Source organism: Bacillus sp. FSL W7-1360, assembly GCF_038592975.1.
GTDB classification, from domain to species: domain Bacteria; phylum Bacillota; class Bacilli; order Bacillales; family Bacillaceae_D; genus Shouchella; species Shouchella lonarensis.
This window is the reverse complement of the sequence record NZ_CP151950.1, coordinates 2,414,382-2,472,052: the sequence shown is the minus strand read 5'-3', so window position 1 is coordinate 2,472,052 and position 57,671 is coordinate 2,414,382. Positions and strand designations below refer to the sequence as shown.

At 44.4% G+C, this 57,671-nt stretch carries 54 protein-coding genes (2 of these 54 cut by a window edge); 13 read left to right on the top strand and 41 right to left on the bottom strand.

The features are described from left to right. The 11 genes from murA to NSQ26_RS12725 all read right to left on the bottom strand — a co-directional run. A protein-coding gene (gene murA, locus NSQ26_RS12775; RefSeq protein WP_499718422.1) for a UDP-N-acetylglucosamine 1-carboxyvinyltransferase crosses the window boundary here: on the bottom strand, positions 1 to 821 show its 5' portion. The gene continues 469 nt to the left of window position 1, outside the view; only the first 821 of its 1,290 coding nucleotides appear in the window; its start codon is at positions 819 to 821; its stop codon lies beyond the left edge, outside the window. A gap of 74 nt (positions 822 to 895) precedes the next feature. Further along, entirely contained in the window at positions 896 to 1,531 is a 636-nt protein-coding gene (gene fsa / locus NSQ26_RS12770) for a fructose-6-phosphate aldolase (RefSeq protein WP_499718421.1), read from the bottom strand. Between the two features lie 117 nt (positions 1,532 to 1,648). Then, positions 1,649 to 2,512: a class II fructose-1,6-bisphosphate aldolase gene (gene fba / locus NSQ26_RS12765; RefSeq protein ID WP_090774675.1), complete on the bottom strand. Its 864-nt coding sequence runs from the start codon at positions 2,510 to 2,512 to the stop codon at positions 1,649 to 1,651. 270 nt (positions 2,513 to 2,782) lie between these two features. Continuing rightward, positions 2,783 to 3,145, bottom strand: a complete 363-nt coding sequence (locus NSQ26_RS12760; RefSeq protein ID WP_090774859.1) for a response regulator — start codon at positions 3,143 to 3,145, stop codon at positions 2,783 to 2,785. A gap of 116 nt (positions 3,146 to 3,261) precedes the next feature. After that, on the bottom strand, positions 3,262 to 4,875 hold the full coding sequence (gene pyrG / locus NSQ26_RS12755) for a CTP synthase (protein ID WP_499718420.1): 1,614 nt from the start codon (positions 4,873 to 4,875) through the stop codon (positions 3,262 to 3,264). A gap of 185 nt (positions 4,876 to 5,060) precedes the next feature. Then, a complete protein-coding gene (rpoE, locus tag NSQ26_RS12750) occupies positions 5,061 to 5,534 on the bottom strand; it encodes a DNA-directed RNA polymerase subunit delta (protein ID WP_090774673.1) in 474 nt (157 codons plus the stop codon). A 160-nt stretch (positions 5,535 to 5,694) separates the two neighbouring features. Further along, positions 5,695 to 6,321, bottom strand: a complete 627-nt coding sequence (locus NSQ26_RS12745; protein ID WP_090774672.1) for a TetR/AcrR family transcriptional regulator — start codon at positions 6,319 to 6,321, stop codon at positions 5,695 to 5,697. Between the two features lie 70 nt (positions 6,322 to 6,391). After that, positions 6,392 to 7,537, bottom strand: a complete 1,146-nt coding sequence (locus NSQ26_RS12740) for an acyl-CoA dehydrogenase (RefSeq protein WP_090774671.1) — start codon at positions 7,535 to 7,537, stop codon at positions 6,392 to 6,394. After that, on the bottom strand, positions 7,530 to 8,381 hold the full coding sequence (locus NSQ26_RS12735; protein WP_499718419.1) for a 3-hydroxybutyryl-CoA dehydrogenase: 852 nt from the start codon (positions 8,379 to 8,381) through the stop codon (positions 7,530 to 7,532). Before NSQ26_RS12735 ends, NSQ26_RS12740 begins: the two co-directional genes overlap by 8 nt. After that, entirely contained in the window at positions 8,378 to 9,568 is a 1,191-nt protein-coding gene (locus tag NSQ26_RS12730; protein WP_499718418.1) for an acetyl-CoA C-acetyltransferase, read from the bottom strand. The genes NSQ26_RS12735 and NSQ26_RS12730 overlap by 4 nt, the downstream gene beginning before the upstream one ends. A 109-nt stretch (positions 9,569 to 9,677) precedes the next feature. Continuing rightward, complete coding sequence (locus tag NSQ26_RS12725) at positions 9,678 to 11,753, bottom strand: (Fe-S)-binding protein (RefSeq protein ID WP_090774668.1); 2,076 nt, start codon at positions 11,751 to 11,753, stop codon at positions 9,678 to 9,680. 168 nt (positions 11,754 to 11,921) lie between these two features. Between NSQ26_RS12725 and cls the strand changes: the two genes are divergently transcribed. Next, positions 11,922 to 13,121 (top strand): cardiolipin synthase, encoded by a 1,200-nt coding sequence (gene cls / locus NSQ26_RS12720; protein ID WP_499718417.1) that lies wholly within the window; start codon positions 11,922 to 11,924, stop codon positions 13,119 to 13,121. A 25-nt stretch (positions 13,122 to 13,146) separates the two neighbouring features. Here the strand turns inward: cls and NSQ26_RS12715 are convergent, their stop codons facing one another. The 5 genes from NSQ26_RS12715 to speE all read right to left on the bottom strand — a co-directional run bounded on the left by NSQ26_RS12715 (position 13,147) and on the right by speE (position 20,355). Then, entirely contained in the window at positions 13,147 to 16,332 is a 3,186-nt protein-coding gene (locus NSQ26_RS12715; protein WP_499718416.1) for a DEAD/DEAH box helicase, read from the bottom strand. A 15-nt stretch (positions 16,333 to 16,347) separates the two neighbouring features. Next, entirely contained in the window at positions 16,348 to 18,018 is a 1,671-nt protein-coding gene (argS, locus tag NSQ26_RS12710) for an arginine--tRNA ligase (protein ID WP_499718415.1), read from the bottom strand. Continuing rightward, positions 18,015 to 18,485 carry a YwiB family protein gene (locus tag NSQ26_RS12705; protein WP_499718414.1) on the bottom strand — a complete coding sequence of 157 codons (471 nt, stop codon included), beginning with the start codon at positions 18,483 to 18,485 and terminating at the stop codon, positions 18,015 to 18,017. Before NSQ26_RS12705 ends, argS begins: the two co-directional genes overlap by 4 nt. 145 nt (positions 18,486 to 18,630) lie before the next feature. Beyond that, on the bottom strand, positions 18,631 to 19,515 hold the full coding sequence (gene speB / locus NSQ26_RS12700; protein WP_499718413.1) for an agmatinase: 885 nt from the start codon (positions 19,513 to 19,515) through the stop codon (positions 18,631 to 18,633). Between the two features lie 12 nt (positions 19,516 to 19,527). After that, entirely contained in the window at positions 19,528 to 20,355 is an 828-nt protein-coding gene (gene speE / locus NSQ26_RS12695; RefSeq protein ID WP_499718412.1) for a polyamine aminopropyltransferase, read from the bottom strand. A gap of 193 nt (positions 20,356 to 20,548) precedes the next feature. Here speE and NSQ26_RS12690 point away from each other — a divergent pair, with 193 nt between their 5' ends. Then, positions 20,549 to 22,651: a transglycosylase domain-containing protein gene (locus tag NSQ26_RS12690; RefSeq protein WP_499718411.1), complete on the top strand. Its 2,103-nt coding sequence runs from the start codon at positions 20,549 to 20,551 to the stop codon at positions 22,649 to 22,651. A gap of 42 nt (positions 22,652 to 22,693) precedes the next feature. Here NSQ26_RS12690 and NSQ26_RS12685 read toward each other — a convergent pair whose 3' ends face one another. After that, the gene (locus tag NSQ26_RS12685) at positions 22,694 to 23,521 is read right to left on the bottom strand and encodes a GNAT family N-acetyltransferase (RefSeq protein WP_090774661.1); all 828 of its coding nucleotides are present in this window, start codon (positions 23,519 to 23,521) and stop codon (positions 22,694 to 22,696) included. Positions 23,522 to 23,696: 175 nt separating this feature from the next. Between NSQ26_RS12685 and pepF the strand changes: the two genes are divergently transcribed. Then, a complete protein-coding gene (gene pepF / locus NSQ26_RS12680; RefSeq protein WP_499718410.1) occupies positions 23,697 to 25,484 on the top strand; it encodes an oligoendopeptidase F in 1,788 nt (595 codons plus the stop codon). A gap of 243 nt (positions 25,485 to 25,727) precedes the next feature. Here pepF and NSQ26_RS12675 read toward each other — a convergent pair whose 3' ends face one another. The 3 genes from NSQ26_RS12675 to NSQ26_RS12665 all read right to left on the bottom strand — a co-directional run bounded on the left by NSQ26_RS12675 (position 25,728) and on the right by NSQ26_RS12665 (position 29,063). Continuing rightward, a complete protein-coding gene (locus NSQ26_RS12675; RefSeq protein WP_499718409.1) occupies positions 25,728 to 26,264 on the bottom strand; it encodes a YwhD family protein in 537 nt (178 codons plus the stop codon). A 146-nt stretch (positions 26,265 to 26,410) separates the two neighbouring features. Continuing rightward, entirely contained in the window at positions 26,411 to 27,703 is a 1,293-nt protein-coding gene (locus tag NSQ26_RS12670) for an HD domain-containing protein (RefSeq protein ID WP_499718408.1), read from the bottom strand. A 112-nt stretch (positions 27,704 to 27,815) separates the two neighbouring features. Next, positions 27,816 to 29,063 (bottom strand): dicarboxylate/amino acid:cation symporter, encoded by a 1,248-nt coding sequence (locus NSQ26_RS12665; protein WP_499718407.1) that lies wholly within the window; start codon positions 29,061 to 29,063, stop codon positions 27,816 to 27,818. A 139-nt stretch (positions 29,064 to 29,202) separates the two neighbouring features. Between NSQ26_RS12665 and NSQ26_RS12660 the strand changes: the two genes are divergently transcribed. Next, positions 29,203 to 30,006, top strand: a complete 804-nt coding sequence (locus tag NSQ26_RS12660) for a lipoate--protein ligase family protein (RefSeq protein ID WP_499718406.1) — start codon at positions 29,203 to 29,205, stop codon at positions 30,004 to 30,006. A gap of 4 nt (positions 30,007 to 30,010) precedes the next feature. Here NSQ26_RS12660 and pta read toward each other — a convergent pair whose 3' ends face one another. Continuing rightward, positions 30,011 to 31,000 carry a phosphate acetyltransferase gene (pta, locus tag NSQ26_RS12655; RefSeq protein WP_499718405.1) on the bottom strand — a complete coding sequence of 330 codons (990 nt, stop codon included), beginning with the start codon at positions 30,998 to 31,000 and terminating at the stop codon, positions 30,011 to 30,013. A 229-nt stretch (positions 31,001 to 31,229) separates the two neighbouring features. Between pta and NSQ26_RS12650 the strand changes: the two genes are divergently transcribed. Both NSQ26_RS12650 and hemQ read left to right on the top strand, forming a co-directional pair. Then, entirely contained in the window at positions 31,230 to 31,979 is a 750-nt protein-coding gene (locus NSQ26_RS12650) for an enoyl-CoA hydratase/isomerase family protein (protein ID WP_499718404.1), read from the top strand. Between the two features lie 138 nt (positions 31,980 to 32,117). Further along, positions 32,118 to 32,867: a hydrogen peroxide-dependent heme synthase gene (gene hemQ, locus NSQ26_RS12645; protein ID WP_499718403.1), complete on the top strand. Its 750-nt coding sequence runs from the start codon at positions 32,118 to 32,120 to the stop codon at positions 32,865 to 32,867. Positions 32,868 to 32,918: 51 nt separating this feature from the next. On the opposite strand, the gene yidC is transcribed toward hemQ, so the two are convergent. From yidC to NSQ26_RS12600, 9 genes are all read right to left on the bottom strand, one after another. Further along, the gene (gene yidC, locus NSQ26_RS12640; protein WP_499718402.1) at positions 32,919 to 33,701 is read right to left on the bottom strand and encodes a membrane protein insertase YidC; all 783 of its coding nucleotides are present in this window, start codon (positions 33,699 to 33,701) and stop codon (positions 32,919 to 32,921) included. A gap of 114 nt (positions 33,702 to 33,815) precedes the next feature. Beyond that, positions 33,816 to 35,063, bottom strand: coding sequence for an ABC transporter permease (locus NSQ26_RS12635; protein ID WP_499718401.1), 1,248 nt, complete (start codon positions 35,061 to 35,063; stop codon positions 33,816 to 33,818). Next, complete coding sequence (locus tag NSQ26_RS12630; RefSeq protein WP_499718400.1) at positions 35,056 to 35,958, bottom strand: ABC transporter ATP-binding protein; 903 nt, start codon at positions 35,956 to 35,958, stop codon at positions 35,056 to 35,058. The genes NSQ26_RS12635 and NSQ26_RS12630 overlap by 8 nt, the downstream gene beginning before the upstream one ends. Next, complete coding sequence (locus NSQ26_RS12625; RefSeq protein ID WP_499718399.1) at positions 35,942 to 36,829, bottom strand: ATP-binding cassette domain-containing protein; 888 nt, start codon at positions 36,827 to 36,829, stop codon at positions 35,942 to 35,944. Before NSQ26_RS12625 ends, NSQ26_RS12630 begins: the two co-directional genes overlap by 17 nt. A gap of 2 nt (positions 36,830 to 36,831) precedes the next feature. Then, positions 36,832 to 37,218 carry a GntR family transcriptional regulator gene (locus NSQ26_RS12620; protein ID WP_499718398.1) on the bottom strand — a complete coding sequence of 129 codons (387 nt, stop codon included), beginning with the start codon at positions 37,216 to 37,218 and terminating at the stop codon, positions 36,832 to 36,834. Then, positions 37,211 to 37,930, bottom strand: a complete 720-nt coding sequence (locus NSQ26_RS12615) for a hypothetical protein (RefSeq protein WP_499718397.1) — start codon at positions 37,928 to 37,930, stop codon at positions 37,211 to 37,213. The genes NSQ26_RS12620 and NSQ26_RS12615 overlap by 8 nt, the downstream gene beginning before the upstream one ends. A gap of 46 nt (positions 37,931 to 37,976) precedes the next feature. Then, the gene (locus tag NSQ26_RS12610) at positions 37,977 to 38,675 is read right to left on the bottom strand and encodes a hypothetical protein (RefSeq protein WP_499718396.1); all 699 of its coding nucleotides are present in this window, start codon (positions 38,673 to 38,675) and stop codon (positions 37,977 to 37,979) included. A gap of 9 nt (positions 38,676 to 38,684) precedes the next feature. Further along, positions 38,685 to 39,407, bottom strand: a complete 723-nt coding sequence (locus NSQ26_RS12605) for a hypothetical protein (RefSeq protein ID WP_499718395.1) — start codon at positions 39,405 to 39,407, stop codon at positions 38,685 to 38,687. 25 nt (positions 39,408 to 39,432) lie between these two features. Continuing rightward, complete coding sequence (locus NSQ26_RS12600) at positions 39,433 to 39,912, bottom strand: small multi-drug export protein (RefSeq protein WP_176763755.1); 480 nt, start codon at positions 39,910 to 39,912, stop codon at positions 39,433 to 39,435. A 328-nt stretch (positions 39,913 to 40,240) separates the two neighbouring features. On the opposite strand from NSQ26_RS12600, the gene NSQ26_RS12595 reads away from it, so the two are divergent. Both NSQ26_RS12595 and gerQ read left to right on the top strand, forming a co-directional pair. Continuing rightward, positions 40,241 to 40,672, top strand: coding sequence for a cell wall hydrolase (locus NSQ26_RS12595; RefSeq protein ID WP_499718394.1), 432 nt, complete (start codon positions 40,241 to 40,243; stop codon positions 40,670 to 40,672). A gap of 23 nt (positions 40,673 to 40,695) precedes the next feature. Continuing rightward, positions 40,696 to 41,262, top strand: coding sequence for a spore coat protein GerQ (gene gerQ / locus NSQ26_RS12590; protein ID WP_499718393.1), 567 nt, complete (start codon positions 40,696 to 40,698; stop codon positions 41,260 to 41,262). A 47-nt stretch (positions 41,263 to 41,309) separates the two neighbouring features. Here the strand turns inward: gerQ and NSQ26_RS12585 are convergent, their stop codons facing one another. Beyond that, positions 41,310 to 41,867 carry a winged helix-turn-helix domain-containing protein gene (locus NSQ26_RS12585; protein WP_499718392.1) on the bottom strand — a complete coding sequence of 186 codons (558 nt, stop codon included), beginning with the start codon at positions 41,865 to 41,867 and terminating at the stop codon, positions 41,310 to 41,312. 141 nt (positions 41,868 to 42,008) lie between these two features. Between NSQ26_RS12585 and NSQ26_RS12580 the strand changes: the two genes are divergently transcribed. Both NSQ26_RS12580 and NSQ26_RS12575 read left to right on the top strand, forming a co-directional pair. Then, complete coding sequence (locus NSQ26_RS12580; protein ID WP_499718391.1) at positions 42,009 to 43,265, top strand: MFS transporter; 1,257 nt, start codon at positions 42,009 to 42,011, stop codon at positions 43,263 to 43,265. 151 nt (positions 43,266 to 43,416) lie between these two features. Further along, the gene (locus NSQ26_RS12575) at positions 43,417 to 44,673 is read left to right on the top strand and encodes an MFS transporter (RefSeq protein ID WP_499718390.1); all 1,257 of its coding nucleotides are present in this window, start codon (positions 43,417 to 43,419) and stop codon (positions 44,671 to 44,673) included. An 85-nt stretch (positions 44,674 to 44,758) separates the two neighbouring features. Here NSQ26_RS12575 and NSQ26_RS12570 read toward each other — a convergent pair whose 3' ends face one another. The 10 genes from NSQ26_RS12570 to NSQ26_RS12525 form a co-directional block, all read right to left on the bottom strand. Beyond that, positions 44,759 to 45,136, bottom strand: a complete 378-nt coding sequence (locus tag NSQ26_RS12570) for a DUF423 domain-containing protein (protein WP_090774638.1) — start codon at positions 45,134 to 45,136, stop codon at positions 44,759 to 44,761. An 84-nt stretch (positions 45,137 to 45,220) separates the two neighbouring features. Then, the gene (putP, locus tag NSQ26_RS12565; RefSeq protein WP_499720072.1) at positions 45,221 to 46,687 is read right to left on the bottom strand and encodes a sodium/proline symporter PutP; all 1,467 of its coding nucleotides are present in this window, start codon (positions 46,685 to 46,687) and stop codon (positions 45,221 to 45,223) included. Between the two features lie 73 nt (positions 46,688 to 46,760). Beyond that, positions 46,761 to 48,110 (bottom strand): YjiH family protein, encoded by a 1,350-nt coding sequence (locus NSQ26_RS12560; RefSeq protein WP_499718389.1) that lies wholly within the window; start codon positions 48,108 to 48,110, stop codon positions 46,761 to 46,763. A 115-nt stretch (positions 48,111 to 48,225) separates the two neighbouring features. Then, positions 48,226 to 49,749, bottom strand: coding sequence for a histidine ammonia-lyase (hutH, locus tag NSQ26_RS12555; protein WP_499718388.1), 1,524 nt, complete (start codon positions 49,747 to 49,749; stop codon positions 48,226 to 48,228). A 104-nt stretch (positions 49,750 to 49,853) separates the two neighbouring features. Then, positions 49,854 to 50,291, bottom strand: coding sequence for a histidine utilization transcription antiterminator HutP (hutP, locus tag NSQ26_RS12550; protein WP_090774857.1), 438 nt, complete (start codon positions 50,289 to 50,291; stop codon positions 49,854 to 49,856). A gap of 114 nt (positions 50,292 to 50,405) precedes the next feature. Then, entirely contained in the window at positions 50,406 to 50,849 is a 444-nt protein-coding gene (locus tag NSQ26_RS12545) for a DUF4064 domain-containing protein (RefSeq protein WP_499718387.1), read from the bottom strand. Between the two features lie 131 nt (positions 50,850 to 50,980). Further along, positions 50,981 to 51,427, bottom strand: a complete 447-nt coding sequence (locus NSQ26_RS12540) for a DUF4064 domain-containing protein (protein ID WP_499718386.1) — start codon at positions 51,425 to 51,427, stop codon at positions 50,981 to 50,983. Between the two features lie 215 nt (positions 51,428 to 51,642). Beyond that, complete coding sequence (gene cshA / locus NSQ26_RS12535; protein ID WP_499718385.1) at positions 51,643 to 53,136, bottom strand: degradosome RNA helicase CshA; 1,494 nt, start codon at positions 53,134 to 53,136, stop codon at positions 51,643 to 51,645. Between the two features lie 239 nt (positions 53,137 to 53,375). Further along, the gene (locus tag NSQ26_RS12530; RefSeq protein WP_499718384.1) at positions 53,376 to 53,843 is read right to left on the bottom strand and encodes a thioredoxin family protein; all 468 of its coding nucleotides are present in this window, start codon (positions 53,841 to 53,843) and stop codon (positions 53,376 to 53,378) included. A gap of 6 nt (positions 53,844 to 53,849) precedes the next feature. Further along, complete coding sequence (locus NSQ26_RS12525; protein ID WP_499718383.1) at positions 53,850 to 54,269, bottom strand: disulfide oxidoreductase; 420 nt, start codon at positions 54,267 to 54,269, stop codon at positions 53,850 to 53,852. A 217-nt stretch (positions 54,270 to 54,486) separates the two neighbouring features. Here NSQ26_RS12525 and NSQ26_RS12520 point away from each other — a divergent pair, with 217 nt between their 5' ends. The 3 genes from NSQ26_RS12520 to floT form a co-directional block, all read left to right on the top strand. After that, positions 54,487 to 56,010: an FAD-dependent oxidoreductase gene (locus tag NSQ26_RS12520; protein ID WP_499718382.1), complete on the top strand. Its 1,524-nt coding sequence runs from the start codon at positions 54,487 to 54,489 to the stop codon at positions 56,008 to 56,010. Positions 56,011 to 56,218: 208 nt separating this feature from the next. After that, entirely contained in the window at positions 56,219 to 56,743 is a 525-nt protein-coding gene (locus NSQ26_RS12515) for an NfeD family membrane protein (protein WP_090774628.1), read from the top strand. Between the two features lie 15 nt (positions 56,744 to 56,758). Beyond that, positions 56,759 to 57,671, top strand: the 5' portion of a protein-coding gene (gene floT, locus NSQ26_RS12510) for a flotillin lipid rafts scaffold protein FloT (RefSeq protein WP_499718381.1). 551 nt of this gene lie beyond the right edge of the window; 913 of the gene's 1,464 nt are visible here — the first part of the coding sequence; it begins with the start codon at positions 56,759 to 56,761; its stop codon lies beyond the right edge, outside the window.

Below are 57,671 nucleotides of genomic sequence, written 5' to 3'. Positions count from 1 at the left end.
TCTACTTCCGTTCCAACTTCACGCAATTTGGCGATAAGTGACTCTAAATGAAGAGGGATAATGTGATCAATAGACACGCGCTGTCCCATTGCCGCTGCCATAATCATATAAGTACCTGCCTCAATGCGATCAGGGATGATCGCATGTCTACAACCTGATAATGATGGGCGTCCATCAATTCGAATAACATTCGTCCCTGCACCTTTAATCCGTGCACCCATACTGGACAACAACATTGCCACATCTACAATCTCTGGCTCTTTTGCTGCATTTTCTATCACTGTTCTTCCTTCTGCGCGAACAGCCGCCAACATAATATTAATGGTCGCCCCCACACTGACAACATCTAAAAAGATCGTTGCCCCACGTAAGCGCTCTGCTCTTAAATAAATCGCACCTTGTTCATTCGTCACACGCGCACCTAGCGCCTCAAACCCTTTTATATGCTGGTCAATTGGACGCGGGCCTAAATGACATCCGCCAGGTAAGCCAATCACTGCTTTATGAAATTTCCCAAGCATCGCGCCCATCAAATAGTATGACGCACGTAGCTTTTTCACATGTCCGTTCGGAAGCGGCATCGCGATCATTTTAGTCGGGTCAATCGTCATCGTTCGTTCAGAACGAGTCACATCCCCACCAATTTCACGTAAAAGCTCAGCTAATGTGTCTACGTCTGAAATTGCCGGCAAATTGTCAATCGTCACTGGCCCATCTGCAAGTATCGCGGCTGGGATTAACGCAACCGCACTATTTTTCGCACCACTAATATTCACACGCCCTTCAAGTGGGTAACCACCTTCAATTCGTAATTTGTACATCGCAGTCGCTCCTTTCACTGCAAAAAGGGGATACACCCTGCTTGTCGCTCGTTCGCTTATGTAACGAGTAAAGTTTATTTACCCCAGTCCGCTAAAAAACGTTCAATGCCTTGATCAGTTAAAGGGTGCTTTGTTAATTGCTTAATGACTTTTAGTGGAACAGTAGCGATATGAGCACCGCGCTTGGCTGCCTCATTCACATGAATCGGGTGGCGCACTGATGCAGCAATGATTTGTGTTGATAGCGCATGCTTTGTAAAAATCTCCGTGATATCGGAAACGAGCGCAAGACCGTCTTGACCGATATCATCCAATCGCCCTAAAAACGGTGAAATATATGTTGCCCCTGCACGCGCGGCAAGAAGCGCTTGTGGCACAGAAAAAATTAATGTGACATTTGTTTGAATGCCACGTTCAGAAAACGCATGCACGGCCTTTAAACCTTCATTTGTCATCGGAACTTTAATCGTAATATTGTCTGCAATTTTAGCAAGCTCAAGCCCTTCTTGAATCATTCCCTCTGCATCTAATGCGATGACTTCTGCACTCACACTGCCGGGTACAAGCGCTGCGATCTCTCGAATACGTGTATGAAAGTCAACATTCTCTTTTGCTACGAGAGAGGGGTTCGTCGTCACACCAGCTAATATCCCTAGCTCATGCGCTTCTTTGATTTCATCTATGTTTGCTGTATCAATAAAAAATTTCATTTAAGACGCTCCTTCTAAAGCGGTTTCAATTATTTTTTCAGTTTATGCTATAAATGGTAATAAAAGCAGCTCACACAGGAACTGCTTTTATGGCGGATCGCCTCATACGACCAACGACTAAGCCTTTTGAGAAGAACCAAATTCACGCATCTTACCGATCACTGTTGCTTTAATCGCCTCTCGTGCTGGTCCAAGATACTTTCTCGGATCGTACATTTCCGCATCGGCATCTAGCGTTTCTCGCACTGCTTTCGCTGAAGAAATTTGGCTTTCTGTATTTACATTAATTTTTGCGTGTCCAAATGCAATCGCTTTTTGAACGTCTTTTGTTGGAATGCCTGTCCCACCATGAAGCACAAGGGGGATTCCTACGAGGGAATCAATTTTTTTCATATGATCAAAACCAAGATTCGGTTCACCTTTATATGGTCCATGAACAGAGCCCAGCGCGGGTGCAAAGCAGTCTACGCCTGTTGCTTCAACAAGTTCTTTACACTCTTCTGGCACTGCATAAGCTGCCTCTGCATCGTCAACAATGAGGTCATCTTCTTGTCCACCGATTCGACCAAGCTCTGCTTCAACAGATACACCTAACGTGTGAGCCACATCAACGACACGTTTTGTTAATGCAATATTCTTTTCAAGTGGGTAATGGGAACCATCAATCATAACAGATGTAAATCCAGCATACATCGCCTCGACACATTTTTCAAAACTAGAACCGTGGTCAAGGTGAATCGCTACCGGTACAGTCACGTGGTATTCATCCATTAAATTTTTAACCAATCCAACCACAGTTTTAAACCCACCCATATAACGCGCAGCACCTTCAGATACGCCAAGAATGACTGGCGATTTCTCCTCTTCTGCTGCTTGCAAAATCGCTTGAGTAAACTCAAGGTTATTTAAATTGAATTGTCCTACTGCATAACCCTCAGATTTTGCTTTGTTTAACATGTCTTTCATTGAAACTAAAGGCATAGACTTTCCTCCTTAAATTCGCATGCCGAGCAAATGCATGTCACAACTTCTTTTTACAAGATACCCTTGATCTCGCAAAGTTATGTGCTATACTTCCTTGTTCCGTACACATGCTCACATGCATTTTGGGCAAAGATGACGCACAAGCTCTTAAACTGAAAGCTTCGTTCATCTTGCTCGTCCATCGCCTCTATTATAGCATATTCTTTAAATAATTGACGTTAGAAAGTAACGGAAATATGTCGGAAAGCGCTTACCACCAATATTTTCTTACATCGTGATGTGTGTACGTACCATTTTCCTGACATCTTCAATATCAAACGGCTTTGAAAAGATATCTCTTGCTCCGTGTTGCAACGCCTCATTCACAATTCCTTGCTCGCTGTATGCCGTCATCATAACAACACAAATGGCAGGATCATGCTTTTTCATCTGCTTCAAAATTTCAATCCCATCCATTCCAGGAATTTTCATGTCCAATAAAACAATATCAATATGATGTTCAGATTGAATGCGTAACGCATCTTGACCATTTCCCGCCTCAAATGTTTCATATCCTTCGTGACTTAACACCTCTGTTAGCAACATCCGAATTCCTGCCTGATCATCAACGATCAATATTTTTTGCGCCACTGATCCATCCCCCATTTTTATTCAGACTCTTTCCTTAAAAGAAATTCGCGATTTTTTCTCTATTCCCTGCCTAACAAAGAAAAAAAGACGCCTATGCGCCTTTTTATTTGCCTTATTTAGGAGACACCATTTTTTGATTGTGTAAATGCTGTCTGTACAAACGACTTAAAAAGTGGTTGAGGACGCGTTGGACGCGAGATGAATTCTGGATGAAATTGCGCTGCCACAAAGAATGGATGCGCAGGTAGCTCTACAATCTCGACTAACCGCCCATCTGGACTGGTTCCAGAAAATACTAAACCTGCCTCTTCCATTTGTTTACGGTATACATTATTAAATTCATACCGGTGACGATGTCGCTCATACACCACCTCTTCACCATACGCTCCGTGAGCCACTGTCCCAGTTGCCAACTTACATGGGTATAAGCCGAGACGTAATGTCCCGCCTAAATCTTCGACGTCTTTTTGTTCTGGTAGTAAGTCAATAACCGGATGAGCTGTCTCAGGGTTGAGTTCAGCTGAGTTTGCATCACGCAATTGTAATACGTGACGTGCAAACTCAACAGATGCTAACTGCATACCTAAACATATTCCGAGAAAAGGAATGTGATTTTCTCGCGCATAACGGATCGCAGAAATTTTGCCTTCCACACCACGATCGCCAAAACCACCTGGTACAATGATCCCATCAGCATGACGAAGCTTCTCTGCAACATTATCATCTGTCACTTGCTCTGCATACACCCAGTCAATTTCAATATCCGCATCAACGCTGTAACCAGCATGACGAAGCGCCTCAGCAACCGACAAATACGCATCTTGCAACGCGACATATTTTCCAACGAGGGCGATGCGGACTTTATGCGTCAAATGTTGTACACGTTCAACGAGCGAACGCCACTCAGTCATATCTGCTGGACCGACTTGCAAATGTAAATGATCACAAACAATTTGATCTAAGTTTTGCGCCTGCAAATTGAGCGGCACTTGATAAAGCGTATCCGCATCTCCTGCTTCAATGACTGCTTCTTTCCGAATATCGCAAAACAAAGCAATCTTGTCTTTCATTTCTTCTGGTACAGGTCGTTCTGTACGTACAACGATGACATTTGGTTGAATGCCTAACGAACGTAATTCTTTTACCGAGTGCTGTGTTGGCTTCGATTTCATTTCACCAGCAGCTTGCAAATAAGGAATCAATGTACAGTGCAAGTATAAGACGTTGTCCATGCCAACGTCACCCTTGATTTGGCGGATCGCTTCCAAAAACGGTAAACTTTCAATGTCACCAACGGTTCCACCGATTTCTGTAATGACAACATCAGCGCCTGTCTCACGCCCTGCCCGAAGCACACGCTCTTTAATCTCGTTGGTCACATGGGGGATGACCTGCACGGTGCCGCCTAAATAATCACCCCGACGCTCTTTCTTTAACACCGTTTGATATACCCGACCGGTCGTGACATTGCTATTTTGACTAAGGTTGATATCAATAAAACGCTCATAGTGCCCTAAATCTAAATCTGTTTCTGCACCATCATCCGTAACGAATACCTCTCCATGTTGGTAAGGACTCATTGTCCCAGGATCCACATTGATATACGGGTCAAACTTTTGAATCGTCACTTGTAGTCCACGATTTTTTAGTAATCTTCCTAAAGACGCTGCGGTAATCCCCTTTCCTAAAGAAGATACCACGCCTCCTGTTACGAAAATATATTTTGCCATCTTACCAACGCCTCCTCCAATACTTATCCTGCCCTATAACAAAAACAAAAAAACAAAAGCGGCACCTCTCCCACCATCGTTGGGGGCGCGCTTTTGTTTGTCCATCTCATTCTTTATTTCTTCCCGACAATAACGAGAAGCCCAAAACTGATTGTACCGGAGTTGCCCCACATTCGTCAAGCACGTTATGAAGAAAAATCGTCTTCGTCTTCTTCATCCTCCATCAAATGACGGCCTTTTTTCTCGTCTGCCAAATCATCCTCTTCTTCGTCTCCGTCTTCTACCTCTGCTAACTCATCGAGCTCATCTTCTAAATCTTCAAATGCGTCATCCTCTAGCTCATCATCGACGTCAAAGTGTTTCTCAGGATGCGCTGAAACCGTAATTTCTTCCTCTGATTGCTCATGCAAATACCACGCTTTTAAACCCCATTGATTGTCTCCTAATGTTAAAAAGCGTCCATCGATATTCATATCTGTGTATAAAAATGAAATGCGCGCCTTCTTTTCTTCCTCTGTAAATCCTTTTACTTTCGCTACTTCACTAAGCAAGTCATAGAAATAGTAAGGTTCGCGCTTATTTTCCATAATCAAATAGGCCGTCTCAACCATTGACAACTCCGCTAGTCGTTCTTTTGTTAACTCTTTTACCTTCGCCACACATATACACACCCTTTCATACAAATCTATGCATCACTGTCTCCTAGTGTAAGACAGCTAGTAAAAAATCATACGTCCCATTATAACCATATTTCACTTACGATGGCTAGCGTAAAAAACATTCTCACAGATTACCCTTTGAACACGCCTTTTTTTAGCGTCACTCGCCTCTTTTACTGCGATAAAGCAAGCATGCTATTTGCATATTTGTATAATCTTCCAGTGTGAATTGCTTCTGCAACGCCCAACGACGAAACGTCCACATCTGCCCTTGGACTAAAATATTATGCGCCAACAATTTCGTTTCTTGTTCATTCAGAACGAGTACACCTTCTTTTACACAAGTTCTTACTAAAGACTCCATCATCTCAACCATTTCCTGCTCTTTCCTTAATACATAAGGAAGTGTCTCTTTCGGAAGTGATTTTGTTTCTTGATACATGACAAGTACCTCATCTTGCATTTCGTCTACTACCATGAAGTATGCGCGAATGGCCGACTCCAACTGCTCCAGACACGTCCCCGTTAAATCGACTTGGGTCCGAACTCGTTCTGTCACTTGGTCGTAAATCGCGTCACACACTAAGTATAGCACGTCTTCTTTTGTGCGAATATATTCATAGAGCGTGCCAATACTAAAGCCCGATTCTTTAGCAATTTCACGCGTCGTTGTGCGGTGAAATCCTTTTTCAATAAAAAGATGCACCGCCCCCTTAATCATTTGTGCCCGCCTCTTCTGAATCAGTTGTTGATCTTTGACCATCGACGGAACGCTTTTTTTTGTCATTGCGTCACCCTTTCTACATGCATAGAAGCACCGCTAGAAATGACCTTACCCATCTCTCGTCGCCTCCTCTTTATTTTTCACCTAAATGGCGCGCGATGACCATTCGTTGGATTTCACTCGTTCCTTCGTAAATCTCGCATACTTTCGCATCTCTAAAATAGCGCTCTACTGGATATTCTTTCATATAACCATAACCACCATACACTTGTACAGCCTCGGTTGCAACATGCATCGCTGTACGTGAAGCAAACAATTTCGCCATCGAAGCTTCTTTCGCACAAGGGCGTGCTTCTTGTTTCAAGCGTGCCGCTGCATACGTTAATTGCTTTGCTGCTTCTACCTCTGTCGCCATATCGGCTAACTTAAACGCCATCCCTTGGTGTGCAATGAGCGGCTCGCCAAATTGCTTGCGCTCCTGCGCATAACTTGTCGCTGCCTCAAGTGCTGCTTCAGCAATGCCAAGCGATTGTGCAGCAATACCAATTCTTCCTGCATTCAAGTTAGAAAGCGCAATTTTTAACCCTTGCCCTTCTTGCCCGAGCAGTTGGGTTTTCGGAATACGACAATTGTCAAAAATGATTTCTGTTGTCGTTGATCCACGCAACCCTAACTTTTGCTCTTTTTTACCGACAAGTAACCCTTCTACATCACCGTCAACAATGAAAGCAGAGATCCCTTTTGAACCCGCGCTCGGGTCAGTGACCGCAAAGACAATGTATGAGCCTGCTTCACCACCGTTTGTAATAAACACTTTTGATCCATTTAAAATATAATCTTCGCCTTCCTTCACTGCACGTGTTTGTAACGACTTTGCATCACTTCCTGCATTCGGCTCTGTCAAACAAAACGCACCAATCATCTTTCCAGTTGCCAACGCTGGCACATAACGCCTTTTTTGCTCTTCTGTTCCGTAAGCAAGGATTGGACCAATCCCGACAGATGTGTGCACACTCATAATGAGACCGAGCGCCGCACTTGCTTTAGAAATTTCGTGGACAGCAATAATATACGAGACAAAATCCATGCCTGCCCCGCCATAATTTTCAGGCACCGTGACACCCATTAACCCCAGCGCACCCATTTTTTCTAACACGGCACGTGGAAAAGTGTCGTGTTCTTCCATATCTGCAACAGCAGGGGTAATTTCTTCTTGCGCAAAGTCTCGCACCATCTTTTGCATCATTTCCTGTTCTTCCATCAACAATACACTACTCATACACAAAAAACCCCCTACCTGTTTTTCTTCCGAACCAGCCCGCTTGCACATATTTCTTTAACAATGGACAAGGACGATATTTATCATCCCCAAAACCTTCATGGAGTACGTTCATAATTGCAAGGCATGTATCCAGTCCAATAAAATCTGCCAACGTGAGTGGGCCCATTGGGTGATTCATCCCAAGTTTCATCACTGTATCAATATCTTCAGCCGAAGCGACGCCTTCATATAACGTGAAGATCGCCTCATTAATCATTGGCATTAAAATGCGGTTAGACACAAACCCAGGAAAGTCCTCAACCGTCACCGGTACTTTCTCAAGTTTGTGTGCCAAATCATTGACAGCCAAAAAAACGTTATCGTCTGTCGCAAGTCCACGAATGATTTCAACAAGTTTCATCCGTGGCACTGGGTTCATAAAGTGCATCCCAATCACTCGTTCTGGGGACGTTGTCACACTCGCTAAATCTGTAATTGGTAAAGATGATGTGTTCGTCGCTAAGATGGTTTCATTTTTTACATACTGGTCGACTGCAATAAATATTTGTTTCTTTGTGTCCACATGCTCTGTGGCTGCTTCAATGACAATATCTGCTTTAGCAGCGGTGTCTAATGTGCCCACCGTCTCCAGACGCTCTAACGCTGCATCGGTCTCTCCCTGAGACTGCACCCCTTTTTCTACAAGACGCCGAAGCCGCTTGGCAATACTTTCTTTACCTGTCTCTGCTTGCGCAACCGTTTGATCACATAAAAACACATGATATCCTTTCATCGCAAACACTTCAGCGATACCGCTCCCCATTTGTCCTGCGCCAATAACCATCACGTTGTCTATATTCATACGTTTTCTCCTTTCACATGTAACAGCACGGCATCTCCTTGCCCGCCACCGCTACAAATAGCAGCAATCCCGTAACCGCCACCAATGCGCTTTAACTCATACGCAAGTGTCAATAAAATACGCGCACCGCTCGCGCCAATTGGATGACCGTATGCAATGGCGCCACCGTTGACATTCACCTTTTCAGCGTCTAAATCCGCAAGTTGATTGCTTGCTAATGCGACTGCAGCAAACGCCTCATTAATTTCAAATCGCGCAATATCAGTCGTTTGAAGCTGTGAACGCTTAAGCAAACGGTTAATGACAATCCCAGGGGTTTCTGGAAAATCAGCTGGCTGCACCGCGATTTCTTCGTGCGCTTCAATCGTCGCTAGTACTTCTAAATCATGACTGACTGCCTTCTCCTCACTCATTAAAAGTAGTGCACAAGCACCATCATTCACACCAGGGGCATTGCCGGCGGTAATCGTACCGTCTTTCTCAAATACAGGTTTAAGCGCAGCAAGTGCCTCCGCTGTTGTCTGTGGACGCGGTGCCTCATCTACGTTCATTTCTATTGTGCGTCCCTTCCGGTCTGTGATCAATACAGGCGTAATTTCCTCAGATATGATACCGCTTTCAATTGCACGTGCAGCCCGCTCTTGACTCCGAAGTGCCCATTTATCTTGCGCTGCACGTGAGATTGATCGTTTTGCAGCTGTGCGGCTACCGTAAATGCCCATATGCACCTGTTCAAACGCACATGTAAGCCCATCATAAACCATCCCATCAACCATACGTGTATCTCCCATTCGTGCACCAAAGCGGGCTTGGGGCATGTAATAGGGCGCGTGCGTCATCGATTCCATTCCCCCAGCTAAGACAACTTGCGACCGACGTGAGCGAATCGCTTCATCCGCAAGTGTCACTGCACGCATGCCTGACGCACACACTTTATTAATCGTCTCTGTCCGCACATGCCACGGCAAACCTGCCTCATGTAATGCTTGGCGAGACGGGAGCTGCCCGACACCTGCTTGCAACACATTTCCCATCATGACATCATCAACTTGTTCAGGAGACCAACCGGCACGTTCTAGCGCACCTTTCAACGCAATTCCCCCTAATTGTGGCGCTGTTAATGTAGCAAGTGACCCACCCATTTTCGCAAATGGCGTTCTTGCACCACTTACAATGACTGTTTTCATCGTAAAACCCCTCTCTTGTTTTCTTGATGTATGCGAGCGAACGCTCAGTCGTGATTACGGATAAATGGGAAGGCTCACTTCATAAGCGTGAACCTCCCTCTTACATCCCTTATGCCAATGATCGTTCTAAAATCTCAACAACATCCAATGTTTCAACGTGATCTTCCTGTTCTAATGCTTTCGTCCCATCACTTAACATTGTTAAACAATATGGACAGGCACTACCAATGACCGATGGCGAGACAGCAAGTGCTTGCTCTGTTCGTGCAACATTGACACGCTCTCCTCTATCTTCCTCCATCCACATCATACCACCACCAGCACCACAACACATGCCGTTTTCCCGGTTTCGTTCCATCTCCACCACATTCACGCCTGGAATGTACGATAAAATCTCGCGCGGTGGATCGTACACATCGTTGTAGCGTCCTAAATAGCAAGAGTCGTGGAAGACAATCGTCTCCCTTACTTCTTTCGACGGAGACAAGCGACCTTCCTGCAACAACTTGACAAGAAGTTCCGTATGGTGGTAAACTTCGACGTTTTCTAACCCAAAGTCTGGGTACTCATTTTTAAACGTGTTGTACGCATGTGGATCAATCGTAACAATCTTTTTGACATCATGCTTCTGGAACAACTCAATGTTTGCGGTCGCTAGCTCTTGGAATAAAAATTCATTCCCTAAGCGCCGTGGCGTATCACCAGAGTTCTTTTCTTTATTCCCGATAATCGCAAATGACACACCAGCAAGATTAAGCAACTTCGCAAACGACTGGGCAATTTTTTGACTGCGGTTATCATACGCACCCATCGAGCCAGCGAAAAATAAATACTCAAACGTCTCACCTTTTTTGCTTAGTTCTTTCACCGTTGGTACGTGAATATCTTCGCGCCCATCACGCCAGTTTTCGCGTTCTTTGCGACTAATCCCCCATGGATTACCTTGGCGCTCAATATTTTGCAATGCGCGCTGTGCATCTGGATCCATTTTTCCTTCCGTCAACACAAGGTACCGACGCAAATCAATAATTTTGTCGACATGTTCATTCATCACTGGGCACTGATCTTCACAATTTCGGCACGTTGTACACGCCCAAATTTCTTCCTCTGTGATCACGTCACCAATGAGACTCACATCATACCCTGCAGCTGCCTCACTTGCACCTTGTGCAGCCAGTGTATTCGCTTTCGTATTGGAAAATGCATACGCAGGCAACCACGGTGAGCGCGACGTCACTGCTGCACCTTTTTCTGTTAAATGATCACGTAAACGCAAAATTAAATCCATTGGCGACAACATCTTACCTGTTCCTGTTGCCGGGCACATATTTGTACAACGACCACATTCCACACAAGCATATAAATCAAGTAGTTGCTTTTGATTGAAGTCTTCGATTTTCCCAACACCAAACTGCTCGGCGTCCTCTTCTTCAAAATCAATTTTTGCGAGACGACCTACCTTATGCGTGCGCCCTAAAAAAACATTGACTGGTCCAGCAATTAAATGCGCATGCTTCCCTTGCGGCACATACACAAGGAACGTGAGTAAGAATAACAGGTGCGCCCACCAAAATACAAAAAACAGCGCACCAGCAACATTTGTCGGTAACCAGCTCGTCACAAAGTAAACCGACGACGCCAATGGCTCATAAATCGATGGACTTTTATCTAACCAAATGAGCTCCATTCCTTTAGCCATCGTTTTTGATACCATTAGTCCGCCAATAAAGACGAGAACAAGACCTGCTTTCCAGCCGCGTTTTAAGCGAACGAGCTTTTCCATATAACGACGATAAAATGCCCACACAACCGCAACTAAAATCATGGCGACGACGATTTCTTGGAACAATGTAAAGTACGGATAAATGGGACCTAGTGGCAAATGTGAACCGGGTTGTAAGCCCTTCCAAATTAAGTCAATCGCACCAAACTGCACGAGCAAAAAGCCATAGAAAAACATGAGATGGATCAAACCACTTTTTTTGTCTTTCATTAATTTTGTATGACCAAATACATTTTCCCAAATTGCTTTTAAGCGTTCATTCATCGTATGCTCAAATTCAGCTTTCTTTCCAAGACGAATAAAGCGTATGCGCGTGAAAACAAGCGACACAAATAAATAAACTGCGTAACCTACTACAAGTAGGAATAACGCCCAATTTGTCATTAGCAAAGCATTTGACATGATGCATCCTCCCTTTTTACAACTTCTTGTTTGTAGTATACCATAAACGAAGTGAATGATCATTCATTCATTTCGTTTTTCTAGGTTTTTGCATGAAATCTGCGAGGTTGCAGAAAATAGCATCATCCGTTATCGCGGTCAGACTCGTAGAGGAAAGGGAGATGCTTTATGTGGTGGTTGTTACTTCTGACAGCGCTTAGTTTACTTTTATTACTCGCAGTGTGGTTAACAATCGATTATACATATGGGCATAAACAATTGCAGACACACAACCGTCCACACATGACAAGTGTACAACGAGCAGACCTCAACCTCTTCACAACTGGTGAAGATTTCTTCGACTGCTTTATACGTGACATCAATGATGCAACCGATCATATCCATATCCTCTTTTACATTTTCAACTATGATACACTCGGAAAACGCGTACTTACCGCCCTTGAACAGAAAGCAAGCCTTGGTGTTGACGTATGCTTACTCGTTGACCGAGTTGGGTGCCACCTTCCTCGGAAAGCAACGAAGAGATTGAAGCGGGCAGGCATCTCATTTGCTTATGCGAGACCTGTGCGTGGTCCACTGTATTTCTTCTCGTTAAATCGCAGAAATCACCGAAAAATCGCTGTCATTGATGGGCATATTGGCTACATTGGTGGCTACAATGTCGGTGATGAATATGTGAGCCGTGACCCGAAATTTGGTTTTTGGCGTGATTTCCATGTGCGTCTAACTGGCGCCGCTTGCATCGATATCGCACGACAATTTTGTGCCGATTGGTACGAAGCAACAGAGGTACGCTTACCGCACATGGAGACGCCACCGGATCCAAGCGGTCATACTTCCGTCCAGTTTCTTGCGACAAATGGTATCGGATTAGAAAAAGAGCTGTGTGCTTTCATCTCACAAAGCAAAAAAACATGCTTCATTGCGACACCTTACTACATTCCTTCAAATCGGTTGCAGCGTGTCGTTGAAGACGCTGCACGTCGAGGCGTTGACGTTCGTATTTTGTTGCCTGAGAAAGCAGACCATCTACTTGTCACCGAAGCATCTCATCGTTACTTGATTCGTGCTCTTCAAGCAGGGACAACTGTCTACCACTATTATCGTGGCTTTTATCACGCCAAAGCGCTTATTGTTGATGGGGAAACATGCTTCATCGGCACAGCAAACTTTGACCGCCGTAGTTTACATTTAAACGACGAGATGGGTTTGCTCACACATGACAGCGTGTTTACGCGGCAAGTCATTGACTGCATTGAGCACGATATGAGTGTGTCGATGCACGTGACGCTGGAAGCGCTAGAAAAAAGGCCGTGGCATATGCGTTTACGGGAAAAGATTGGTGGGTGGATTGAGGGAGTGTTGTGAGAGATCCTGCTCTTTTGTCAATATATTAAAAGGCGAGCAATTCCTTAATCTCTTCCACACTCATCGCTGATAACTGCTTTTCCCCTGGTTGAATCACCGCGTCGACAAGGGCTTTTTTCTTCTCGTGCAATGCTAAAATTTTCTCTTCAATCGTGCCGTTCGCAATGAGCTTAATAACTTGGACATTTTTCTTTTGCCCGAAGCGATAGACGCGGTCTGCAGCCTGCTCTTCAATCGCCGGGTTCCACCATGTATCATATAAAATGACCGTATCACCACCCGTTAAATTGAGACCCGTTCCACCAGCCTTAAGAGAAACCAAAAACAAACTTTTTTCACCGTCGTTGAATTGGTCAGCTAGCTTAAGTCGTTCTGATGCTGGTGTTGAGCCGTCTAGCGAGAAGTAATCCCAGTTGCGCGCAATAAACGCTTCTTTGATGATGGTGAGCATCGATGTAAACTGGGAAAAAATAACGAGCCGCTGCCCAGCCGCAAGCGCTTCTTCAACATATTCTAGTAAGCGGGACAACTTCCCCGACTCAGCATCATCTGCTCCTGTGACGAGCTTGGGATGACAGCATAATTGTCTCAGCTTCGTCAGCCCAGCCAAGATCTCAATTCGCTTTTTCTGAAACGTCTCCTTAGCAATCGCATCATCCACTTCTTCTTTCAGTTGCTTCACTTGCGCAAGGTAATACTTTTTCTGTGTTTCCAGTAACTCCGTATATTGCACGGACTCAATTTTATCTGGTAGCTCTGTTAACACTTCCGTTTTCAAACGCCGGAGCAAGAACGGGCGGATCAGACGAGCAATATTTTCATGTGTACGCGCTTTGAATTGTTTTTTCGTACCAAACAAACCAGGGATCACTGTTTGCATGAGCGTATACAATTCATCAAGACGGTTTTCAATGGGTGTGCCACTGAGCGCAAAACAACTCGCTGCTTTCAGCGAACGCACAGCTTTCGTTGTTTTCGCTTGCTCATTTTTAATTGCTTGCGCTTCATCTAAAATAAGCGTGTGAAAGCGTTCATCCGCGTACACATCGGCCTCACGCTGAATAAGCGGGTAAGAAGTGATCCATACATCGGCGCTCGCTGTTTCTTGCCGAATACGGTCGCGGTTTGCTTTCGTTCCGGCAATGACGGCAACCGACAGCGCTGGCGCAAAGCGTCCTACTTCTTTTTCCCAATTGAAAATGACGGATGCCGGGGCAATGACCAGTGCCTTCCCACTTGTCCCTCCTTCTTTCTCCGCTTGTAGATGTGTAATCGTTTGCAACGTCTTCCCAAGCCCCATATCATCGGCTAACACACCACCAAGTCCAGCTTTAGCAAGCGTTCGCATCCAACGAAAACCCGTCTCCTGGTACGTACGTAAGTGAGCTACCAAGCCCGTTGGCAGCTCCCAATCACTATATTCAGGTGACTGCACATCACGGATCAGTTGATATAATTTTTTCGACAGCCTCACGCCCACTTGGCCGTCTTCTAATGAAAAAGCTTTATGCAACGGCACATGAACGTTCGCCTGTAAATCTTTTGTCGCAATACCGAGCGCCTCAACTGCTTCAGACAACGGCACATAGTCATCTGATTGCAAATGCATCAATGCCCCGTTTGAAAGACGGTGATATTTCTTCTTTTGTTGTAATGACTGTAAAACGTGACTCAGTTCATCCTCAGAAATACCTTCAATTGCAAAACCAACGTCAAGCCAATTGGAATCTCCCTCCACATCAACAGAAACAGATGGGGTTGTGTCTGGTTGGAACAATAGTTTGCGCGCATCATTTGTTAATAACACGTCAGCATGTTGCTTCAATGGGGGCAACTGTTCAAATAAGAAGGCCCCAATATCCTCTAAATTTTCCATGACAAATTGACTTGCTTCCTGTTTAAATGGACACAAATTTAGCAATGACATCACCGCTTGCTCCGTTTCCAGATCACGAACAAGCACTTGGGATGAATCACTTATTTCTTCCTCGGATAAGGGATTACGGACAACCTCGCCATAACAAAACCTCACATCAACAAGCAGACGGTCCCCTTCATAATCAATTTTCACCTCTCCCTGTAAAGGCTGTCGGGAGATTTTTTCCCGTAACGTTTCTGACAACTCAACAGTGCCATACCGTTTTAGCATCGGAAGTACTTTTGAACAAAATGACTCAAGTTGATCTGTAGGAATGTAATCAATCATTTCTCCTTCGAAAAAATGATGCACTAAAAAATCAAGCTCCCGCGCTTCTCTATCTGTCAACGTAAAAATCACTTTTTCTTTCAGTACATAAGAGGAGGGCTCATCCGGGCAGTAAACATTTGCTAGGATTTTACCGTGCAACTGCATCCCTCCGTCTCCTTCCATCAAGGAGAAAGAAAACAGGCTATCTTCGTTTGAAAACTGAGCCATGTTTAACGGCCATTTCTCTATCACGCCACCATAAGCGTATAAAGACACCTTCGTGTTTAAATGCGATAACTGCGCCAATAACGACGAAAACGCCACTACCGGAACCGAAAAGTAACGGTCTCTCCCTGGCAGAATACCGACAACACGTGATAACCGATGAAATTCTAGCAACATCGCTTCATCTTCAACAGAAAATTGATGCTCATTTGGATAATACGTAAAATTGGACGTGAATGGATACGTTTCTTTCTCCTGAATGGCTTCTAAGAAATCAAACCAATGCTTCACAACATATAAACGTGATTCCCCAACCCGTAAGCTAATTAAAATACTTTCGACTAGGTCATCTTCGTCCAATTCAAGAGTCAACTCATATGCAACCGACAATGTTTTTCGTGATTTTATTTGGAACTGCTGTGGCTGAATCTCTTCATACTCAGTTAATAACATGCTTGTTTGCATTCGCGCCCGCTTTCGCTCCTGTTCTTCTTTCTCAATAAATGCTGGCAATGCTAACAGGACAGCGACGATATGCTTACATGCACCACGATACTCTGCAAACGCAGGGCAATCACAAGAAGCATGCAAATTTCCAGACAGCATAGAAACCCGAACATAGTAAGAACGAGAGCCTCGAACAACCGCTGTATATATCTCGTCTTTTTTTTCGCATGTAAATCCTTTTACTAATTCATCGCGATAATATTTGTGCCCTCGTCTATACACAGCAGCGCTCGAAGCAGCTCGTTCAATTCTTTCTTCATCCAAATAGGACAGCATATCATACGACAACATGACTCTCTCCCCTCGTCACATCTTCTCCGGTGCAGATACGCCAACAAGCGCAAGGGTATTGGCAATCGTTACTTGCGTTGCCCGCATTAAAGCAAGACGTGCGGTTGATAAAGCCGCATTTTCTCGGTCCACAACACGCGTTACGTTATAAAAACTATGCAACGCTTGCGCAAGATCATATGCGTAGTTCGTTAAACGACTCGGGCTACGCCGTGTCGCTGCTTCAGCGACTACAGCCGGAAAGTCACCCATTACTTTTAACAAATCATACTCTTTTTCTGTAGAAATGAGTGATAAGTCGGCCGTTTCATCAGCAATAAGCCCAAGTGATTCTCCTTGTCGCAGCATGCTACAGACGCGAGCGTGTGCATATTGGATATAATACACTGGGTTTTCATTTGACTTAGAGACAGCCAAATCCATATCAAAATCTAAGTGTGCATCTGGACTACGCATCGCAAAAAAGTAGCGTGTTGCATCCACGCCGACCTCTGCTAATAAATCTTGCAATGTCACAGCTTTCCCGGTACGCTTACTCATCTTCACTTTTTCTCCGCCTTGAAAAAGGCTCACCATCTGGATAATCTCTACTTCAAAGCGATCAACATCATAACCGAGGGCTTGAATGGCTGCTTTCATCCGGGCAATATAGCCGTGGTGATCCGCACCAAAAATGTCGATCAGGCGGTCGTAGCCACGGTCAAACTTATTTAAATGATAAGCGATGTCTGGAAGCAAATACGTGTACGTCCCGTCTTTCTTTACAAGTACACGGTCTTTGTCATCACCGTACACGGTCGAGCGTAACCATGTTGCCCCGTCTTGCTCATAGGTTTCGCCCTTTTCTTGCAAAACGGATAGGGCCTTCTCAATCTGACCTGACTCATATAAAGACGTTTCCGAAAACCATTCGTCAAAACGTACACGGTATGCCTCTAAGTCTATCGCAATCTTTTCGAGCTCTTTTTTTAACCCATACGACCTAAAAGCTTCAAGTCGTTCTTCAGGCGCTTTCTTCAAATACGCATCCCCATGCTCAGCAACAAGCGCTTGGGCGATGTCAATAATATCTTGACCTTGATAACCATCTTCTGGCAAACTTGCCTCTAGTCCCAATGCTTGCTTGTAACGCGCTTCGAGTGAATAAGCTAAGTTTAACATTTGATTGCCAGCATCATTAATATAATACTCGCGCGTCACATCATATCCAGCCTTCTCCATCGTATTCGCTAAAACATCGCCAACAGCCGCGCCGCGGGCATGACCAAGATGAAGCGTCCCTGTCGGGTTAGCAGACACAAACTCAATTAATACTTTTTCTCCGTGCCCAACACCGCTTTGTCCATAGCTTTCTCCTGCTTGCAACACGGTAGGAATCACTTCGCGTAAATAAGCTTGGTCGAGAAAGAAATTAATGAATCCTGGTCCTGCTACGACAAGCTCGCGAACCCCAGCTGCTTCTTGATCAATTGTTTCTACCAATCTTTCCGCTATTTGACGCGGGGGTTGCTTGGCAAGCCGCGCTAATTGCATCGCCATATTCGTCGCATAGTCGCCATGGGCCTTTTCTTTTGGCGTCTCCAAAACGACTGGGGGAAGTTCCTCAGCTGTCGCAAACCCCGCTTTAATTACTGCACTGGCAATGACTTCACGTAACTGCGCTTTCCGTTGTTCCACACCATTCATGAACACGTTCCTCCTTGTTCTGCTTCTCTATCCATCACCCGAAGGCGAATCTCATGAACGCCGGTCTCCTGTCCCTGTAACCAAAAGCCGTACCGGACATGTATGTGACCGTGCTCATCACGACTGAGAGGGACCTCAACAGCCAATTGCTCTGTCGTTGCTTTTGTCTCGCAAGACATATGCGCTGTGACGTAACGTCCGCATGTTTCTTGCCCATCTATAAATGGTTGTCGCATCGTCACCGCACCACGGCGGATCAATAAAAGCGTGGTTTCGTCCCATTTCAACGTTGTTTGGATCTCTTCTTCCTGATGAGCGCGTTCCTCTTTAAACGTAAGATACGTACATCCATCCTTTATGTACAAGTCGCCATCGACATGAAATGCTGACGTCGCTTGCACCGCGCCGTCCTGCCATACTGTCGCTTGAAAAGAGATTGCTACTTTCCGCTTTAACGTCACACTCATTTATTGTCTCTCCTTCCAGCAACATCCCTAGATTCTCTCCTATTTTAGCCTGTTTACAACAGCGGTGCAACTAAGGAAAATCTGTATATGTGCACAAAAGCCTATGCGGGTGCGCTTGCATAGGCCGTTCATTTTTTACGCTCTATCAACGCGGACGCTTATGCACCCAACCAAGCAACATTTCCCGCACAAATTTACTCGCGGCAATTGCCGTCTGCCCCGTCGGATCATATGGCGGAGAAACTTCTACTAAGTCAGCCCCGACGATATTTATATCAGCTTCACTGAGCAGCATTTGTGCCTCTAACAATTCCTTGGCAGTAATCCCGCCGGCTTCTGCGGTTCCCGTACCTGGTGCATACGCCGGATCGAGAACATCAATGTCAATTGTCACATATACCGGTCGACCAGCAAGCTCCGGTAATGTTTTTTTGAGTGGCGCTGCGACATCAAATTTATGCAGGTGCATCCCCGACGTCCGTGCATATGCAAACTCCTCGCGCATACCTGAACGGATCCCAAAAGAATAAACATTTTCTGACCCGAGGAGCTCACATGCTTTTCGCAGTGGCGTTGAGTGAGACAGGGCTTCTCCCTCATATTCAACACGTAAATCAGCGTGCGCATCAATATGAATGATTGCTAAGTTAGGATACTTTTTGTACATTGCTTTAAAAATTGGCCAGGAAACCAAATGCTCTCCCCCGAGTCCAAGTGGGAATTTCCCGTCCTCAAGTAGTTCATCAATATATTCTTCAATCATCTCTAAGCTGCGCGCAGCATTTCCAAACGGCAACAGTAAATCTCCTGCATCAAAATAACGTACCTCTTCCAAATGCTTGTCCGCATAAGGGCTATATTCTTCTAATCCAAGTGAGGCTTCACGAATACGGGAAGGGCCAAAACGCGTGCCCGGCCGAAAAGAGACCGTCCAGTCCATTGGCATCCCGTAAATAACTGCATCCGCTTCTGTATAAGACGCCCTACTCATGATAAAGACTTTCCCTGAATACGCTTCGTCAAATCGCATCGCGATCGCCCCCTACTTCAACAAGTCCTGCACAAATTTCGGCAAAGCAAACGCTGCCATATGGAGCGCGGGCGTATAGTACTTCGTCTCTAGCGTATGAAAGCGTGTTGAGGCTACTTTTGTAGGATCATACTGTTTAGAACCGATTGTAAATGTCCACAATCCACTAGGGTATGTCGGGATATTCGCCGTGTATACGCGAGTAATTGGAAAGATTTCCTGGATATCCGTGTACACTTTTGCTAACAATTCCGGCTGAAACCATGGATTATCTGTTTGTGCGACAAACAGCCCGTCCGGCTTTAACGCACGTGAAATTCCTTCATAGAAACCACGCTCAAACAATTTTACTGCTGGCCCAACTGGCTCAGTAGAGTCAACCATAATGACGTCATACGCCTCTTTCGCATGCGCAATATGAGCAAACCCGTCATCGACCTTTACTTCTACCCGGTCATCACATAATGAACCCGCAATCGTCGGCAAATATTTTTTCGCATATTCAATTACTTTTCCATCGATTTCCACAAGCGTCGCTTTTTCAACGGATGGGTGCTTTAACACCTCACGAATCGCCCCACCATCACCACCACCAACAACGAGCACGTGTTTCGGGTGAGGATGCGTGAACAACGGCACATGCGTAACCATCTCATGATAGACGAACTCGTCTTTTTCCGTCGTCATGACCATCCCGTCTAGTAAAAGCATATTGCCGAATTGTCGTGTCTTCACCATATCCAATTGTTGGAATGCTGTTTTCTCGCTATGTAATGTTTCTTCAATTGCCATCGTAATCCCAACATGTTCTGTCTGTTTCTCTGTAAACCAGTCTGTCATATGATCATCCCTCGCCTCTCTTGATGTGACTAGCGAGATGATTGTCACCATCTCCCACAATTAAGTATACCAGATTCAACAAGGAAAGTGAGTGACTTGGATTCATTCAACAATTAAGACAACGTTTAAAAAAACACGTTTCTTGCCAAAATAAACGTAAAGACGTTTCCCTAAATAGAGAGGATGGTTTCATGTGAACATTGCTACAAGAAATAAACGTCGTCGCTTCAAAAAACTATATTTCTTCTTTCGTTTCTCACTGATTGTTGCAATTGCTCTCTTACTTAGCTTGATCGTTTTACTATCCTATGTTCGGATGCAAGGTCCACCACCAATTGATGTTACCGGGACAACTGAGTTTCTTGCAGCGGACGCAACCTTACTCGTCAGCGGTTCAACAAATTCACGGAAACCCGTCTCATTAGAAGAGATGTCCCCACATATTGTAGATGCCACCGTCGCCATTGAAGATCGTCGTTTCTATGGACACTGGGGATTTGATATTAAGCGTATTGGCGGATCGATCCTCGCCAATATTAGGACCGGTTCTAGATCACAAGGAGCGAGCACGATTACCCAACAATACGCACGCAATTTATACTTAACGCATGAGAAAACATGGCTACGAAAGTGGAATGAGCTGCTTTATTCTCTTAGACTAGAGGCACATTTTTCTAAAGAGGACATTCTTGCTGGTTATTTAAACACGGTTTACTATGGACACGGCGCTTACGGCATCGAAGCGGCCGCACAACATTTCTTTGGGAAGTCAGCAAAAGACCTCTCTCTTGCCGAATCAGCCATGCTAGCAGGCGTTCCAAAAGGTCCTAGTTACTATTCTCCTCTTGTCGACTTAGAAAAAGCACAAGACCGTCAAGCCATTATTTTAGCAAGTATGGTGGAAATGGATTTCATTACAGAACAAGAGGCACAACAGGCAAAAGAAGAACCACTCAACTTCGTGAAAGAAGTATCTACGGCACCGCAAGCAAACGCCCCTTACTTCCTTGATCACGTCAAAGCAACCCTTCAAGCAAACGGGCAAATGGACGATACAGGCACCGATCACCTCACTGTGCATACGACACTCGATCCTAATTTACAACAAGAGGCCGAGTCAATCATTGACCACTACATGCCTGATTCCGATTTGCAAGTCGCACTTGTCGCAATCGATCCAAGAACGGCCGAAGTGAAGGCATTTGTTGGCGGGAAAGACTATGCTGAAAGTCCATTTAATCGGGCAACGCAGGCGAAACGTAACCCGGGTTCAACAATGAAACCATTTTTATATTACGCTGCTTTAGAAAATGGTTTTACACCTGTTTCAACGTTTTTGAGTGAAGCCACCTCTTTTACGTATGACAACAACAAAACATACGCACCGCGCAACTTCAACGATGTGTATGCCAATGATTATATTACGATGCTAGAAGCAATTGCGTATTCAGACAATATTTACGCGCTCAAAACACACTTGTCTATTGGACAAGATGAGCTAGTCACCCTGTCCGACCGACTTGGACTTGGTTCATTTGCTGAACAACCATCACTCGCCCTTGGTGCGCAACCCGTCTCCATCCTTGACATGGCCAATGCTTACACAGCTTTAGCAAACGGGGGAAAATTGAGTGCACCCGTATTTATTAAAAAAGTGGTTGATGAGAACGGCAAAGAGTCCTTTAAACAAGAAGCAAAATTTGAAGAGGTACTTGATGAAGCAACCACATACGTGCTCACCGACATGATGAAAGCAGTATTTGAACCTTCGTTGAACAGCTACACGTCTGTAACCGGTGGCAGTGTTGCCAAACAACTGACTCATCCAACTGCAGGAAAGTCAGGATCAACCCCTCGTGATAGTTGGATGGTTGGCTATACACCACAGCTTGTTACAGTTGTTTGGACAGGGTACGATAAGGACAAAAACATCAACCAAGCAGCGGAAGGGCATCTCGCTAAGCGGATTTGGGCCGATTTTATGGAAAAAGCAATGGCAGACGAATTAACATTGCCATTCACAAAACCACTGGGTGTGACTTCTGTTATGATCGATCCCCATACTGGCCTGCTCGCAACAGATGCTTGCCCTGGGGGAAGGGAAACTTCTTTCTTAGAGGGGACCGCACCCGTTAAGTCGTGTGAAAATCCCGAAGCAGCTGAAGACCTTCAAGAAGAGCCTGATAAAAAAGAAGATGGCTTTTTCAAGCGTTTATTTAAATGGTTTCGTATTGAAGACGGCGTAGAAACGCCTCCGCAAGAACACCCTGTAGAAGGGGAAGTAGAGTTACAGTAATGTCACAATTGCATCAATAAATTTTTAAACAGCGCCGTGCAGTCACACAGGCGCTGTTTCCTTTTGTAATTGGTAATATATTTGTGCCCCACTCATCGTAAAACCACAGGATCGGTATAATGATAACGCAGCTTCATTTTCGACCGCCACATCAAGCCATACTTCTTTGCCATTCGTCACTTCACGATGGACAACGTCTGTCAGTGCTGCACGTCCAATTCCTTGTCCACGTTTTTCTTTTGTCAACACAAATCCGTAAATCCAGCTTTCTTTTTCTTGTCGATCGAGACGAAGCTTACCGACAGTGATACCGTCTATTTCAATCATATACAACCCTGTCATCCCTGTATTGGCATACATCGATTTCACTTCACCTGTCGTCATCTCAAAACCTTCCACATCGAATGCATAAATGACGGCTTCATCTTGCTCAACGGCTGGTCGGATTTTTACCCCTGGCTTGATAGATGGTACAGGTATCTCTTTACATACAAGTTGATATTCTGTAAACGCACGTTTTCCACCGACCGCGCGAATAAAAGCGTTGCCATTTTCAGAATCAAGTGGTGCATTTAATAAAAAGCGTTCCGTTTGTCGACCCCAGTCTTGCCATACGTCGGCAAGCATCTGCCGAGCAATGCCACGCCGACGTACCTCAGGTGCAACCATCCCTGTACATTCAAGTTTGTTGCCAAACGAATAGACCGCAAAATAGCCGCGTAAAACCCCATCCTCGTAATAAAAGTAGTCTTCTGACTCGCCTCGTTCCATTTCAAGCATGTCCCAATTCAACTTCATTCGAATCCCATCTACATTCTCGACTGTTTGCTGCAAGCCTTTGATCGACTTCTTCTGCTCGGAAGAGAGCATTTTTCCACCGCCTTTACTAGAACGTTCTTTGCAAAGATTTATGTCTAGTATAACATAACCACCTCACCTCTCCCCCCTTATTTTCATAAACAATTGTAGTCTTCATCGGTTTCCAAACATATTTTGAAGCACTCGTGCTACAATAAAGAAGATGGAAAAAAGGAGTGTGAACGATATGACAACCTATCAATCACGAGATGACGTACCTACAGCAGAAAAATGGGATTTAACCGATATTTATCCCGACATCGCTTCCTGGCAACAAGAAGCAGACCAATGCCTCGCTAATGCGAATGAATTAAACACATTTGATGGACACATTCAAGACGGAAAAAGCTTGCTTGCCTTCTTAGAAAAGCAAGAAAAAACGTCGTTTATGATGCGGAAATTGTTCGCTTATGCGATGCTCTTTTCTGACATAGACACAAGGAATGCTGAAGCACAGCAACTCCAAGCAAAAGCGTCTCAACTCGGCGTGAAATTGAGCGAAGCAACGTCATTCTTTTTACCGTTCCTCCTAAGCTTAGAGGAGGAAACATTGCGGGGCTACATTCAATCAGAAAAAGCACTCGCTTACTTTGAAGACGAACTTTGGAAATCATTCCGCTTTAAAGCACATGTGCTACCAAAAGACCAAGAGGCACTCCTTTCTAAATTTGGCGAAACGTTCTCCGCACCAAGTGATACATTCAATATGTATAACAGCGCTGACATTCAATTTGGCGACATAACCAATGATAGTGGGGAGAAAGTACAACTCACCCGCGGGATGTATGCCAAACTCATTGAAGATGAAAATCGCGAAAAGCGAAAAGAAGCATACAAAGCATATTACAAACCGTATGTAGAGATGAACAACACCATTGCAACAATCTATGCCGCCGAAGTGAAGAAAAACACAACGATTTCCAACATGCGCGGTTACAACTCAACGCTAGCGCAAGCGCTGTTTAACGACAATATCGACTTACGCGTGTATGAGCAACTCATCGAAACCGCCAAAGCAAATATTGAACCGCTCCACGCCTACACGCGCTTGCGGAAAGACAAGCTTGGGGTCGATGAAATCCGTCAATATGATTTAAATGTTCCCATCACCCCTGGCGTGAAAATGGACATCCAATATGACGAGGCATACGAAATGATGCTGACGGCACTTGCACCATTAGGAAAAGATTATGTTGACACCCTTTCCTCTTTTAAAGACAAACGCTACATCGACGTGCGAGAAACACCTGGAAAACGTTCAGGCGCATACAACCTTGGTGTGTACGGGGTTCATCCGTTTGTCTTACTCAATCATCATGACGACTTAAGTAGCTTATTCACACTGGCACACGAAATGGGGCATGCGATGCACAGCTACTATTCAAGCAAGCATCAGCCGCAGATTACAGCCCAATATCGCATTTTTGTCGCAGAAGTAGCTTCCACGGTTAATGAAATTTTGCTCATCAATCATATGCTCGAGAAAGCAACCGATCGCAACACACGCGCATACTTGCTCAACCACTTTATTGAACAATTCCGTAGCACCTTTTTCACGCAAGTCATGTTTGCTGACTTTGAAAAACAAACGCATGAACGGGCAAAAGATGGTGAACCACTTGATGCAAGCAGCTTGAACACACTTTATGAAAACCTGTTTCGGACATACAATGGTCCAGACCTTGTCTTTGACGATGAAGTGAAATACGGCTGGTCACGCATCCCTCATTTTTACCGCGCTTTTTACGTATTCCAATACGCAACTGGCTTTGCTGCAGCGATTCAAATTGCGACGGATATTTTAGCCGGTAAAGAAGACGTGCGTGACAACTATTTAACATTCTTGCAAAGTGGTAGCGCTGACTTCCCACTCGCTCTTCTGCAAAAAGTAGGTGTCGACTTGACCACTAGTGCACCAGTTGAAGCGGCGATGGAGAAGTTTCGTGAGTTGGTGGAGGAGCTAGAAAGCGTGTAAGCACTCCCTCCAGTGATATACTAATAACCTCATTTGTCTCAGCGCGTTTCGGGAAAAAGAAATGCGCTGAGCGTTTTTAAGCAAAATATTTGAAAGTCCTATTTACGCAATCATGTCTATACACAAAAAAACACCAGGTCTCCCCGGTGTTTTTCTTGTCCTAGCATGCTTGCGCTTGCTCTTTCTAGTTTACGTGCAAATGAGACACTAAGCAACAATCGTCCACATTTATTCACGATTTGTTCATACATCCAAGTCTTGTTGCAACTTCGCGTCAGCATGGTGCCACATCGCTTCATTGTGCGCTTTAAGAAAATCTTTAAGCACCGCTCGTGACCGCACATCCATGTGATCGACAAGAATATGACCTTTAATCGACTTATCCATATAGTTCACGTGCTCCGGCAAGTTTTTATACCCACGCTTTGCTTTTTTATTGACCGTCATATAACAACCAGCAACACCGGCATAGTAAGGCTGCTTGTCTTTCACATCAATTGTAATCCAAACGAGCCAATATGCTTTCTCTCCCTCTTTTGGCACTGCATCCGCATCAGGGATGAATTTTACCCGTTTTTCCACTTCCGAGCGGGCGTGCATTGCCCCCATATCAATGAATGCTTCTTCTGCCTCAACATCAATGAATAAAGGTGTTACTTGATCTAAGTTTAACGTCCCTGCCCCATAGCCGCCGTGTCCATCATTCGCATCATTGCTTAAAATGGTGAAACCAGCTGACCGTTTCTGCTTCTTGCCGTTATCATTGTTCAACAAATCCACACCCTCACGCCCCTTTCCCGTTACACAATTGCACGCCACTAGTATATCATATGGACGCTCCTGAATGCAGATGAGTTTAAAACGACAATAAGTTTCCGAAAGTGCCTCCAATTTAAGAAGCCACACCCTTCATGGGCACAGCCTCTTTATCCCCTCGTCAATATCCGCACAGCCTCTTCCCTCGCCACTCGCTGTCCACAAGCAGACAGGGTGTCCTTTGGATAATACAACTTATAATCCGTTCGTTTCTTCCCAGAAATCGCCTCCACGACATTCGATTCTTGCGATAACTCTCTTAAAGACCCATCTGGCATTAACAATTGAATTGGCACACGTTCCCCCGCGCCTGGACGATACACATCATATGGTAAATCGGACGACGAATCTTGCACCAAGTAATACGCTGGATCGATGCCAATCTCCGTAAACAACTGTTGTAACCTCCGCCAATCATCCTCGCGTTTTTCCGGCTGAAACTCAACATATTGAAATAAACGTCGATTTAAAAAACGTATACATAAATCACGTAAAATCGGGTCCTCTTCGTCTTGCCATGCTTGGAAATAAAAATACATGACCGTTTCATCTAAGCGCAAATAGTCATCAAGTGAGAGTTCATTCGTAAATAGTGACGCAAAGTGGTCGGGCGACTGTCGAAATATATAACCCTTTTCTTGTAACTTGCGCACCCGCCACAAAATTTTGCTCAAAATCACTTCAGAACTACGTGTCACCGGATGAAAATACACTTGCCAATACATTTGGTAACGACTCATAATGTAGTCTTCAACCGCGTGCATGCCACTCGCTTTCACTACTACTTGATCATTTTCAGGGCGCATCACCCGTAAAATTCGTTCTAAATCAAAGTGACCGTAGCTTACTCCTGTGTAATAAGCGTCGCGCAGTAAATAATCCATCCGATCGGCATCGATTTGACTAGAAATCATGCTCGTCACAAGTTTATTTGATGACTTTTTCGCAATCACATCAGCCACCGCTTGTGGAAACTGTGGATCAACTTGGCGCAATACAGCATTCACTTCCGTCTCACCTAAAATGATCTGCCTTGTCCACCATTCATGGTCGGTATGAAATACTTTTTCAAAACTATGCGAGAACGGTCCGTGTCCAACGTCATGTAATAACGCCGCACTTAACACAAGCAAACGGTCCTCCTCATTCCAATAATCTCGCCCCGCAAACACACTTATCATTCGCCGGGTAATTTCATACACGCCAAGTGAGTGACTAAAACGAGAATGCTCTGCACCATGGAACGTCATGGATGTCGTCCCCAATTGACGAACGCGTCGCAATCGCTGAAACTCTTTTGTACCGATTAACAACCAAATTAACGTATCACGTACGTGTATATAACGATGTACAGGGTCTTTAAATACTTTCTCTTCGTGTAGCCGTTTTGAACTTAATGACATACATCCGCATCCCCCTAGGATCACGTTTCTTTCATTATATATGATATCGTTTCAACACACAAAAAAGAGCAGACGAAAAGTGTCCACTCTTTTTGAAACGATATACATACAGTTATATATCACCTGAATCATGGGACGGTAATGCCCCACGCCGTTTCTCACTACGGTCAACAATGACTGCTAACGCTGCATCTCCAGTAATGTTGACTGATGTTCTTAACATGTCGAGGAGTCGATCAACACCAATGACAAGTGCAATTCCTGCCGGGCTTAAGCCGACTTGAGTGAGCACCATCGCTAACATAATCATACCGACACCCGGCACACCCGCAGTGCCGATACTGGCAAGTGTTGCTGTCAAAACAATCACGACCATATCCACAAACGACAAATCAGCAACGTATACTTGGGCAATAAACACGGTTGCGACTGCTTGCATAATGCCCGTGCCATCCATATTAATCGTCGCACCAAGCGGCTGGACAAATCCAGATACTTGCTTTGAGACACCTAAGTTCTCTTGGGCTACTTTCATCGATAACGGTAAAGCTGCATTGCTGCTCGACAAACTAAACGCCATTGTCATTGCCGGGAAAAACCCTTTATAAAACGTCAGTGGGTTCATTTTCCCGAAGAAATAAACTAAGCAACTATAAACGCCGACCACGTGAAGAAGCAAGACGCCAATCACTGTCAACATATACGCACCAAGCGAAAATACAGCATCCCAACCCGCCTGACCGAGAGCAGAAGCAATTAAAGCAAATGCCCCAATTGGCGCAAACTTCATCACAAAGGTAACGAGCGTCATCATGATGTCATTTCCTTGTTTAAAGAACGCTTTCACTGTCGACACTTTTTCTCCAAGCACTGCCATCGCCAAGCCAACAAAAATGGCAAAGGCAATAATTTGTAACATGGATCCCGACGACATAGCCTCTACTGGGTTATTTGGAATAATATTGATGAGCGTCTCCATAAATGGCGGTGCTTCCACAGCCTCATAATTTTCTGCCAATCCTTCCCCGAGCAAACCCGGGTCGCCCGGTTTCACAATCGTTGCGACAGTAAGCGCAAGCGTTAATGCAATCACTGTTGTCCCTAAGAAGAAAGCGACGGTCTTCAACCCCATGCGCCCAAGTTGCTTTGGACTTCCTAAATCGGACACACCTATGACAATCGATAAAAACACAAGCGGCACAACAAGCATCATAATTAAACGTAAAAATAAGTTCCCTGCTGGATCAAATGCGTACTGATTCAATGACTCAAACCAGTCCGGTGCCCACTGGTTTAATGCTAAACCGGTCACAGAACCTAATACAAGGGCGATTAAGATTCGAATCGTTAATTGGTGCATAAAGCGCCTCCTCTCTTTTTGTTGACAAGATACTGCTTGCTCTATCGTATGCGTCGTTATTTTCTGTTAGTATATTTTTCCTTCACATAACAGTACATGTTATACTATTGCCACACCCTTGTCGAAAGGAAGTTTATTGATGGCTTTTATCCAATCTGCTCGCTGGAGACTTCTAGCGCACCATACACACAATACAAACAGCGCACTCACATCTTTTGCGGCTGACGATACGCTTTGTACACTTGCAGGGCGACATGGGCAATACGCACTCCGCTTTTGGGTGCATGACAACACGATTGTGCTCGGTACGCAAGATACACGCTTACCTCACATTGAAGCTGGTCTTTCATTTCTTGAACAAAAAAATTATCGTGTCGTCGTCCGCAATTCTGGCGGTCTCGCTGTACATTTAGATAAAGGGATTTTCAATTTATCGCTCATTTTTCCCGGAGATGTGACTGCCTCCATCGACGACGGTTATGAGTATATGGTCTCACTCATTCGTCGCATGTTTCCTGAAGCAATCATTGCTACCGGTGAGGTGAACGGCTCCTATTGCCCCGGCAGTTATGATTTAAGCATTAATGGGAAAAAATTTGCTGGTATTTCACAACGTCGCATGCGTGGCGGCATTGCCGTCCAAATTTACCTTTGTGTGACCGGGAGTGGTCAAGCCCGTGGCGAAGTCATCCGCGATTTCTATATGCGTGCCGGCGGTAGCACGAGCGCCGCGCCATGTATCCAACCAGCTGTGATGGCATCCTTAAATGAGTTACTTAATACATCATATACGGTCACTGACATCGCTCACCGTGCCAAAGTCGCGTTCACTGACATGGGGGTTACCCTCACATCAATTCCGTTCACCCATGAAGAACAGTCATTATATGAGATGCACGTCCAACGTGTCACTGAACGACATCAACGCTGCCTCCAGCCCTAAGAACTTACCGAGTAACAGTTTGTCCAACTGCTTGCATCCCAGTAATAAGGCATAGCTTATACACATCGTCGGTATTACAACCGCGCGACAAATCATTGACTGGTTTGTTTAACCCTTGCAAAATCGGACCGATGGCATCATACCCGCCGAGCCGTTGAGCAATTTTGTAACCTAAATTCCCTGACTCTAAACTTGGGAAAATAAACACATTTGCTTCCCCCCGAAGCGGCGAGTCAGGTGCTTTTTTCTGCGCAACAGCTGGTACAAATGCCGCGTCAAATTGAAACTCACCATCAATCAACAAATCTGGTCGTGCTGCTTGCGCCAACTTTGTTGCGGCAGCAACCTTTTTTGTTTCTTGTGAAGATGCGGAGCCAAGGGTCGAGAAACTGAGCATCGCCACTTTCGGCTCCATCGCAAATAATTTTGCTGTCTCAGCCGTTGCCACCGCAATCTCCGCCAATTCTTCTTCATTTGGCGCAATGTTAATCGCACAATCAGCAAAAACAAACTTCTGCTCATCTTTCACCATCACAAAAACCCCAGATGTGCGCTTCATTCCAGGCGCTGTCTTAATTATTTGCAGCGCCGGACGGACTGTATCACCGGTTGAATGTGCTGCACCACTGACAAGCCCGTCCGCTTTTTCCATATAAACGAGCATCGTCCCGAAATAATTCACATCTTTCAAGCGCATTTGTGCTGTATCCGTCGTTTCTTTCCCTTTCCGACGCTCGACAAATGCTGCCACCATTTCCGCAAAATGAGGATACGTATTCGGATCGTATATCGTCAAGCCTTCTACTTCTATCCCCCATTGACTTGCAAGGGCATGTATTTCTGCCTCTTCTCCAATGACAATTGGTTTTACAATGCCATCAGCCGCAAGCTTTGCAGCTGCTGTTAAAACCCGCTCATCCGTTCCTTCTGGTAACACAATACGCGGTTTATGTGACGCAACATGTGCTTTTATTTCTGTAAATAAATCACCCATTATTTATGTCCCCCTTTAACAACGAATCACTTTTACCGCTGATTCGATTCAAGCATTTTCACTTCCTCTTTAGCATACCCCTCTTCCTAAAAAAAAGAAATGGGTGAACAGAAAGCGCCAATTTTAAAATTGATTGCGTTTGCAGGATTGCTATGATTGCGTGTACAATGGGAAGAAGTGGTGTGTAAACGCCATCATTTTACTGATATGATTGAAGGAGGCCATTTTTATGAACACAACGATCGTTTCAACAAACATTGCAAACAATGTGGCAACCATTACATTAGGACGCCCAGAAGTGAAAAATGCACTGAATAATGACATGCACCGCGCCTTGTATGATGCCTTTACTCAAGCAAAAGACGACGACAACGTCCGGGCAATTGTGTTAACTGGTAGCGGCGATGCTTTTTGTGCTGGTGCAGATTTAAAGTCCATTGATTTGAGTAAGTTTGAGGAATTTGATTACGGTGAGGCGCTGCGCGAAACATACAACCGCTTAATTACGTTAATCACTTCCATTGATAAACCGATCATTGCTGCTATTAACGGCATTGCGATCGGCGCCGGCCTCAGTATTGCGCTTGCTTGTGATTACCGTGTTGCGAGTGAAAAAGCGACATTCGGCCTCGGCTTTTTAAATATCGGTCTCGTTCCAGATGCCGGTGCGTCGTACTTCTTACCAAAACTTATTGGTTATGCAAATGCACTAGAAATGCCTTTGAAAGGAATTTTTGGCGCTGAGGAAGCGAAACGCATCGGGCTTATCCACGATATCGGCGATGTGACACCATGGGTTGAAAAGGTGAAACAATTACCACCTACTGCTTTTGGTTTAATGAAACGCAACTTACGTGAAGGATCAGACAGCTATTTGCAAGAAGTGCTTGAAATGGAAGTTTCCGCTCAAGTTGAAGCAAGTCAAGCGCCTGAACACCGTGCCGCACTTGCCCACTTTGTCGGAAAAGGTGTTCGCTAAATTGTGCTTTTGTAAGGGTTTTCTTTTATTTAGTCATACGGACAACGTTACAAAAAGCATGGTATAGTAAATGTAGAAGTCACCGTATCGGACTTCCGGCGAATGACTTCAGTACTCTGGAACCCGAGGTGGAACAAAATGAACGAAGCAGCAAAAACATTGGATGGTTGGTACGCCTTACATGACTTTCGCAACATTGATTGGGTCGCATGGAAAGAAGTACCATCAGCAGCACGAGAGAAAATGATTGGCGAATTTCAGTCGCTCATTAGCAAATGGGAAGATACAGAACAAGCAGGTCAAGGCAGCCATGCCCTCTATACCATCGTTGGACAAAAAGCAGATTTGATGATTATGTTGCTTCGCCCAACGATGATTGAACTAGGTCAAATTGAGACTGCCTTAAATAAATCTGGTCTTGCCGCTTACTTATTACCGGCATACTCTTATGTGTCCGTCGTCGAGCTAAGCAACTATTTAGCCGGTGAGTTGAATGAGGATCCTTATCAAAATCCGCACGTGCGCGCCCGCCTTTATCCAACACTTCCGCGCACAGCACATATTTGTTTTTATCCAATGGATAAACGTCGCGACGGCGAAGACAATTGGTACATGCTGCCGATGGACGAGCGTAAAACATTGATGAAAAGTCACAGTTTGATCGGCCGCGGCTATGCGGGGCTTGTTAAACAAGTCATTTCTGGTTCAGTTGGCTTTGATGACTGGGAATGGGGCGTCACACTGTTTGCAGATGACGTCCTCCAGTTCAAAAAACTTGTTTATGAAATGCGCTTTGACGAAGTGTCAGCGCGTTACGGAGAATTCGGTTCTTTTTATGTAGGGAATCTGCTGGAAAAAACGCAGCTCCACTCATTTTTTCACGTGTAAACTGAAAACAAGCCTCTCGCCAATGCGAAAGGCTTGTTTTGTTATGCTTTATTAGTCGCTCTCCGCTTTTTCCAGTTGGTTTGGACGAATCACAACAAAGTATGTTTGTGCAATCATAAAGAGGTTACCGATGACCCAGTACAATGCAAGTGCAGATGGCAACGTAAACCCTGCTGCAATAATTAAAACTGGGAAAATCCACAATAACATGTTCATTGGATTTGGCATGCCTTCACCTAATGGATTTGCAGGCATTTGACTCATTGACATTTTAAAAGCAATAAACGTCGTGATCGCTGCAATCACAGGTAGTACATAGTCGGTTTGCCCTAAATTAAACCATAGAAACTGACTCTCAGGTCCTTGACCGATCGCTTCTGTCCGCATAATGGCAAAGTAAAGCGCCATGATAATTGGAATTTGAATGATCGCTGGTAAACATCCCGCAGCAGGATTGACACCATTCTTTTGATATAAGCCGATCATCTCTCGTTGGATTTCTTGCTTTTTTTGCATGTCTTGCGCGTCTTTCATTCGCTTTTGAATTTCCGTCATTTGCGGACGTAACTTTTGCATCGCACGTGAACTCTTTTGCGCTTTCAAAGCGAGCGGTAAAATTAAAATCCGAATGAGAATCGTGACAATAACGATCCCCCAACCGTAATGTCCTCCCGTGAAATCAGAGAACCAAGTAATGAGCCACGACATCGGGTAGACGAAAAATGAATTCCAAAACCCTTCCGACTCAGCCGTAATTGGTTCATTCGTGCCACATGCAGCAAGCACGACTGTCATAAGTAATAAGCTGGCTATTAAGCCTATTCTCTTGTGCATTGAATGATCCTCCTTATTATGTATCCACACGACAAGCAGAAGAAAACCTTCTTATATATGAAGGTTTCTTTTGCTTATCATACCATAGTTGTCTAGGTAGAACAAACAGCGTTTTTACTTCTCCTTTTTCGATAAAGCAAGTGCTTGTTTAATGCCTTGTTTAAAGGATAGCTTGCCGTACATAAGTACGCCACCTTTGTATACGCGCGCGGCAAGAAGATTGACGATGATGACACTCACCACTAGAATAGCGAGAATCAGCACAATCTCCCAAGGGGCAATGACCCCTTGCCCAATTCGCAGTATGAGCAATTGTGGGGAGAAGAATGGGATGTAGGAGGCCACTTTAATAAAAGGTGTATCTGCCACCGCAAATCCAAATATCGACATAAAAAAGGCTGCCAACGCTAAGAACACGAGCGGCTGCACCGCTTGCTGCACATCTTCTGTGCGACTGACGAGCGCCCCAAGCATCGCCGCAATTCCTCCATACAACGCGTACCCCATAACGATGGCAATAAAAGCATAGCCAAGCAAGCCCAAATCAATCATCTCACCATTAATTAGTTGATCTATGCCCATATCACCCAGGGTAGCACCAATGACCGCAGCGATAAGTAAACTTGCCATACTTACTAACGTCACAACCGCAATTCCGGTAAGCTTTGCAAACATCTGTATGATCGGATTCACACTGGAAACGATTAATTCCATCACCCGTGACGATTTTTCTGTCGCTACTTCCGTTGCAATCATCATACTAGCTGAAAGCACAATAATGTAAATGGCAAACGACGTTCCATAAATCATCCAATAACGACTTTGGTGTGTGTCTTCCGTGTCAACGGTTCCTTCTGTATCGAACGCTTGGCTCACAAATGGTACCGGTGCATAAATTGCTGCTAGTTGCGCCTCATCCACATCTAATTGTTTCGTAAGTAATGCTTCCTTCACGCGCTGCACATCATGTTGCACAGCGTCTGTGGTGGAATAGTCATCCCCATCGCTATAAAGCGTCACTTGTAGCGAATCGATCGCACCAGTTACATGCAGTACAAAAGGGTATTCATCTGTAAGTGCTTCATCTAAGCTCATTTCTGTCATAACAGGCATGTACGTATAGCCTGACTGTTCATTTGCTTGTTCATTTAATGCATCAGAGAGACTTGCCCGATCCACCTCTTCTGTCACAACAGCCACAACGTCTGTCCCATCATCTTCCCCGGAAAAAAACGACATGATTGTTCCGATATTAAGAAACCCAATTAAGACCACCATCGTAATCACCGTTGACCACATAAATGCCTTTGTCTTCAAGCGCGACATCGCCGTATGCCCAACAATCGTCCAAAAGTTATGCATCTGCCTCACCCCCTACTTTATCAATGAAAATGTCATGCAAACGCGGCTCTTCTACTTCAAACTTGGACACAAATCCCCCTGCAGTCACCTGATGAAATACCTGCTCGGCGACGCGCTCATTTTCCACTTCGATGACAATGTCTTGCTTTGTCTCATTATAACTAGTCACACCTGGCTCGGTTTGTAAAAAAGATACATCGCGATCTGTGCGAATAGCGATCCGCTTCATGTCATAGCTCCGTTTGATTTCGCGAAGACTCCCTTGTAAAATTGCCTTTCCCCGCTTCATCATAATAATGTCTTCACACATCTCTTCCACATTGTTCATTTGATGGCTAGAAAATACAATGGTTGTGCCGGCTTGTTGCAAATCGTGCACGGCATCTTTTAACATATCGGAATTCACCGGGTCAAGCCCACTAAACGGTTCATCCAAAATGAGCAGTTCAGGCTTGTGAATCACTGCTGCAATGAATTGAATTTTTTGCTGGTTCCCTTTTGAAAGCTCTTCTACCTTTTTATTTTCGTATTCAGGCACTTGAAACCGCTCGAGCCAATGCTTCAGCTCTTTTATAATGGCTGGTTTCTTCATGCCTTTTAAACGACCTAAATATGTTAACTGATCTTTCACTGTCAACTTCGGATAAAGCCCACGCTCTTCTGGTAAGTAACCGATTAAGTGCGTTCTTTTGTACGACAAGCGCGCGCCTTCCCACGTTACACTTCCTTCCGTCGGGTCGAGCAACCCTAGTATCATTCGGAAAGTTGTTGTCTTTCCAGCACCGTTCGCACCGAGTAAACCAAAAATATCACCTTTTTCAATCGTTGCCGAAATGCCATCAACGGCAACATGTTGCTGAAACTGCTTCCTTACGTGCTCAATTTTTAACGTCACTTTGCATCACTCCCCTTTTCAACAAGTCTCGCAAAATCTCTGCGAATGTCAATTTCTCTTTCATAAGCACTTTCAATTGTTGGCGTGTTAACCCCACCTCTGTCTCATCGACCGCACTCGTCATCACTTCCACTTGGGGCCCTCTCTCTATTACGCTCATGACCCCTGGGAGGTTTCGAACATTTTCTGGTGCTGTCTGCACCCAGAAACGCGCATAGCTGTCCAGTAGCTGGTCTTTCTCATAAAAACCAACTTCTTTCCCTTGCCGTAAGCAATAAATATAATCGGCAAGTTCCTTTACTTCCTCAGGAATATGCGTCGCAAATAAAATGGCACGCTCAGGATTTTCCTCTAAATAAGTAATCCAATCTTCTAATAAAAGGCCTTGTGCCAACATATCAACACCTGCAAGTGGCTCATCTAATACAAGTAGCTCTGTATTACGAGACAATGCAAGCACAGACAGCGCTTGGCGCTGGTTCCCCACTGACATGTCTCTCAAACGTTTTTTTAGTGGCAATTCATAGCGCGCTACAAACGCTTGAAAAGCTTCCTCGTCCCAATTGTCATAACCAATTTGATACAATTGCGCAAGCTCTGCTAATGTAAAGGCTTCATAGCCGCTACTTGTTTGCGGGACATAACCGACACGATTTTTCCACTGGTGTGCAAGGTGGTCTGTTTCACCAAAGCGCGTGATCATACCTTCTGAAGGATGAGACAGTCCCATTAGCGTGCGCAAGAACACACTTTTTCCAGAACCATTCGGACCGATCAGCGCCGTCACCATCCCAGGTGCAATCTTAAATGAAACCGGGCCTAATGTAAAACTTTCATCTACCTGCTTCACAACATTTTTTAATTGAATCATCATCATCCCTCCATCAACGCTTCGGCAAACAGCTTTTTCAACTCATCATCACTATAGCCATAGCGGCGTCCAGCTTCAATTGCTTTTTTCAATGCTTCTTCTAATGACACATGTTTTTGCATCGCTTGTTCCCGTGCAGACATTGCTTTTACAAACGTCCCCTTCCCTTGTAATGTTTCGATATAGCCCGCTTGCTCTAAATTTTGATACGCCCGCCGCGTTGTAATGACACTACAAGACAGCTGTGTTGCGAGCTTCCGAATCGACGGCAATGCACTGCCGGGTGGCAATTGCCCTCCAACAATGAGTGACTTTATTTGCGCCTCGATTTGATCATAAATCGGGCTTCGACTTGCACTATCGACTTGAATCGGTAATCGCTCAAACACTGGCATCTCTCCTTTCGAGCTCCAAACGCATCCTCCTTGGTGTGATCAACAATACAATTGTAAATAATAGCGCCAAAACGAGCGGGGTTCCAATAGGGTAATATTTCACGCTATAAAAGAGCGTCTCAAAGAACCATATATTTTTTTTCCAAACTAAAACAAGCAATATGATCACCATGGATAAAATTATTAGAGAGGTTTGAATCTGTTCACGCTTGCTATACACCATCACAGGTTCATACATCACATGCCAAAGCATCCACATGCCATTTAGTAATAACCATGAAAGAATGAGAGAAATAAGCGAGACATCAGGAAAGGGCAAGTCAAACCAGCTCATTCCAATGACCATCACCACTAAACCTACGGTAAAAAATAACACCATACTGCACATCTGACTGACAATCCGACTCCAACAAAGCATTGTTACTTTTAGCGGAAACAATCGATAGATGTCCCAAATAAGCAAGCCAATTCTTTTCATATTACCGGACCCTGCAAAAACATACGCTGAATGTTTCCTCACTAAAAACAAAGGTCCCCAAATAAAGATATAAAAAAGCACAAAATTAACAAACCCATTCGAATCGTCTACACCATATGCAACAACTGCAACTCCCCCGCTCACTGCTGCAAACAATACTGTCAGCACATAATGCCAAATCGACGTCATCCGAAACTCCGCTGCCACAAGCTGTAACACTGTCTTCATATTTCTGTCTCTCCTTCTATAAAAAGTTAAGCGCTGCGCATACTTTTCAAACACGAATATCCCTCTTTTTTAAGAGCGACTTCATTCTTTTTAACCCCACGAACAACATTGCCACAAGCAACAACATGAGTATGACCGGTGTTGCTATCGGAAAACGTGCTACACTAAGGAAGAGCATTTCAAACATCCATATGTTTGTATGAAACCCGATCCAAAAAATAAAAAGCAAGAACACCATAATAAATGTAACCATTTTTAAAGCATCTACCTTTGTATAAGCGATACAAAGTTCATTTCTACCGTGAAAAAGAAAGACCATACCATTTAGCAACAACCAGGAAATAACGAGAGAGGACAATGAGACATCTGGCAAGCTCACATTCATCATGCGCCAAACAATTGCTGCAACAACGAAACAAACTGTATGAAACAAGAGAATAAAACATAGTTGGCTAATAACACGACTCCAATAAAGGTTCGTTGTCTTTATTGCGAAAGACGGATAAATGTGCCAAATAGGTAAACCACGGTTTTTTGATCGATAACCTGTATGCTTCATTATTAAGAACGACATACAGATGAAAAGCGGATATAAAAACGCCATATTGAAAATGAATGGCTCACCTATCCCATAAACGACCACACTCAATGTACCAATGGTCACTGCAAGCACACACGTCACAACATAACCCCACACCGGTGTCATCCGGAACTCTGCTACAACAAGCCGTAAAACCACGCCCATCGTCTCACCTCATATCATTTTATTTCCCTTTCGTAACTGATACAGTAGCACCTTTGGAATGATAACTAAACAGAGAAGAAACAGCAAGAAACAAACAAGCACCGTCCATAACGGCGTACGTATCGCCGCTTCAATGGCAATCCCGTAAAACCATTGATCTGTGAGCAACCCGACAGGTAAAAGCAATAATGCTAGCAACAGTGATCCATAAGAAGAAAGGTGATAGCCATTCACTTTCCGCCCCTGATACCGTTCACACATCACATACACGAACATTGCCACCGCACTGAGGAGAAGCCATGACAGTGCTAACCCGAGGTGGTGAAATACCGGATATCCTCGCAGTATAAAGACAGTGACAACACTAGCGAGCAACATGGTGTTAAAAAACATCCCATGTAATAACTGACTAACGATCCGACTCCAGATAACCTCTGTTTCTTTTAACGCGAACGTTTTGTACAAGGAAAAAATGTCCGGGACGCTCACGCCATTATGTTTCAGTCGATAAGGCACAGATCGAATCACAAATGACGTCGGTAGCCCTAAAAATATCAGAAGAATGAGGCTAACCACAATGAACTTTAGTCCTCTTTCACCCTCCAAAATCCCTAGCTCGATAATCATATAACTTAACAAAAGACCGACGAACCCTGCATTAAAACATGTCCAAAGGTATTGCCACACCGATATCGTTTTAAATTCAAATAGCACAAGTTTCCATACTTTCATAAGTACGTTTCACCGCCAACCCTCGTTATCTAACAAACGTAAAACCTAACATATATCCCATAATTATCCCGAGCACACCCCATATGAAAATGCTAATTGTGTGCCAGAAAATTACTTTATTTTTGCTTGCACCCGCTGCAAGTGATGTGAATGCCGCGATATGTCCAGGTGCAATGATTGGCGTTAAAATCGCGAGACCAGGCACACCGTACTTTTCATACATCCTCCGTGCCTTTTCTGCTCTCCCATGGATAAATCCCTTTTTTTCCTGTTTTCTTTTCCGCAGTCTCGTAAACAATGCATCAAAAGGTAAAATAATAATCATCACTGAAACCCAGTTTCCAATCATCGCAACCAATAGTACTGTTACAAATGGCGCACCAACAAATGCACCTACCGTCGCGGCAAAAAATACTTCAAGCAAAGGGATCATTCCAATGAGAAAAATACCTAGATGTTGTGCGATCTCATTCATTTCTGATAGTTGATTAATAAAATCTTGCATAGTAATAACACTCCTTGTCATCTTATAATCATGTAGGTTGAAATATAAACGTCATTAGTGCAACATCTCATATGTACTGCTCCACGCTAAGAGTGTATATATGTTTATGTGTTTATATCTATATATACAATAACACACCTTTTTCTGTTCATGCAACACTTTTTTAAAATCTTTTTCCCTCACCTTCATGTCATACAAACAGCTGACCATTCATATAGTGAAAGAGACGCAAAAAATGCAGATTTTGCAGGTCAGCACAGACAAAGTGGGCTCAGGGGTTGCCATCCTGACCTAACGAATTCTGATGCCAAAACAGGAGGTGTTCGCAATGGCAGTCGTGAAAGCATCCTCCAGCGATGTCGATATGCTTGCCCGACTGATGCGTGCCGAAGCAGAAGGAGAAGGCGAGATAGGCATGCTCGCTGCAGGCAATGTGATGATCAATCGCGTCCGCGTGCGCTGTCTCGATTTTGGCGGTGTCAACACGATCCCAGCAATGGTTTATCAATCACCGGGGGGATTTGAAGCCACACAAAAAAGTTATTTCTATCAACGCGCACGTGAACGTGATCGCCGGTTAGCTCGCCGTGTTATCGATGGGGAAAGAACACGCCCTGCTGATTTTTCGCTATGGTTTTTTCGACCAGACGGATCTTGCCCGGCACAATGGTGGGGACAATGGAATACGGGACGTTATAAAGCGCATTGCTTCTATCAACCAATCCCTGCGGATTGCGAAGAAGTTTTTAATACATTTTAAATTCGGAAAAGGAAGTGATACAAATGTACCCTCACGAATGGTTTGAACTTCATCGCCAACAACCTGTACAGCAACAACCTTGGCAACAGCAGCCTCCCCAACAGCAGCCCCCCCAGCAACAACAGCCATGGCAACAACAACCCCCTCAACAACAGCAACCTCTACAACAGCCGTTGCCGCAACCACCTGTCGGAGATCAACCTGGTTATTTCTCAGCACAACAGTATCAAGTACCGGGCTTTGTACAGCAACAGCAGCAACAGCAGCAACAACCGACTCCACCAATTCCAGGGATGCTGCCAATTGAACAATCATTCATTGAAAATATTTTACGCTTAAACCGCGGAAAACAAGTGACTGTTTATCAAACGTTTGAAGGCAATAACGAGTGGAATGCCCGTATTTTCCGTGGGCGAATCGAAGAGGCTGGGCGTGACCATATTATCCTCGGCAATCCACAAACAAATGAACATTACTTACTACTGATGGTCAATTTAGACTATGTCACTTTTGATGAACCCATTACTTATGAATACCCATTCGGTCAACCGACACCACCACTTACGCAATATTCGCCACGACCAGAATAAAGATCGCAAAAAACCAGCCGTCGATTGACAGCTGGTTTTTTGTGTGTTTACTCCCCCTCCTGCTTGTATGTTAAAAGCATATAAGTGTAGTCATGCTTCTCTTCCCCTGACTCTGTATCGGTTGCATCGGCTTCGGCTTCAGCTTCATCCAGCACAAGCTTAATGGCTTTATTCGCTTTTTTCCATTGCGCGTACGTCATCGGCGTATGCAAAAAGACCAATGACCCTCTACTTTCTCCCGTCTCCTCTTCGTAGAGGCCTTCCTCGAACAAAGTCATTGCTTTGGCAACTGTTTCATTTACATGGCGTATAACTTCGGGAAGTATTTCTTTCATCTCATCATCATCAAGCGACGTGAAATTCATCTCCCCCGATTGCGACATATAATAATTCTCCCGCAAATTGCCTTTTTGCTCCGTTTTTGTCTTTACAATCACCTTCAATTCTTCTAATTGTTTCATGTGATAATACAGACGTGAGGCAGGAATATTGATATCCGCGGCAATTTCCTTTACCGTTCTTTCTTTAGCACTAATCGACTTCATAATTTCTCGTTTCGTCTCATTGAACATCGCTTTTACAAGTTGAAGATCATTCTTAGCCAAATTTACTCACCTCTTTAGAAAAAAAGATTGACAAACCTATTATACATCATTTAAATTTAATTTAACCGTTAAAATTAATTTTAACGGTTAAATTAAATTTAATAAGACATGCCATTGACATGTCCTAGGAAGAGGGATGAAATGAGAAAAGCTAATTTTTGGTACTTATTTTCCGGTAGACTATTTAGTAACATTGGTGACAGCATCTACTACTTTATGGCGATGTGGCTCGCGTTTGAATTAACGGGAAGTCCGTTGTACAGTGGGATTGCATTATTTTTGACAACGATCCCATCTGTATTTCAGTTTTTAACCGGTCCGTATGTAGACCGCACGAATTTAAAATCGCTTTTAGTCATCACACAGTTCCTTCAATTTATTTTATTATTGACATTACCAATACTGTTTGTTTTGGATGTATTAACCGTGCATTGGTTGCTACTCGTCATGTTTATTGCTTCTTGTGTCAATGAGTTTGCTTACCCGGCGCAAAGCGCACTATTGCCGCGGATTGTTGAAAAAAATGAACTCATGAAAGCAAATACTTACATGAGATTCGCTTATCAAGGAACCGACATTTTATTTATGGCGGTTGCTGGTGTCTTATTGGTCATCACAGGTGCACCAATCTTGCTGTTTCTCACGGCATTTTTGTTCTTGCTCACCTCTTTCTTATTTACACGCTTAAAGATCACAACAATCACGGACGAATCTGCCGAGCACAACACACTGCCAACCATCATGCGAAACTATCGGGCTGATTTAAAAGAGGGTGTATCCTACGTCAAACAAACGATTTTGCCATCTATGATGATTGGTCCAATCATTGCAAATGCCTTTTTGATCGCGCTCATGGCGAACTTACCGGCCATTGCTGCGCAAAAAGGCGGGCCTGCTTACTACGGCGCCTATATGGCCGCATTCTCCGTTGGCATGTTGCTCGGTACTGCCAGTGCGCCATTGCTTAGTCGCTTCAAACTTGGTGCGCTGCATATTATTGGTTTCATAATTTCTGGCATCGTGTTGGTATGTGCTGCCATTGTACCCTCGCCAGTCGTATCGATCATTTTCTCTGGGATGGGTTCAATCATCATTAGTGCTGTCAATGTGGTGAACCTCTCCATCGCTCAGCGTTGCATTGAAGAACGCATACTCGGTCGTGTATCAGCTCTTTTAGGGAGCGCCGCCACACTAGCTGCTCCGCTCGGGGCACTTATTGGGGGTTTTATTGGGGCTTACTTCAGTCCTATGTATACATTTGTCGGTGCAGGGGTGTCGCTCATTTTTGTTTCCCTCCATTGGCTTTCGCAGCCACTACTACGCAAGTTGCCGAAGCCGGACGAATGTGAGTTGGCACTGGACAAGCAGCAAGATTATCAGATGAGGAAAGCCTCCTAAAAACAGAGACCGATCCTCACAGCATGACTACTGAAAGATCGGTCTCTACATATCAAAGCGTAATCATATTCCACAAAAATATTGACAAACTCCTCACAAATCATCTAAGTTAAAACTGTATGCAATATCAATGGAAAAAGAGAGGTGCATGATGAAGCAGTCTAATTTCTGGTTTTTATTTTCCGGCAGGTTATTTAGTAACATTGGTGATAGCCTTTATGCAATTATTGCGATGTGGCTCACCTTCCAATTAACAGGCAGCACGGTGTATACAGGAATTGCGGGTTTTTTAACGATGATTCCAACCGCTTTTCAATTCTTAACAGGACCATATATTGACCGTGCCAACTTAAAAGCGGTTTTGATTACGACACAATTTCTACAATTCGTGCTCCTATTATTCATTCCAACACTCTATTACTTTGATTTATTGACCGTACACTGGTTACTCCTTATTATGTTCATCACTTCTTGTACAAATGAATTTGCCTATCCGGCTCAAAATGCACTATTGCCGCGTATTGTAGAAAAAAACGAGCTCATGAAAGCAAACTCGTACATGGCTTTCGCCTACCAAGGGACAGATATTCTATTCATGGGCATTGGCGGCGCTTTATTAATTTTTACTGACGCACCGTTGTTTCTATTTATGAACGCATTTTTATATTTAATGACCACTTTCTTATTTTCACGCTTAAAACTCACCAAAACTCGCAAATTACCTACCGGAAAGAAAAACTTTGGCACGATTTTCCGCACCTATAAAACTGATCTGAAAGAAGGGATGACTTATGCGAAAAGCACACTGATTCCGCGAATCATGGTAAGTGGGATTGTCGCCAACGCCTGCCTCATGGCCTTTATGGTCAATTTACCAAGTATCGCCGAACAAAAGGGCAGCGGCGGATTGTACGGTGCCTATATGGCCGCGATTTCTGTTGGTATTTTACTCGGTACTGTAAGCGCCAACACGCTTAGCCGTTTTAGACTTGGAAAAGTCACGGTTATTGGCTTCATCATTTGTGGGTTAACATGGATTACAGCAGCAATCGTTCCTTCAGCCGTTGTCTCCATTATCTTAACCGGATTTAGTACGACCATCATCGGTGCGACGAATGTGATGGCCGTCGCCATCTTCCAGCGCTGTATTGAGGAGCGATTGCTCGGGCGTGTCATGTCGCTCATGATGAGTGCCTCTGCCATTTCAGCCCCACTCGGTTCACTTCTCGGAGGCTTCATTGGTGCGCAATTCGACTCCACATATACGTTTATTGGTGCTGGTGCTTCACTCATCGTTATCTCGCTTTATTGGCTGACACAACCGTTGTTACGAGAACTACCAAAACCAGATCAATGCGAGCTTGCATTGGACAAGCAAGAAGATTGGCGCGAGAAAAAGTCTAGCTAATAAAACAAAAGAAGTAACCGACCCCCTTCACTCATCTCGGTTACTTCTTTCTCTTCTATCTCAAGCGACTAGATTCTACCCTCTATCAAGCCATCTCTCTCATTACTGCCAGCCCGAGCAATACCCAACCAGCAATAAAAGCTAAACCGCCTATTGGCGTAATCGCCCCAAGCACACGTAAATCCGTCAGCGCCATTACATACAAACTCCCTGAAAATAAGACGATCCCTACGATAAATGCCCATCCTGCGCCACTAAACATCCCGCTCGTCCCTAATTTCCAGGCAAGTATGCCAGTTGCCAGTAAGCCAATGCCATGAATCATGTGGTATAGAACACCGGTCTGATAGTTTTTCAACATCCGCTCACTAATACGCCCTTCTAATCCATGCGCGCCAAACGCGCCAATCGCAATAGCCAGTGCCATCACAAACGCACCGATGACAATGAATAACTTCGCCATTTCCCTCACTCCTTCCGCTCTTACTATATCACAATTTTTGCCTACTGAAAAAAATCTAGCGCCTCTTAAAGCGCTAGATTTGTTCTACTTCTCTTCTTTAAATACCCGTAAAAATGTATGAAACCCTTCTGTCACTGTCTCGTCTTTTTTCGTGCACAGGCTTACAATATAGATGGCAACGCTACTTGCAATAAAACCAGGGACAATTTCATACAATTGCTTGTCTAAACCAGCAAACACCCACGCGATGACCGTTACAGCACCAACAACCATCCCAGCAAGCGCTCCCCATTTTGTCATTCGCTTCCAATAAAGACTAAGCAACATGAGCGGTCCAAACGCTGCACCGAAGCCTGCCCACGCGTGACCGACGAGATCTAAAATCGTCTTATTTTGTTCCCATGCAAACAGGAGTGCCACCACCGCAACAGCGACAACTGCCGCCCGTCCGATATACACAAGTTCTTTTTCTGATGGTGTGCGTTGACGCAACACTTTATATAAGTCTTCTGTCAATGAACTTGAAGTCACCAGTAACTGGGATGAGATCGTACTCATCACCGCAGCAATAATCGCACAAAAAATAAATCCTGTAATGAGGGGATGAAACAAAATGTCTCCCAACAGCACAAACACGCGCTCAGCCTCTTCTTTACTGTCAAAAGAGATGCCTCGGCTCGATAAATATACATGCCCAAGCAAACCACTAATCATTGCACCAATCATAGAAATGATCATCCACGTCATCCCAATTCGTCGTCCTGGTTTTGCGTCTTTTGCCGTCCTCATTGCCATAAACCGTACAATAATATGCGGTTGACCAAAATAACCGAGCCCCCATGCTAATAACGAGATCACACCAACCACCGATGTTCCGCGCCAAATATCCAGCAATTTCGGGTCAAGTGTTTGCATCGCCGTTATTGTTTCCGTCGGTCCATTTAAATTTAATATGAGTACAATCGGTACAAGCACGAGCGCTAAAAGCATGATCGCACCTTGCACAACATCTGTCCAACTAACAGCTAAAAATCCACCAAAAAATGTATAAAAAATCGTGACACCCGCAACAATCCATAATCCTGTATGATAATTCACATCGAGTATGGTTGTGAATACCGTACCACCGGCAACCATCGTCGCAGAAACATACATTGTGAAAAATAAAATGATGATGACACCAGACATCATCCGCAACATTTTTGCCCGGTCTGCAAAACGATTTTCTAAAAATGATGGAATGGTAATTGAATTATTGGCCACTTCTGTGAACGTCCGCAATCTAGGCGCCAAGTAGAGCCAGTTTAAATATGCACCGATCATTAAACCGACAGCCATCCAGCCTGCGCTCAGCCCCATCCAATACATGGATCCTGGTAACCCTAACATGAGCCAGCCACTCATATCCGATGCACCCGCACTAAGTGCCGCTGTTGCTGGTGAAAGTGCCCGTCCTCCCAAAGCATAGTCCGCGTGATTCACTGTCTTTTTATAGCCGTACCAACCAATCCATAACATCAATAATAAGTATAGAATAAATGAGATCATCATATACGACATCGTTAGTCACACCTTTCTTACAAGAAATATGTGAAGCCTCGGCAAGCGAGGCTCCTATTTTATTCTACAACAGTAAATGTGCCATTAACACAATAATTGGTAGTGTGATGACCGTTCGTAATAAGAAAATCCACACACAATCTAAAAAACTTACCGGTATTTTTGCAGCAATTAACACGCCACCTGTCTCGGACATATAAATGAGCTGCGAAACAGACAATGTCGCGATGACAAAAAGTGTGAATTCGTTTGTAATCCCAAAGGTCCCAGCCATAATGGTAGGTAGCAACATATCTGTAAATCCAACGAGCAATGTTTGACTCGCTTCAGCAGCTTGCGGCACATTCATCCACTCAAGCAGAGGAATAAACGGCATACCGAGCCATTCAAATAACGGTGTGTACTCTGCTGCAATCGTGGCAAGTGTTCCAATTGCCATAACGACTGGCAATACGCCTAGCCAAAGCCCAAGTACATTAGAAATACCGCTCTTTACATTTTTACCTACATCAGCATTTTCTGCTGCACGTGCGGTCGCCGCGGCAAGCCCTGCTGAAAATACACCTTTTACAGCTGGTTCTGGTCGACGTGGCGAACCATCAATATATACATCTTTTTTACGGGATAGCGGAGGAATACGGGGCATAATGAACGCCGCAATTAGTCCAGCAACAAACAATGTCAGAAAGAATGACCAAAATAAATGGCTAATATTTAGTTCCGATAAAATATAAATGCTAAAGGTAATCGATACAACTGAAAATGTCGATGCAACAATTGCTGCTTCACGTTCTGTATATGCTCCTGCCCGATATTGTTGATCAGACAACATAATCCCAACAGTGCCATCTCCAACCCACGACGCCATCGTATCAACAGAAGCGCGACCTGGCAAGCGGAACAACGGGCGCATAAATTTGCGCAACAACATGCCAATGAATTCCATCAATCCAAAATTCAACAACAGCGGCATCAGTAGCCCAGCAAATAAAAATATCGCAAACAAAAATGGCAATAAACCTTTCAAAAGCAAAGCCCCTGTCCCTTCATCTAAAAGAAACTCAGGTCCAATTCCATAAGAAACAAGCACCGCAAACAGTGCACCAATGATACGTACAACCAACCATGGTATCGTGGTCACAAACAAACCATGATAAAACTTATTCTCCGTGATCATACGTGGTTTGAATAATGTCGTGATCAACGTCACGAGCGCTCCCCCTACCATGAGCCACGTAACAATGCTGATGATGACGCTTTCACCGAGTTGTCCTTGCAGCCACTTTGCAGCAATGGTTACTGGGAGCAAGATCCCTTCCTTATCATCCGGAAGAGGCGTCATAAATAAGAATATCCCTACTAAAGATGGCATCACAAACAAAAAGACATACTTGAGTTGTATAGGTTTGCCCATATGCCCAACCCCCTAAATAAAAAATAAATGACTGTTTCTGTTATTTTAAACGAATACAGGAAAAAGTTCTACATAAATTTTCTCTAGAAAACTTTCTTCCAAGCGGAAAGAGGGTTCAAGACCCTCTCACTTCGTTTGCCATCACCTTTCCTGGCTCCTGAACTGCTGCGTGCAGCCAAGCAGTCATCGCTTCAATATCTTTGGAAAATACGCGATCGCCATCAATAAACGGAACAACATGGCGTGCAGCAGTGTAGAACGCATGTGTCACTGGTGCCATTTTATGCGCACCACGAATGTCCACTGCTTGCAGCGCACAAATCGCTTCAATGGCATACACGCGCCGAACGTTTTCAATCACTTGATAAGCGTGCCGCGCCCCAATCGTGCCCATACTCACATGGTCTTCTTGGTTTGCGGAAGACGGGATCGAATCGACACTTGCTGGGTGCGCAAACGTTTTATTTTCAGATACGAGCGCGGCGGCAACGTACTGCATAATCATTGCCCCAGACTGCAAGCCGGGCGCTGCACTTAAAAACGGTGGTAAGTCGTTTAACTGCGGATTCACAAGTCGCTCAATCCGCCGCTCTGACACACTTGCAAGCTCTGCCATCGCAATCGCCAAATAATCCATGGCAAATGCAATCGGTTGTCCGTGAAAATTGCCACCAGAAATCACTTTTCCTTCGTTCGCAAAAATGAGTGGGTTATCAGTCGCCGCGTTCATTTCAATCGTCAGCTTGTCTTTAACGTAAGTAAGCGTCTGCGCCGTTGCCCCATGAATTTGCGGAATGCAGCGCAACGTATAGGCATCTTGCACACGCTTCTCCCCTTGCACGCTCACAAGCTTGCTCCCTTCTAAATGGGCCCGCATCCGTGCTGCCACAGCAATCTGCTCCGGATAACCACGCGCCTCATGCACAAGTGGATCAAATGCATCCATAATGCCGTGTAAGCCTTCCATTGTTATCGCCGCAATCAGCTCGGATTGTTTAAATAGACACGCTGCTTCTAAGTAAGCAACGACGCCGACCGCCGTCATCGCCTGTGTGCCATTAATGAGTGCCAAGCCTTCTTTTGCTTCAAGTACAATCGGCGCAATACTAAGACGTGCAAAACACACTTTTGTTTCTAGTTGTTCTCCTTGGTACATCACTTCTCCCTCACCCATGAGCACAAGTGCCAAATGTGATAACGGCGCTAAGTCGCCACTCGCTCCTAAAGAGCCTTGTTGCGGCACACATGGATATACTTCTTTATTTACGAGTTCAATGAGTTTCTCTAATAAACTTAGCCGCACACCAGAGAACCCCTTCGCTAATGCATTTGCCCGTAACACCATCATTGCCCGGGTAATGGTTTTAGAAAATAATGGCCCAACCCCACACGCATGAGACAAAATTAAATTCTTTTGCAAAGCAGCGACATCTTCGGCCTCAATCCGGACATCACTAAATTTTCCAAAACCAGTCGTAATGCCATATACAATCTCCCCTTCTGCCACAATACGCTCGACCATCAAGCGACTTTGCTTCACCTTAGCAATGCTTTCCTCACTAAGTGCAACCTTTTCCCCAGAGAATAAAATCGCTTTCATTTTTTCCAACGTTAACGTATTGCCGTCTAAATGAATCATTCACTCCACCCTTTCTTTGTCTTCCATACAAAAAAGACTCTAGCGAACAACACATAATCCTCGCTACAGCCTCCTTACCACTCGTATCTATAGGCATGTCTATTTTATATATGGTTAATTCCTAAACCAATTGCCTCGTGCTCTAACCCTTTGACTGGGGCACCAATCGTGCCGTATAGCGCAACAGCTAACCAATCGCCCTCTTCCGTATTCTCATACGGATTGCCACGTAAAACCGCAAAACGAAGCCCCACTGTCCGCAACACAGAACCAAGCTGCAATGATCCACGCGTCACACCTTGAAGCGCTTCCAATATTGCATGGTATAACGCATGACCTTCACGGTAACGATCCTCACCGATCACCCCTTCGCGCTTGGCAGCGGTTTCAATTGCTGCTACAACTTTATGCGCGTCCATGGAACCGACTTTACCCACACAGCCAATCCAACCTTGTTTTTGAATCACTTCTGCCCGAGCGTCCTCATCTAACACAAGCATGAGCGCTTGCCTACCAATACGTCGATCTGCATGTAGCAATATTTTCACTCACCTAACAACTAGTCATCTAATGTTAGTGTAAGTGAATTGTGGGATGGTGTCAATTACCACACACATAAAAAAGAAAACCGCCTATCATTAGGCGGTTACACATGATCACAGCGTTTCTTGTGGGGCTTTGCGAACGAGCGCCATCATCCCTGCGATAAGATACAGGATCATAGGGATTAATGGCAGCAAGATCATTAAAAAGACATTTACCAACAAGCCATAAACAACAACCCCACCTAAAAATAAAATACCCGAAAGGATGGCGTTTTTCTTAATAACAATCGCTGAAACGAGACCCGCGATAGCCGCAATAAATGAGGCGAGCGCATATGTACCATATGGACGTTCGGCGAAAAATTCAACACCGGTCTTGACTTCATCAGGCACTTCTTCCCCTTCTTCTTCCTCCCAAGCCTCTGTAAACCCTTTAACAAAATCATCTGGTTCTCCTGATTGCTGTATAGCACTTATTCCGGCAAAGGCAAGCCCCCCAAGAACAAACAAAATCAAACCGATAATTCCGAGCGCACGTTCTGCTGTTCGTTTCATACTTTTCACCCTCCCATTGTTTATTCATTTTTTTGATCAATTAGCGCGCCGCCATTTTCGTTTGACTCAGAGATTCATACACGAATTCCCTAAAGTACCTACTGTCCAGGAGAAAACTACTGAGTCAAATACTATTCTTGTAACGATGCTGAATCTTTTGAACCTCTACGCACAAGTGACATGATACCGGCAATGAGATACATAATAATTGGCAAGAATGATAAAAGAAACATCCAAAGACCAACCATTAGTCCATAAATAACAATCATTGCTAAAAATAATACACCAGATATGACTGGCTTCTTACTGACAATAATCACAGCAACAAGGCCTGCAACCGCAGCAATAAATGAGGCTAGTGCAAATGTGCCATATGGTAGTTCAGCAAAAAATTCCGCCAACTCATAATCGTCTGCTGTCAACTCTTGCCCCTCTGATCCCTTAGAAAGCTGTTCTATAATCGCCTCTTCCAGTTGACCCGACTGCTGCTGAGGAACTGACATAGCAAGTAGTCCTCCCCCAATCACAAATAACACCAAACCAATAATCCCGAGCACACGCTCTGCTGTTCGTTTCATACTTTTCATCCTCTCCATATTTATGTACTTCTTCTCGATTTACGGATTGAAACAAGTACTGGTTTCAAATTCCAGCGAAAAAACACCAAATTGCCATAAAAATACTCACTTATTTGTTTTCGTATACGCTTTCTACATACGACAACCACAAGTCGCACAAAATTGGACAAAGCCTCTTTAAAAGAAGCCTCATCCTTATTTTGTGCAAACACCCATTAAGATGGATGTTTCGAACCACTCCGACGACCGCCACCACTACTTTTCCATTTTCCACGACGGTCATCACGCCCACGCTTTTGTGGCCAAGGGCGTCGATCACTGCGCGGACCACGCTGCTCACGGCTTCCACCACGGTTCCCGCCACTTGAACCGGGACGTTTTCTAGAACGTAATGGTGATTCGCTTGTTAATTTTACCGGTGTTTGATCTGGTTCTTTTGTCATTAACTTGAGCGCTACAGATAGTGCTGTAATTGCATCTGTTTCTTGCAACAATGCTTTTGCACTCGCACGATATTCAGCTTGCTCACCTTCTGCAGCTAGCGCACGTAACTGATTAAGTGCTTCTTGCTTTTGTCCCGCAAGCGCCTCCTCGTGTGTCGGCTTTGGACGCTTTGTCATCCGCTTTTTAGAGACGTGTTCGATCAATTTCAAATGGTCACGCTCAGGTCCAGTCATCAAGGTAATGGCAATCCCCGAACGCCCCGCACGACCTGTCCGACCAATTCGGTGTACATAGCTTTCTGGATCTTGCGGCAAATCAAAGTTAAATACGTGCGAAACCCCACTAATATCAAGACCACGCGCAGCAACATCTGTCGCCACAAGTACATCAATGAGTCCTTCTTTAAATTTACGCAAAATACTGTTTCGCTTTGCCTGATTTAAATCACCGTGTAAGCCTTCTGCACGGTAACCACGCTTTACAAGTGCTTCTCCTAATTCATCGACGCGTCGCTTCGTCCGTCCGAAAACAATTGCAAGCTCTGGTGTCTCCAAGTCAAGCAACCGACAAAACACATCAAATTTTTCTCGTTCATGGACTTCAATATATTGCTGTGCAATATTTTCCATTGTGACTTCTTTTGATTTCACTGACACACGTTGTGGATTCTTCATAAATTTTCCAGCTAATGACTCCATACGGCGCGGCATCGTTGCAGAGAATAACAACGTTTGACGCGTCTCTTCGGGCGTTGCTGCTAAGATTGTCTCAATGTCTTCAATGAAACCCATATTTAACATTTCATCGGCTTCATCTAACACAACCGTTTGAACATCCGATAAGGAGATGGTTTTGCGACGCATATGGTCCATTAATCGTCCTGGTGTCGCCACAACAATGTGTGGACGCTGCTTCAATGAACGAAGCTGCTTCCCAAAGTCTTCTCCCCCGTATACCACCGTCGTCCGCACACCTTTTACACGTCCAAACGCCTTAAGTGCTTGTTCAACTTGACTCGCTAATTCCCGTGTCGGAGCCAAAACCAATCCTTGAACCGTTGCATCGGCAACATCCACGCGATCAACAAGTGGAATCCCAAACGCGCCTGTTTTTCCTGTCCCTGTTTGCGCCTGTCCAATAACGTCTTGCCCAGCCAACACCAGTTTAATTGTTTGTTCTTGAATCGGTGTTGCTTCTGTAAAACCAATTTTTGTTACTGCATCCACAACATCTTTACCTAATCCAAATTGTTCAAAGTTTACCAAGTGCTAAAAACTCCCTATATTTAAATTGAAACACTTATGCACTTAAAAGACTGTCCAGATGCCAAAAGCGGGAAACAAGGCACGCTTCTCGCATCAAGACAGCCTTCGCTTACAACCTTTTTCACTTCACACTCGTACAAAAAGCGTTCCTGTGTTTTCAAAAAATAATCGTAACATATATGAACAACATATGCAAGGAGCAGTCCCGTAACTAAAGAATGCTCCCTACATCGGTTGTTTTACTTCGTTTGCTTTAAAAACGTTTGAAATGCTGTTACATCCCCTACTCCCTTTAACCTATCGACTTCTTCTCCATCCTTAAAATATACAATCGTTGGGGTTGCCTCAATGTGGTAGTCTTCCCAGCCCTTTTCATACTCGAGCAAATTATATTGATCAATGTGGACACCTTCTAACTCAGCAGCTTCCATCAGTGGTGCGGTCGATTGTTGGCAAGCCGGACAAGTTGGTGAAAAGAAATAAACGACGACGTCCGATTCCGTTGACAACTTTTTCTCCAATGCATCTGGCATAATGACATTTTGGTAATTTTTATCGCTCAGTTGCTTCACGGTCTCTGGGTGTAAATCGTCTTTATCGTATAATTTATTGTCTGCCAACTGTTTATTTTGGCTAATGTTTTGCAAAACCACCAACACGATAAAGAGCAACAACACGGCCCCTCCAATAAATAACAACTTTTTCATCTGCTTCTACCCCTTCCTCATTCGTATCACGTACAAACTTAATAAAAAGATCATTAAAAAAGCAGCACCAGCTAAAAAAGGAATTGTGATGAATCCAAGCCAGTTAATATACGCACCCGTGCACGGGATTCGTCCACAACTCATGACAACATCGTCAGCAACAGGCAACTTTTGAATCATATAATGATATGTAGAAATACAAAAACCAATGCCTGATAACACAGCCGCATAAATCGCAACAGACGCATCTTTACGTGCAAAACCGATGGCTAACAAAAGAACAAGCGGATACATAAAAATTCGTTGATACCAACATAGCACACACGGTTCAAATTGACGAATGTCGGAAAAATAAAGCGAGCCACCTGTGGCCACAAGCGCAATTGTCCACGACAGCAATAAGCCATTCTCTGCTTGTCTCTTCACGTGAAATGTACCCCTCTCTAAGACGTCAAACGCCCTATACTCTTCTTGCCAAAATACCACATGTAACCTTCCTATAGCGTACCTTATCTCCTGCACAATTGTAAATAACTGAGATGATAAAAAACTAGCATTCTATAAAATAACCGACTTATTGTCATAAAAAAAACAAAACTTGTCCATCGTAATGATAGACGATTAAAACGGAGGGGACAAGTTGATGAAAAATGAACACCACACACTCACATCCTTATGGCAAAAACATCTTGAAATGCCCACGTACGAGACACTACAAGCAGACATCCACGTTGATGTCGCAATTATCGGTGGCGGCATCACCGGCGTAACAACCGCTTTTTTGCTTACCAAAGCACGCAAAAAAGTAGCACTACTAGATGCGGGGCGTATCGGTGGCGGGACAACAGGTCATACAACAGCAAAAATCACGACACAACACGGTCTCATTTATGATGAATTGCTTGCAAATCTTGGACAAAAAGAAGCCAAACAATATTATCAAGCGCAAGATGAGGCACTCACTTACATGCGCCAATTGATCGAAAAGGAAAGCATTTCCTGTGACTTTACGAATGAAGATGCCTATTTATACGCCACGACGCATCACGGTGAACATCGACTAAGACGGGAATGGGAAGCGTATCAAACACTCGAACTCCCTGGTGAATGGGTGACCGACACACCCGTTGCTCTTGGTGCACGTGCTGCAATCAAAGTAGCAAACCAAGCGCAATTTCACCCAATTCATTATATCGCTCATTTGTGCCAGTATATGACAGAACAAGGGGCGCAAATTTTTGAACAAACTGCCTGTGAAAAAGTTGAAAAAGACAAGGGTGCAGATACAACTGCTATCCTCACAAAAAGTGGCGCGCGCATCCACGCACAAACGATCGTTTGTGCGACCCACTTTCCGTTCATTGATGGGGGGGGCTTTTATATGTCTCGCCTGAAAGCGGAACGCGCATATGTTGTCGCTGCAAAAACATCTTTGGCGTGGCCAGGGGGCATGTATATGAATGTTGAGCAACCTACGCGCTCGCTCCGACAAGTCACAATAAATAATATTGATCACGTGCTTGTTAGCGGTGAAACCCATAAAGCCGGTCAAGGGGGCGACGCACGCCACCATTACGATGCCTTAAACACTTTTGCAAAAGAAACATTTCCCGGCGCAGATGTTGTCTGCGAATGGTCTGCCCAAGATTTATCCACCTTAGATCATGTCCCGTATGTTGGTCCACTCTCACCGCTCCAACCACACGTACTTGTTGCGACGGGTTATAAGAAATGGGGCATGACTGGGGGAACAGCCGCCGCCAGGGTACTGTCTGACTTGATTCTCGAAGGCAATAGCTTGTACCGCGAATTATTTGATCCCATGCGCTTTCATGCCGATCCAAGCATTCGCGTCTTTTTAAAAGAAGGGTTTGACATCGCAAAGCATTGGCTGTCTGGCAAACTGCGCGGACCTGTTGAAGATTTAAAAGAACTAGACCGAGGACAAGGGGCGGTCGTCAAATATAAAGGGAAAAAGGCAGGTGCCTTTCGTGATGAAAATGATGAAATTCATCTTGTGGATACAACATGCACACATCTTGGCTGCGAATGTAACTGGAACCATGCCGATCTTACATGGGACTGTCCTTGCCACGGTTCACGCTATACGTATCGTGGTGAAGTCATTGAAGGTCCGGCGAAAGAACCATTACAGAAGTTAGACTGATCCCTATATCGTTGTAAGAGGGGACCTAATATGTCATTAGGCCTCTCTTTTACTTTGCAAAAAATTGACTCTGCCAATGGAACAGTGGTTATCCTTTTAAGCAAAACAATTTTATTGCTAAAATGAAACTTAAATGAATGTACAATCGTAAATAAAACACCGGCAATCACAACCATGATGTACAATTTGGTTAAAGGAGGAGGATTTCATGGCGTTGGAGACGATGTATCTCATTTTGCTACTCGTAAGCGGAGGGCTAACCATCCTTTACGTGCTACTCTCTGACATTTTAGAAGGGATATTCTCAGTTTTAGACAGTTGGCTTTCACCAACAGTCATCCTATCATTTACAAGTTTCTTTGCCGCATGTGCGTACTTATTAGAACGTTTTTCCCCACTAACAAGTTTGCCTATCGCTGGGATTTCACTTCTTGTCGCACTCGTTCTCTCTAGCTGCTTGCACATATTTGTCCTTACACCGCTCAACAATGCAGAAGAGTCTAATACTTATCATGAAAAAGATTTAGAAGGGAGAAGTGGCGAGATTATTACAGCCATTCCACACGACGGATTTGGTGAAGTGCTATTAAAAAGTGATAGTGGGATGATTGCAAAAACGGCAACAGCAGTAGAGGGAGTCTCCCTTCCTGCGGGTACACAAGTTGTGATTGTCAAAATGTCGCAAGGCGTCGCCTACGTATCTACCCTTGATTTAGACATTTTATCAAATTAATTTGGAGGTTTTTCTATGACAACTGAAATCATTATAGTCATCGCTAGTGTGCTTGCTATTTTACTCGTACTTATTGGTGTATTCATTGCCCGTTACCGAACAGCTGGACCAGACGAGGCACTGATTGTCACCGGCAGTTATTTAGGTGGACGCAATGTCAATATGGATGAAGCAGGAAATAAAATTAAAATCGTCCGTGGCGGCGGTACTTTCGTCATGCCCGTCTTCCAACAAGCTAAACCTCTCTCGCTTTTATCTAGTAAACTAGATGTACAAACACCAGAAGTATACACAGAACAAGGTGTTCCTGTCATTGCCGACGGTACTGCCATTATTAAAATTGGGGGCTCAATCGGTGAAATTGCGACAGCTGCTGAGCAGTTTCTAGGGAAAAGCCGTGAAGATCGTGAACAAGAAGCAAAAGAGGTACTTGAAGGGCATCTGCGTTCAATCCTCGGTTCAATGACCGTCGAGGAGATTTATAAAAACCGTGAACGCTTTTCTCAAGAAGTACAAAAAGTCGCTTCACAAGACTTAGCCAAAATGGGGCTCATTATCGTTTCTTTTACGATTAAAGACTTACGCGACACAAATGGTTACCTTGAATCACTTGGAAAGCCACGTATTGCTCAAGTAAAACGTGATGCCGACATTGCCACAGCTGAAGCTGAAAAAGAAACACGCATTCGCCAAGCAGATGCCAATACACAAGCGAAACGTGCCGAACTTGAACGCGCGACCGAAATTGCCGAATCAGAAAAGACGAACCAATTAAAGGTTGCTGAATATCGCGGTGAACAAGAACGCGCCAAAGCCCTTGCTGACCAATCGTACCACCTACAAGAAGCCCGTTCGAAACAAGAAGTCACTGAACAACAAATGCAAATTCAAATTATTGAACGACAAAAGCAAATTGAGTTGGAAGAAA

Coding starts and splice junctions, on each gene's coding strand:
- fsa (WP_499718421.1), bottom strand. CDS start 1,531: ATGAAATTTTTTATTGATACAGCAAACATAGATGAAATCAAAGAAGCG.
- fba (WP_090774675.1), bottom strand. CDS start 2,512: ATGCCTTTAGTTTCAATGAAAGACATGTTAAACAAAGCAAAATCTGAG.
- pyrG (WP_499718420.1), bottom strand. CDS start 4,875: ATGGCAAAATATATTTTCGTAACAGGAGGCGTGGTATCTTCTTTAGGA.
- NSQ26_RS12745 (WP_090774672.1), bottom strand. CDS start 6,321: ATGACAAAAAAAAGCGTTCCGTCGATGGTCAAAGATCAACAACTGATT.
- NSQ26_RS12740 (WP_090774671.1), bottom strand. CDS start 7,537: ATGAGTAGTGTATTGTTGATGGAAGAACAGGAAATGATGCAAAAGATG.
- NSQ26_RS12735 (WP_499718419.1), bottom strand. CDS start 8,381: ATGAATATAGACAACGTGATGGTTATTGGCGCAGGACAAATGGGGAGC.
- NSQ26_RS12730 (WP_499718418.1), bottom strand. CDS start 9,568: ATGAAAACAGTCATTGTAAGTGGTGCAAGAACGCCATTTGCGAAAATG.
- NSQ26_RS12725 (WP_090774668.1), bottom strand. CDS start 11,753: ATGTCAAATGCTTTGCTAATGACAAATTGGGCGTTATTCCTACTTGTA.
- cls (WP_499718417.1), top strand. CDS start 11,922: ATGTGGTGGTTGTTACTTCTGACAGCGCTTAGTTTACTTTTATTACTC.
- NSQ26_RS12715 (WP_499718416.1), bottom strand. CDS start 16,332: ATGTTGTCGTATGATATGCTGTCCTATTTGGATGAAGAAAGAATTGAA.
- argS (WP_499718415.1), bottom strand. CDS start 18,018: ATGAATGGTGTGGAACAACGGAAAGCGCAGTTACGTGAAGTCATTGCC.
- NSQ26_RS12705 (WP_499718414.1), bottom strand. CDS start 18,485: ATGAGTGTGACGTTAAAGCGGAAAGTAGCAATCTCTTTTCAAGCGACA.
- speB (WP_499718413.1), bottom strand. CDS start 19,515: ATGCGATTTGACGAAGCGTATTCAGGGAAAGTCTTTATCATGAGTAGG.
- speE (WP_499718412.1), bottom strand. CDS start 20,355: ATGACAGACTGGTTTACAGAGAAACAGACAGAACATGTTGGGATTACG.
- NSQ26_RS12685 (WP_090774661.1), bottom strand. CDS start 23,521: ATGCTCTCTTCCGAGCAGAAGAAGTCGATCAAAGGCTTGCAGCAAACA.
- pepF (WP_499718410.1), top strand. CDS start 23,697: ATGACAACCTATCAATCACGAGATGACGTACCTACAGCAGAAAAATGG.
- NSQ26_RS12670 (WP_499718408.1), bottom strand. CDS start 27,703: ATGTCATTAAGTTCAAAACGGCTACACGAAGAGAAAGTATTTAAAGAC.
- NSQ26_RS12665 (WP_499718407.1), bottom strand. CDS start 29,063: ATGCACCAATTAACGATTCGAATCTTAATCGCCCTTGTATTAGGTTCT.
- NSQ26_RS12660 (WP_499718406.1), top strand. CDS start 29,203: ATGGCTTTTATCCAATCTGCTCGCTGGAGACTTCTAGCGCACCATACA.
- pta (WP_499718405.1), bottom strand. CDS start 31,000: ATGGGTGATTTATTTACAGAAATAAAAGCACATGTTGCGTCACATAAA.
- NSQ26_RS12650 (WP_499718404.1), top strand. CDS start 31,230: ATGAACACAACGATCGTTTCAACAAACATTGCAAACAATGTGGCAACC.
- hemQ (WP_499718403.1), top strand. CDS start 32,118: ATGAACGAAGCAGCAAAAACATTGGATGGTTGGTACGCCTTACATGAC.
- yidC (WP_499718402.1), bottom strand. CDS start 33,701: ATGCACAAGAGAATAGGCTTAATAGCCAGCTTATTACTTATGACAGTC.
- NSQ26_RS12635 (WP_499718401.1), bottom strand. CDS start 35,063: ATGCATAACTTTTGGACGATTGTTGGGCATACGGCGATGTCGCGCTTG.
- NSQ26_RS12625 (WP_499718399.1), bottom strand. CDS start 36,829: ATGATTCAATTAAAAAATGTTGTGAAGCAGGTAGATGAAAGTTTTACA.
- NSQ26_RS12615 (WP_499718397.1), bottom strand. CDS start 37,930: ATGAAGACAGTGTTACAGCTTGTGGCAGCGGAGTTTCGGATGACGTCG.
- NSQ26_RS12610 (WP_499718396.1), bottom strand. CDS start 38,675: ATGGGCGTGGTTTTACGGCTTGTTGTAGCAGAGTTCCGGATGACACCG.
- NSQ26_RS12605 (WP_499718395.1), bottom strand. CDS start 39,407: ATGAAAGTATGGAAACTTGTGCTATTTGAATTTAAAACGATATCGGTG.
- NSQ26_RS12600 (WP_176763755.1), bottom strand. CDS start 39,912: ATGCAAGATTTTATTAATCAACTATCAGAAATGAATGAGATCGCACAA.
- NSQ26_RS12595 (WP_499718394.1), top strand. CDS start 40,241: ATGGCAGTCGTGAAAGCATCCTCCAGCGATGTCGATATGCTTGCCCGA.
- gerQ (WP_499718393.1), top strand. CDS start 40,696: ATGTACCCTCACGAATGGTTTGAACTTCATCGCCAACAACCTGTACAG.
- NSQ26_RS12580 (WP_499718391.1), top strand. CDS start 42,009: ATGAGAAAAGCTAATTTTTGGTACTTATTTTCCGGTAGACTATTTAGT.
- NSQ26_RS12575 (WP_499718390.1), top strand. CDS start 43,417: ATGAAGCAGTCTAATTTCTGGTTTTTATTTTCCGGCAGGTTATTTAGT.
- NSQ26_RS12570 (WP_090774638.1), bottom strand. CDS start 45,136: ATGGCGAAGTTATTCATTGTCATCGGTGCGTTTGTGATGGCACTGGCT.
- putP (WP_499720072.1), bottom strand. CDS start 46,687: ATGATGATCTCATTTATTCTATACTTATTATTGATGTTATGGATTGGT.
- NSQ26_RS12560 (WP_499718389.1), bottom strand. CDS start 48,110: ATGGGCAAACCTATACAACTCAAGTATGTCTTTTTGTTTGTGATGCCA.
- hutH (WP_499718388.1), bottom strand. CDS start 49,749: ATGATTCATTTAGACGGCAATACGTTAACGTTGGAAAAAATGAAAGCG.
- NSQ26_RS12545 (WP_499718387.1), bottom strand. CDS start 50,849: ATGAAACGAACAGCAGAACGTGCGCTCGGAATTATCGGTTTGATTTTG.
- NSQ26_RS12540 (WP_499718386.1), bottom strand. CDS start 51,427: ATGAAACGAACAGCAGAGCGTGTGCTCGGGATTATTGGTTTGGTGTTA.
- NSQ26_RS12530 (WP_499718384.1), bottom strand. CDS start 53,843: ATGAAAAAGTTGTTATTTATTGGAGGGGCCGTGTTGTTGCTCTTTATC.
- NSQ26_RS12520 (WP_499718382.1), top strand. CDS start 54,487: ATGAAAAATGAACACCACACACTCACATCCTTATGGCAAAAACATCTT.
- NSQ26_RS12515 (WP_090774628.1), top strand. CDS start 56,219: ATGGCGTTGGAGACGATGTATCTCATTTTGCTACTCGTAAGCGGAGGG.